57 protein-coding genes and 2 pseudogenes (2 of these 59 running past the window's edge) are annotated in these 55,425 nt (G+C 62.2%); 42 read left to right on the forward strand and 17 right to left on the reverse strand.

All coding sequences use genetic code 11. The features are described 5' to 3' along the window. The 3 genes in view from pgeF to lgt are tightly spaced (each overlapping or abutting the next) and all read right to left on the reverse strand, a layout consistent with a single transcriptional unit that may run on beyond the window. Positions 1-681 carry the 5' portion of a peptidoglycan editing factor PgeF gene (gene pgeF, locus MPC4_RS13245; RefSeq protein WP_174512920.1) on the reverse strand. Its footprint begins 96 nt before the window's first position, so the window shows 681 of its 777 coding nt (coding positions 1-681); the start codon lies at positions 679-681; its stop codon lies beyond the left edge, outside the window. Then, positions 674-1,777 carry a class I SAM-dependent methyltransferase gene (locus tag MPC4_RS13250; RefSeq protein ID WP_174512921.1) on the reverse strand — a complete coding sequence of 368 codons (1,104 nt, stop codon included), beginning with the start codon at positions 1,775-1,777 and terminating at the stop codon, positions 674-676. Before MPC4_RS13250 ends, pgeF begins: the two co-directional genes overlap by 8 nt. Further along, a complete protein-coding gene (lgt, locus tag MPC4_RS13255; protein WP_174512922.1) occupies positions 1,774-2,592 on the reverse strand; it encodes a prolipoprotein diacylglyceryl transferase in 819 nt (272 codons plus the stop codon). Before lgt ends, MPC4_RS13250 begins: the two co-directional genes overlap by 4 nt. 372 nt (positions 2,593-2,964) lie before the next feature. Here lgt and MPC4_RS13260 point away from each other — a divergent pair, with 372 nt between their 5' ends. From MPC4_RS13260 to MPC4_RS13285, 6 genes are all read left to right on the forward strand, one after another. Next, a complete protein-coding gene (locus tag MPC4_RS13260; RefSeq protein WP_134486859.1) occupies positions 2,965-3,231 on the forward strand; it encodes an accessory factor UbiK family protein in 267 nt (88 codons plus the stop codon). A 372-nt stretch (positions 3,232-3,603) separates the two neighbouring features. Continuing rightward, positions 3,604-4,104, forward strand: coding sequence for a type III secretion system chaperone family protein (locus MPC4_RS13265; RefSeq protein ID WP_134486856.1), 501 nt, complete (start codon positions 3,604-3,606; stop codon positions 4,102-4,104). 1 nt (position 4,105) lies between these two features. After that, positions 4,106-4,927, forward strand: a complete 822-nt coding sequence (proC, locus tag MPC4_RS13270) for a pyrroline-5-carboxylate reductase (protein ID WP_244629002.1) — start codon at positions 4,106-4,108, stop codon at positions 4,925-4,927. A gap of 2 nt (positions 4,928-4,929) precedes the next feature. After that, complete coding sequence (locus tag MPC4_RS13275; protein WP_174512923.1) at positions 4,930-5,382, forward strand: hypothetical protein; 453 nt, start codon at positions 4,930-4,932, stop codon at positions 5,380-5,382. A 279-nt stretch (positions 5,383-5,661) separates the two neighbouring features. Next, complete coding sequence (locus tag MPC4_RS13280; RefSeq protein WP_174512924.1) at positions 5,662-6,402, forward strand: helix-turn-helix domain-containing protein; 741 nt, start codon at positions 5,662-5,664, stop codon at positions 6,400-6,402. 315 nt (positions 6,403-6,717) lie between these two features. Continuing rightward, positions 6,718-7,734, forward strand: coding sequence for a C39 family peptidase (locus MPC4_RS13285; RefSeq protein WP_174512925.1), 1,017 nt, complete (start codon positions 6,718-6,720; stop codon positions 7,732-7,734). Between the two features lies 1 nt (position 7,735). On the opposite strand, the gene MPC4_RS13290 is transcribed toward MPC4_RS13285, so the two are convergent. After that, on the reverse strand, positions 7,736-8,257 hold the full coding sequence (locus MPC4_RS13290; protein WP_174512926.1) for an FxsA family protein: 522 nt from the start codon (positions 8,255-8,257) through the stop codon (positions 7,736-7,738). A 142-nt stretch (positions 8,258-8,399) separates the two neighbouring features. On the opposite strand from MPC4_RS13290, the gene MPC4_RS13295 reads away from it, so the two are divergent. From MPC4_RS13295 to MPC4_RS13345, 11 genes are all read left to right on the forward strand, one after another. After that, positions 8,400-9,134, forward strand: a complete 735-nt coding sequence (locus tag MPC4_RS13295) for a Tim44/TimA family putative adaptor protein (protein ID WP_174512927.1) — start codon at positions 8,400-8,402, stop codon at positions 9,132-9,134. Positions 9,135-9,161: 27 nt separating this feature from the next. Next, positions 9,162-10,223 carry a murein transglycosylase A gene (mltA, locus tag MPC4_RS13300; RefSeq protein WP_174512928.1) on the forward strand — a complete coding sequence of 354 codons (1,062 nt, stop codon included), beginning with the start codon at positions 9,162-9,164 and terminating at the stop codon, positions 10,221-10,223. Then, positions 10,220-10,828, forward strand: coding sequence for a Smr/MutS family protein (locus MPC4_RS13305; RefSeq protein ID WP_174512929.1), 609 nt, complete (start codon positions 10,220-10,222; stop codon positions 10,826-10,828). The genes mltA and MPC4_RS13305 overlap by 4 nt, the downstream gene beginning before the upstream one ends. Before the next feature lie 78 nt (positions 10,829-10,906). Next, positions 10,907-11,326 carry a metallopeptidase family protein gene (locus tag MPC4_RS13310; RefSeq protein ID WP_134486834.1) on the forward strand — a complete coding sequence of 140 codons (420 nt, stop codon included), beginning with the start codon at positions 10,907-10,909 and terminating at the stop codon, positions 11,324-11,326. A 159-nt stretch (positions 11,327-11,485) separates the two neighbouring features. Beyond that, a complete protein-coding gene (gene leuD / locus MPC4_RS13315) occupies positions 11,486-12,091 on the forward strand; it encodes a 3-isopropylmalate dehydratase small subunit (protein ID WP_174512930.1) in 606 nt (201 codons plus the stop codon). A gap of 233 nt (positions 12,092-12,324) precedes the next feature. Continuing rightward, positions 12,325-12,402 (forward strand): pyrroloquinoline quinone precursor peptide PqqA, encoded by a 78-nt coding sequence (gene pqqA, locus MPC4_RS21785; protein WP_134492293.1) that lies wholly within the window; start codon positions 12,325-12,327, stop codon positions 12,400-12,402. 43 nt (positions 12,403-12,445) lie between these two features. Then, entirely contained in the window at positions 12,446-13,345 is a 900-nt protein-coding gene (gene pqqB / locus MPC4_RS13325; protein ID WP_174512931.1) for a pyrroloquinoline quinone biosynthesis protein PqqB, read from the forward strand. Beyond that, a complete protein-coding gene (gene pqqC / locus MPC4_RS13330) occupies positions 13,342-14,106 on the forward strand; it encodes a pyrroloquinoline-quinone synthase PqqC (protein WP_174512932.1) in 765 nt (254 codons plus the stop codon). The genes pqqB and pqqC overlap by 4 nt, the downstream gene beginning before the upstream one ends. Then, positions 14,103-14,387 (forward strand): pyrroloquinoline quinone biosynthesis peptide chaperone PqqD, encoded by a 285-nt coding sequence (gene pqqD, locus MPC4_RS13335; RefSeq protein ID WP_425312470.1) that lies wholly within the window; start codon positions 14,103-14,105, stop codon positions 14,385-14,387. The genes pqqC and pqqD overlap by 4 nt, the downstream gene beginning before the upstream one ends. Further along, positions 14,384-15,505 carry a pyrroloquinoline quinone biosynthesis protein PqqE gene (pqqE, locus tag MPC4_RS13340; protein ID WP_174512933.1) on the forward strand — a complete coding sequence of 374 codons (1,122 nt, stop codon included), beginning with the start codon at positions 14,384-14,386 and terminating at the stop codon, positions 15,503-15,505. Before pqqD ends, pqqE begins: the two co-directional genes overlap by 4 nt. A gap of 205 nt (positions 15,506-15,710) precedes the next feature. Then, on the forward strand, positions 15,711-19,229 hold the full coding sequence (locus MPC4_RS13345; RefSeq protein WP_174512934.1) for an indolepyruvate ferredoxin oxidoreductase family protein: 3,519 nt from the start codon (positions 15,711-15,713) through the stop codon (positions 19,227-19,229). A 134-nt stretch (positions 19,230-19,363) separates the two neighbouring features. Here MPC4_RS13345 and MPC4_RS13350 read toward each other — a convergent pair. Then, positions 19,364-19,822 (reverse strand): annotated as a pseudogene (locus MPC4_RS13350) (saccharopine dehydrogenase C-terminal domain-containing protein); the annotation flags it as partial. 27 nt (positions 19,823-19,849) lie between these two features. Here MPC4_RS13350 and MPC4_RS13355 point away from each other — a divergent pair. Next, positions 19,850-21,040 (forward strand): DUF6537 domain-containing protein, encoded by a 1,191-nt coding sequence (locus tag MPC4_RS13355; protein ID WP_244629003.1) that lies wholly within the window; start codon positions 19,850-19,852, stop codon positions 21,038-21,040. A 134-nt stretch (positions 21,041-21,174) separates the two neighbouring features. Here MPC4_RS13355 and MPC4_RS13360 read toward each other — a convergent pair whose 3' ends face one another. The 4 genes from MPC4_RS13360 to MPC4_RS13375 form a co-directional block, all read right to left on the reverse strand. Continuing rightward, positions 21,175-22,605 (reverse strand): homospermidine synthase, encoded by a 1,431-nt coding sequence (locus MPC4_RS13360; RefSeq protein ID WP_174512936.1) that lies wholly within the window; start codon positions 22,603-22,605, stop codon positions 21,175-21,177. A 191-nt stretch (positions 22,606-22,796) separates the two neighbouring features. Further along, complete coding sequence (locus MPC4_RS13365; RefSeq protein WP_174512937.1) at positions 22,797-23,384, reverse strand: GNAT family N-acetyltransferase; 588 nt, start codon at positions 23,382-23,384, stop codon at positions 22,797-22,799. Between the two features lie 152 nt (positions 23,385-23,536). Beyond that, a complete protein-coding gene (locus tag MPC4_RS13370; protein ID WP_174512938.1) occupies positions 23,537-24,667 on the reverse strand; it encodes a type III PLP-dependent enzyme in 1,131 nt (376 codons plus the stop codon). A 605-nt stretch (positions 24,668-25,272) separates the two neighbouring features. Then, positions 25,273-25,422, reverse strand: coding sequence for a hypothetical protein (locus MPC4_RS13375; protein WP_174512939.1), 150 nt, complete (start codon positions 25,420-25,422; stop codon positions 25,273-25,275). Between MPC4_RS13375 and MPC4_RS13380 the strand changes: the two genes are divergently transcribed. Together MPC4_RS13380 and MPC4_RS13385 are read left to right on the forward strand one after the other, a co-directional pair. After that, positions 25,421-26,992, forward strand: a complete 1,572-nt coding sequence (locus tag MPC4_RS13380) for an OpgD/OpgG family glucan biosynthesis protein (RefSeq protein ID WP_174512940.1) — start codon at positions 25,421-25,423, stop codon at positions 26,990-26,992. The genes MPC4_RS13375 and MPC4_RS13380 overlap by 2 nt on opposite strands. Positions 26,993-27,019: 27 nt before the next feature. Next, positions 27,020-27,475 carry a GNAT family N-acetyltransferase gene (locus tag MPC4_RS13385; RefSeq protein WP_174512941.1) on the forward strand — a complete coding sequence of 152 codons (456 nt, stop codon included), beginning with the start codon at positions 27,020-27,022 and terminating at the stop codon, positions 27,473-27,475. Positions 27,476-27,744: 269 nt separating this feature from the next. Here MPC4_RS13385 and MPC4_RS13390 read toward each other — a convergent pair whose 3' ends face one another. Next, a complete protein-coding gene (locus MPC4_RS13390) occupies positions 27,745-28,551 on the reverse strand; it encodes a creatininase family protein (RefSeq protein ID WP_174512942.1) in 807 nt (268 codons plus the stop codon). A 165-nt stretch (positions 28,552-28,716) separates the two neighbouring features. Between MPC4_RS13390 and MPC4_RS13395 the strand changes: the two genes are divergently transcribed. The 5 genes from MPC4_RS13395 to MPC4_RS13415 all read left to right on the forward strand — a co-directional run bounded on the left by MPC4_RS13395 (position 28,717) and on the right by MPC4_RS13415 (position 33,160). After that, positions 28,717-29,682: an ABC transporter substrate-binding protein gene (locus MPC4_RS13395; RefSeq protein WP_174512995.1), complete on the forward strand. Its 966-nt coding sequence runs from the start codon at positions 28,717-28,719 to the stop codon at positions 29,680-29,682. Between the two features lie 31 nt (positions 29,683-29,713). Then, positions 29,714-30,475 (forward strand): ABC transporter ATP-binding protein, encoded by a 762-nt coding sequence (locus tag MPC4_RS13400; RefSeq protein ID WP_425312474.1) that lies wholly within the window; start codon positions 29,714-29,716, stop codon positions 30,473-30,475. Next, complete coding sequence (locus MPC4_RS13405) at positions 30,472-31,254, forward strand: ABC transporter permease (RefSeq protein ID WP_174512944.1); 783 nt, start codon at positions 30,472-30,474, stop codon at positions 31,252-31,254. The genes MPC4_RS13400 and MPC4_RS13405 overlap by 4 nt, the downstream gene beginning before the upstream one ends. Positions 31,255-31,314: 60 nt before the next feature. Next, the gene (locus MPC4_RS13410) at positions 31,315-32,316 is read left to right on the forward strand and encodes an adenosine kinase (RefSeq protein WP_174512945.1); all 1,002 of its coding nucleotides are present in this window, start codon (positions 31,315-31,317) and stop codon (positions 32,314-32,316) included. A 130-nt stretch (positions 32,317-32,446) separates the two neighbouring features. Then, entirely contained in the window at positions 32,447-33,160 is a 714-nt protein-coding gene (locus tag MPC4_RS13415) for a DUF1796 family putative cysteine peptidase (protein ID WP_210253644.1), read from the forward strand. Between the two features lie 7 nt (positions 33,161-33,167). Here the strand turns inward: MPC4_RS13415 and hemA are convergent, their stop codons facing one another. Continuing rightward, on the reverse strand, positions 33,168-34,481 hold the full coding sequence (gene hemA, locus MPC4_RS13420) for a 5-aminolevulinate synthase (RefSeq protein WP_174512947.1): 1,314 nt from the start codon (positions 34,479-34,481) through the stop codon (positions 33,168-33,170). Positions 34,482-34,804: 323 nt separating this feature from the next. Here hemA and MPC4_RS13425 point away from each other — a divergent pair, with 323 nt between their 5' ends. Then, a complete protein-coding gene (locus tag MPC4_RS13425; RefSeq protein WP_174512948.1) occupies positions 34,805-35,815 on the forward strand; it encodes an NAD-dependent epimerase/dehydratase family protein in 1,011 nt (336 codons plus the stop codon). Between the two features lie 58 nt (positions 35,816-35,873). Here MPC4_RS13425 and MPC4_RS13430 read toward each other — a convergent pair whose 3' ends face one another. Beyond that, the gene (locus tag MPC4_RS13430; RefSeq protein WP_174512949.1) at positions 35,874-36,560 is read right to left on the reverse strand and encodes a hypothetical protein; all 687 of its coding nucleotides are present in this window, start codon (positions 36,558-36,560) and stop codon (positions 35,874-35,876) included. A gap of 488 nt (positions 36,561-37,048) precedes the next feature. Here MPC4_RS13430 and MPC4_RS13435 point away from each other — a divergent pair, with 488 nt between their 5' ends. The 11 genes and pseudogenes from MPC4_RS13435 to MPC4_RS13485 all read left to right on the forward strand — a co-directional run bounded on the left by MPC4_RS13435 (position 37,049) and on the right by MPC4_RS13485 (position 45,214). Then, complete coding sequence (locus tag MPC4_RS13435; RefSeq protein WP_174512950.1) at positions 37,049-38,188, forward strand: ABC transporter substrate-binding protein; 1,140 nt, start codon at positions 37,049-37,051, stop codon at positions 38,186-38,188. Positions 38,189-38,214: 26 nt separating this feature from the next. Further along, the gene (locus MPC4_RS13440) at positions 38,215-39,093 is read left to right on the forward strand and encodes a branched-chain amino acid ABC transporter permease (RefSeq protein ID WP_174512951.1); all 879 of its coding nucleotides are present in this window, start codon (positions 38,215-38,217) and stop codon (positions 39,091-39,093) included. Positions 39,094-39,389: 296 nt separating this feature from the next. Then, positions 39,390-39,743, forward strand: a complete 354-nt coding sequence (locus tag MPC4_RS13445; protein WP_174512952.1) for a hypothetical protein — start codon at positions 39,390-39,392, stop codon at positions 39,741-39,743. A gap of 182 nt (positions 39,744-39,925) precedes the next feature. Beyond that, positions 39,926-40,168, forward strand: a pseudogene (locus MPC4_RS21790) (helix-turn-helix domain-containing protein); the annotation flags it as partial. Positions 40,169-40,353: 185 nt separating this feature from the next. Next, positions 40,354-40,632 carry a helix-turn-helix domain-containing protein gene (locus MPC4_RS13455; RefSeq protein WP_174512953.1) on the forward strand — a complete coding sequence of 93 codons (279 nt, stop codon included), beginning with the start codon at positions 40,354-40,356 and terminating at the stop codon, positions 40,630-40,632. A 190-nt stretch (positions 40,633-40,822) separates the two neighbouring features. Beyond that, complete coding sequence (locus tag MPC4_RS13460) at positions 40,823-41,086, forward strand: DUF1488 family protein (RefSeq protein WP_174512954.1); 264 nt, start codon at positions 40,823-40,825, stop codon at positions 41,084-41,086. A gap of 30 nt (positions 41,087-41,116) precedes the next feature. Further along, the gene (locus MPC4_RS13465; RefSeq protein WP_134486765.1) at positions 41,117-41,338 is read left to right on the forward strand and encodes a hypothetical protein; all 222 of its coding nucleotides are present in this window, start codon (positions 41,117-41,119) and stop codon (positions 41,336-41,338) included. 188 nt (positions 41,339-41,526) lie between these two features. After that, on the forward strand, positions 41,527-42,378 hold the full coding sequence (locus MPC4_RS13470) for a branched-chain amino acid ABC transporter permease (RefSeq protein ID WP_174512955.1): 852 nt from the start codon (positions 41,527-41,529) through the stop codon (positions 42,376-42,378). Next, positions 42,375-43,169, forward strand: coding sequence for an ABC transporter ATP-binding protein (locus tag MPC4_RS13475; protein WP_174512956.1), 795 nt, complete (start codon positions 42,375-42,377; stop codon positions 43,167-43,169). The genes MPC4_RS13470 and MPC4_RS13475 overlap by 4 nt, the downstream gene beginning before the upstream one ends. After that, a complete protein-coding gene (locus tag MPC4_RS13480) occupies positions 43,166-43,882 on the forward strand; it encodes an ABC transporter ATP-binding protein (protein WP_174512957.1) in 717 nt (238 codons plus the stop codon). The genes MPC4_RS13475 and MPC4_RS13480 overlap by 4 nt, the downstream gene beginning before the upstream one ends. Before the next feature lie 93 nt (positions 43,883-43,975). After that, positions 43,976-45,214, forward strand: a complete 1,239-nt coding sequence (locus tag MPC4_RS13485) for an MgtC/SapB family protein (protein ID WP_174512958.1) — start codon at positions 43,976-43,978, stop codon at positions 45,212-45,214. A gap of 49 nt (positions 45,215-45,263) precedes the next feature. On the opposite strand, the gene ppk2 is transcribed toward MPC4_RS13485, so the two are convergent. From ppk2 to lepA, 3 genes are all read right to left on the reverse strand, one after another. After that, positions 45,264-46,079, reverse strand: a complete 816-nt coding sequence (ppk2, locus tag MPC4_RS13490; protein ID WP_174512959.1) for a polyphosphate kinase 2 — start codon at positions 46,077-46,079, stop codon at positions 45,264-45,266. 11 nt (positions 46,080-46,090) lie between these two features. Beyond that, positions 46,091-46,567, reverse strand: coding sequence for a hypothetical protein (locus MPC4_RS13495; RefSeq protein ID WP_174512960.1), 477 nt, complete (start codon positions 46,565-46,567; stop codon positions 46,091-46,093). A 97-nt stretch (positions 46,568-46,664) separates the two neighbouring features. Continuing rightward, on the reverse strand, positions 46,665-48,470 hold the full coding sequence (gene lepA, locus MPC4_RS13500) for a translation elongation factor 4 (RefSeq protein ID WP_174512961.1): 1,806 nt from the start codon (positions 48,468-48,470) through the stop codon (positions 46,665-46,667). Positions 48,471-48,667: 197 nt separating this feature from the next. Here lepA and MPC4_RS13505 point away from each other — a divergent pair, with 197 nt between their 5' ends. Next, positions 48,668-49,732: an SDR family oxidoreductase gene (locus MPC4_RS13505; RefSeq protein ID WP_174512962.1), complete on the forward strand. Its 1,065-nt coding sequence runs from the start codon at positions 48,668-48,670 to the stop codon at positions 49,730-49,732. A 41-nt stretch (positions 49,733-49,773) separates the two neighbouring features. Here the strand turns inward: MPC4_RS13505 and MPC4_RS13510 are convergent, their stop codons facing one another. Together MPC4_RS13510 and MPC4_RS13515 are read right to left on the reverse strand one after the other, a co-directional pair. Next, entirely contained in the window at positions 49,774-50,775 is a 1,002-nt protein-coding gene (locus MPC4_RS13510) for a tyrosine recombinase XerC (protein ID WP_174512963.1), read from the reverse strand. Positions 50,776-50,917: 142 nt separating this feature from the next. Next, positions 50,918-51,235, reverse strand: coding sequence for a DUF1476 domain-containing protein (locus MPC4_RS13515; RefSeq protein ID WP_134486745.1), 318 nt, complete (start codon positions 51,233-51,235; stop codon positions 50,918-50,920). A 414-nt stretch (positions 51,236-51,649) separates the two neighbouring features. Here MPC4_RS13515 and purC point away from each other — a divergent pair, with 414 nt between their 5' ends. The 4 genes from purC to purL form a co-directional block, all read left to right on the forward strand. Next, positions 51,650-52,444 carry a phosphoribosylaminoimidazolesuccinocarboxamide synthase gene (gene purC / locus MPC4_RS13520; RefSeq protein ID WP_134486742.1) on the forward strand — a complete coding sequence of 265 codons (795 nt, stop codon included), beginning with the start codon at positions 51,650-51,652 and terminating at the stop codon, positions 52,442-52,444. 315 nt (positions 52,445-52,759) lie between these two features. Next, entirely contained in the window at positions 52,760-52,999 is a 240-nt protein-coding gene (gene purS, locus MPC4_RS13525; protein ID WP_134486739.1) for a phosphoribosylformylglycinamidine synthase subunit PurS, read from the forward strand. A gap of 78 nt (positions 53,000-53,077) precedes the next feature. Then, positions 53,078-53,782, forward strand: coding sequence for a phosphoribosylformylglycinamidine synthase subunit PurQ (purQ, locus tag MPC4_RS13530; protein ID WP_174512964.1), 705 nt, complete (start codon positions 53,078-53,080; stop codon positions 53,780-53,782). Between the two features lie 147 nt (positions 53,783-53,929). Next, positions 53,930-55,425 carry the 5' portion of a phosphoribosylformylglycinamidine synthase subunit PurL gene (gene purL / locus MPC4_RS13535; RefSeq protein ID WP_174512965.1) on the forward strand. Its footprint extends 718 nt past the window's final position, so 1,496 of the gene's 2,214 nt are visible here — the first part of the coding sequence; it begins with the start codon at positions 53,930-53,932; the stop codon falls past the right edge of the window.

A 55,425-nucleotide genomic window follows, 5' to 3' on the forward strand; every position in this document is an offset into this window, starting at 1 on the left:
TGTGTCGCGGCCAAGATCCTCGAAGGCGCCGACTCCGGCCTGCCGCAGGCGCAGGGCGATAAAGGCCGGGAGGTCGAACATGAAGCGGCCCCAGTTCTGCGACGGCCTGAAGAAGTCCGCATAGGCTTGGGCGGTCTCGACAAAGCGATCGTAAAACTCCGGCCCGACCTCATAGCTGTTCTGGCCGATCGCCGGTCCCAGAGCCGCGATGATCGAGGATCGCGATGCGCCAAGGCCTTCCATGGCGAAGAGGGTCGCTTCGAGCACGCCGGTCAGCGCGCCCTTCCAGCCCGCATGGGCGGCGCCGATCACCCGCGCTTTGGCGTCGGCGAAAAGGATCATGCCACAATCGGCCCCCGTCACGCCAAGCGCGACGCCTGGCGTCGAGGTCACAAGGCCGTCGCAATGCGGACGCCCATCAACGGGGCCCGAAATGACAAGGACATCCGGCGAATGGACCTGGTAGGGTACGATGAGCCGCTCCGCATCGACGCGCAGAACCGCCGCCATCCGGCGCCGGTTTTCCGCCACCGTTTCCGGCGCGTCCCTCGATCCCACTCCGCCATTGAGGCTGGCGTAGACCCCACTCGATACGCCGCCCCTGCGCGTGAAAAATCCATGCGAGACGCCGGCGATCTGCAACACAGGGGCGAACAGGGCGTCTGCTTTCAACTCATCCATTGCTTGCCTCTTCGAAGCCCGGCGGCGGATCGAACTCGCGCCGGGTCACGGCGAGGACTTTGAAAAGTCGCGCCATGTCGGTCGCGCGATCGAGGCCCGGCCCCTCCCCCGCAAGGCGTTCCCGCGCCGCGTCGATGGCCGCGCTTTGCGCCTGACTCGCATGATGCTTCAGCATCGCCGCGCGCTCGAAGATGCCAAGGCGGGTCAAAAACCGGCCCTGCTCCACGGGGCCATGCACGGCGGCCCCCGCCCCCCGCGCGGAGCGCATAAGGCTGGAGAAATTGACATGGGTTGTGAGGTCCGCCTCGCCGGGATCAGCCAAAGGATCGACGAATTGATGCGCGCGCATGGCCTGCAGCGTTTCGCCGCGCGCCGGCTCCGTATAGCCATAGTCGATGGCGAGCAGCGCGCCGCCCTGCGTGACGATCCGCACCGCAAGCTGCGTCATCAGGCGGGAGGCGGCGACGCCGACCTCGAGAACATCGTCCGCTTCGCCGCGGGCGGCGATCGCCGTTTCATGCGTCGCGCCAAGGCCAAAGGCGAGACGCCCATTCTCGTCGAGGCCAATGAGCCTTTCGCGCCAGCCGCCGTCTCGATGAACGTAATGCCGCACCGGAAGAGCGTCGAAGAACTCATTGGCGATGAAAATGGCCGGCCCCGGAGGAATCTCGTCGACGCTCGCATGCCAGACGACCTTGACGCCACGCCCTTCCAGCGCCGCGCGCTGGGCTTCGCGCAGCGGCAGGCTGATCTCGACCAGGTGAACTTCGAGCGCGGCGAGAAAATCAGGCGCGACCTTCACGGCGCGCAACGCGTCGGCCATCAATGTGCCGCGGCCAGGACCAAGTTCAACAAGACGGACGGCCTCGGGCGCCCCCATGAGGCGCCAGACTTCGACGCACCAGAGTCCGAGCAGTTCGCCGAACATCTGGCTGATCTCCGGCGAGGTGATGAAGTCGCCCTTGGCGCCGATCGCCTCTTTCGATCTGTAATAGCCATGAACGGGATGGCTCAGCGCCAGCGTCATATAACGTTCGAGGCTGATCGGACCGCCTTCGAGGATCAATTCGCTGAGGATGGTTTCGAGCGCGGTCATGCGAGCGCCGCCTTCTGACGGGCCGTCCGCAGGATCAAGACAACCCCCACAGCGATCAGGGGCAGCGACAGCAGCATTCCCATGGTTGCTCCTCCGAATAGAAAGCCGAGCTGAGGATCGGGCTCACGAAAAAATTCACAAATAATCCGCGCGACGCCGTAACCCACCGCGAAAATGCCGGTGACGAGGCCCGGGCGACGAAGCGCGCCAAGGCGCACGGCGACAAATAAGATAAGGAACAGAACGACGCCCTCAAGCGCCGCTTCATAGAGCTGGCTCGGATGGCGAGGCACGGGACCGGCGCCGGGGAACGCCATCGCCCAGGGAACGTTGCTCGAGCGGCCCCAAAGCTCCGGCTTGATGAAATTGGCGATGCGGCCGAGGAAAAGCCCGATCGGAACGACCGCGCTGACCACATCGCCGAGGCGCAGCACAAGAATGCCGCGACGGCGCGCGAGCACGTAGACCGCGACCACCGTTCCCGCGAAGCCGCCATGAAAAGACATCCCGCCCTGCCAGACTTTGAAAACATCAACTGGATGGTCGAGATAAAAGGCCGGATTGTAAAACAGCACGTAGCCGAGACGCCCGCCGAGGATGACGCCGATGGCGGCGTAGACGAGAAGATCGTCGATGCAGGTGGCGTCGGGACGTGGCGAGGGTCCCCAAAGAGACGGGCGCCGAACGAGATATTGCGCATAGGCCCAACCGATGACCAGCCCCGAGATATAGGCGAGGGCGTACCAGCGGATCGGAAAAGGCCCGATCGAAATCAGCACCGGATCAATGACGGGATAGGCGATAACAAATGGCATCTGCGCTCCGAAGTCGTGGCGTGATGCGACGTCGGCGCCGCCGCGTCAAGCTGCACGCCGGTCCCGCAGCAAAATCGTAACGACCCCATGTCAGGGGCTGCAAGCCGTGCTAGATCGTGATTCTGCCGGAGACGCCGGCGGCGCGGCCTCTGTTGGCGTCGGACGCTGGAGTGTGACGCCGAAAAGCGGAAACCGGCTTTCTGACGACTCATGCTCTAACCTATAGATGAGAGACGGATTGAGACTTTTGACGTAATCGCATTGTGATTCCGGCCAAACTCATCCGGCTCCAGGACAGGCCGCAGGACGTCACGGCTTCGAAGTCGAGGCTGGCCGCCTACACGCCGGAGCGCGGCCGATCGGAGGACAAAAATGGCTCAGAACAAGGTTTTCGAGGATTTGACCCGCCTGATGGCGGACGCGACAGAGATGGCGCAGGGCGTGCGGCGCGAGGCCGAGACCGCCATGAAGAGCCAGCTCGAGCGGCTGCTCGCGACGATGGACGTCGTGACGCGCGAGGAATTCGAGGCGGTTAAGCAAATGGCGGCCAAAGCGCGCGACGAAAACGAAAGGCTGAGCGCACGACTCGCGGCTTTCGAGGCTGAACTCGCTCAAAAAGCCAAAGCAGCGGGCAATTAGAGCGTCGCGGCCCGCATTTTTATCGGCGCCCCCAGAAGCTCGCGCAAGAGTTGTTTTCGGGACAAAATCGGTCTTTTCGCGGCTGAATCGCGATTTTAAGGGCGTCTAAAGCGCCAAAAGACGGATTCTTATCTTTCGCGAAACTGCTGGGACGCTGCCTTGGGGCTTGCTAGGCAGGGGACAACCGCCTCCCGCCCAGTTGCGCAGGGACGCCACCTTGTGATTCCTTCGTGTTCAGTGATCGAACGGGGTTTTTGAGTCGGCGCCGCGGCGCCAAGCCACCGTTCAATGTTTGAATGCGCGTCGCCGCGCCGTGCCGTCGCGTCCGGGGTGTAAATGCTCCCTGGCCGCATTGTCTTCAAAGGCCCTGGAATGTCGCTTTTGCAATTCGAAGCTGTCCGCTCGGAACATCCCGTGGATCTCATCGAGAGGCTGGCCGCGCATAATCAGTGGCCTTTCGACCGCGACGAAGAGGATGAAATCTCCATTACCGTCGCGGGCAGCTGGACCGATTATAATGTCGCCTTCACCTGGCTCGAGGATCTTGAGGCGCTGCATGTCGCCTGCGCGTTCGACCTCAAGGCGCCGTCGGCGCGCAAGGCCGAAGTCGTTGCGCTGATCTCGCTCATCAACGAGCAATTGTGGCTTGGCCATTTCGACATCTGGCCGGACGATGGCGTCGTCATGTTCCGCCACGCGATTGTTCTGTCCGGCGGCGCCGAGCTCAATGGCCACCAGTGCCAGACTGTCCTCACCAGCGCGGTGCGCGCTTGCGAGCGCTATTACCAGGCGTTTCAATTCGTCGTCTGGGCCGGCAAGAACGGCCGCGAAGCGATCGAGACGGTCATGCTCGAGACCAAGGGCGAAGCCTAGAATGACGATGACGCAAAAGCCCCGCTTTCCCGCCTCTCTAGTTCTCGCCGGCGCCGGAAAGATGGGCGGAGCTTTGCTGCGCGCCTGGCTCGATCGGGGCTTTGACCCCGCCGGGCTTTACGTCCTCGATCCGAACGCGAGCGAAGATATCACGGAGCTTTCAACAAAGAGCGGCTTTGCGCTGAACGCGCCGGCGCAGGCGCCGGAGGTGCTCGTCCTTGCGATCAAGCCGCAGGCTCTCGATGAGGCGAGATCGCTCGCAGCGCTCGCGGGGCCGCAAACGCTGGTCATCTCGATTCTCGCCGGCAAGACGATCGCCAATCTCGCGGCCCGGCTGCCTGACGCCGGGGCGATCATCCGCGCCATGCCGAACCTTCCCGCATCCGTCGGTCGCGGCGTCACCGGGCTCGCCGCCAGTGCGGGACTGACCGAAGCGCAGCGCAGCGCCGCCGAAGCCCTTATCGGCGCGACCGGAGCGTTCGAATGGGTCGACAACGAGCGCCTGATCGACGCCATCACCGCCATCTCCGGCTCGGGGCCGGCCTATGTGTTCTATCTCGTCGAATGTCTTGCCGAGGCGGGCGCGGCTCTTGGCCTGCCTGCGGAGGTCGCCGCGCGGCTGGCGCGCGCGACTGTTGCCGGCGCCGGCGAATTATTGTTCCAAAGCGAGAGCTCTGCCGCCCTCCTGCGCGAAAGCGTCACCTCGCGCGGAGGAACGACCGCCGCTGCCCTCGAAGTGCTGATGGCGGACGATGCGCTGGCTCCTTTAATCCTCCGCGCCGTCAAGAAGGCGCGAGACCGGGCCGAGGCGCTCTCCGGCTAGCCATGACGCCAAATCCCGCCTCGGCTCTTCGGTTTGCGATCGTTTTCACGACTGTGCTGACCACGGGGCTGACGCTCTTCGCGTCCTCTGGCGTGAGCGTCGCGGCGGATGCGTTTCTCAGCTTGCGCGCGGCGACGCCAGGCGCCTTCAATTACGCGCGGCTATCCGACATCCAGGTTTTTCTGGACGCCAGTCCGACCCGCTGCAGCGTGCTGCTGACTGATGGTCTGGAGATCAAGGCCTTTCAGAAATGCGCCTCGATCACCGAGCATCTGGAACAGATCGGGTTGGTGACTTTCCCGAACGCTTTTGGCTCGGTTCTGCTCGCGCCCTCATTCGTCTCGAGTCTCATCGCCACCAATAATGGCGGATGCCGGCTGAACCTCAGAAACGGCAGATGGGTTCCTGTCAGCCTCTCCTGCGACGCTGTTCATGACAAGCTGTCGCATCCCTGACTTTCCCTTTCTGATCGAGACATTGAATGGCGCGAACCACGGCTTCGCTCCCGCATCAAAATGATGCGGCAAGCGTCTGAACTGATGGCATGTCTTGAAGTTATGCAAAAAGAGCGCGGCGCCGGCGCAAAGCGCCGCGCGGGCGGGTCGAGCCCTTGGAAGCGGCGTCCACACCCGCTAGACTGATCTTGGGGAGCGCAAGGCTCTCGGGTAAAGCCGCTGACCATCCGACTGCCCGCTTTGCGGGACAGCAGTTCGGCGTTCAGCCGGGAGGCGACGATGATCGATCATAAAGAAGACGTCGGGAAGAGCGGCGCTGGCGACAAGAGCGCCAAAGATATCAAGACGACGCCTAAGGATCCGAAAGACGCCATTCTCGAAGCGCTGGTGGAGCTCGCCGGCGAACGCGAGTGGAACGACATCACGATTTCCGACATCGCCGCCAGGGCCAATGTCTCTCTCTCGACCTTCCGCGATTTTTTTCCCGCGAAGGGCGCGATCCTTCCGCTTTTCTTCCGCAAGATCGACAAGGCGGTTCTCGAAAGCGGCGGCGACGAGCTGGTTGGCGAGCCCGCCAAGGAACGTTTGTTCGACGTGTTGATGCGCCGTCTGGACGTTTTGAGACCCTATAAGCTCGGGGTGGAGGGGATTTTTGACTGGACGCGCGGCGATCCCATCGCCGCCGCGGCCGTCAATCGTCTTACCGTCAATTCGATGCGCTTCATGCTGGAAGCGGCTGGAATTGATACGGAAGGCCCTGTCGGCGCCATCAAGCTGCAAGGGCTGGCGCTCGCCTGGGCGCGCATCCTGCCGATCTGGTTTCGCGATGACGACCCGGGACTCGCCACGACGATGGCGGCGCTCGACCGCGAATTGACCCAAGGCGAACGGCTCGTCGCCCGCGCGGAGGATCTGAACCGGCTCGCCACGCCGCTGCTGACGCTGACGCGTTCTCTCTTCGAGCGGCGTCGCCCAAGTCCGACGCGCGCCCACCCAATGAAGGAGGACGCCGACGGCTAAGGGACGCGGAAACATTTCGCCGAAGGCCCGCCGAACGCAGTCCCTTTAGATCACGATGTGGGCGCACTTTTAGGGTCGCGGCGTCCCGTTTCGCTGGATCGGGCGCCTCGTGCCCAACCGCACGGCGCTTTCGAGCGCGAGCGCCTAGCTTTTGCCGCGTCCGCTTTTCCAGCACGGACTGGAACGGCGCGAACAATGCAAAGTCCGCGAATGCGCTGCTTCTCCTGACGTCAAAGCATCAACGCCGACGCGGATCGTTCTGAAGCGGAAGCGTCCGGCCGGCGGGGCGGCGTATGACGTCACGGAGGAAGTGCGATGGCGAGCTTTGAACTTCCGAACGGGGACGGACAGAATTTCCTCACGAACTCCAACGGAGAGCGCGTTGTCTGGCTGCACGTCGGCTCTCAGATCCTGATGGATTTCGTGACGCCGGCCGGCGCATCATCGCCTGACCGGCGCAACGTCGTCTCGCCCTTGCCGAGCGTTTCTGTTGCAGTTACAGCTAGATCCACAGCAAAACTCAGCTTTTCCATCAAGGCGAGCGCGGCTCAAGCTCTGACGCTCGAGGGTCATGACGCCAATGGAGACATCAAGGCGAAGCTGGCGGTGTTCGCTGGGGATTTCAAGAATCAGCCGGGCATGGAGATAGATCTGCTCGCGAATGCCTGCCGCGGATCGGACCCCGTCAAAATCGCCAAAATTCAGCATCTTCTGATGGGTTTTGACGACAACATCTTCGATCAGAACAATAGTGCAAATAAAAAGAAATTCGGACCCATGATGTGCGGCGCGGTCGCCAAGGGGCGCTCGCAAGAACTGTTCGGCGACACCAGCCTGCTCTTGTACGAAAAGCCCTATCATGAGCCGCTTGACGCCGTCACGGAGCGCTACGACGTCAAGTATAAGTCAGACACGATCGCGAGAGTAAGGCTTGCAATTAAGGCTTTGTTGGCGAAAGGCGTGCCTGTTCGCGTCGGCGTTCTTGATTCCCCGGTCGGCATGCATGTCGAACATCACAAGATCATCGCCTGGTATGCTGGAGGACATACCGTCGTCATCGTCGGCTGCGACAAGTCGGCGTCGGAATTTCTCTATATCGACCCCTGGGGCGGTGGTTCGAAGATGAAATATGAGGGCGGCATCGCCGGCGCCGCTCCCTCCGTCGAATGTCCCTATATGGGCATATTCATCGCACAATCGAACGGAACGCGACGGGTCGAGGCTGTCGATACGGACGAACCTAACGTTCTCGTCCAGAAATGGACGACCTACGGATCGTTCAGCAGCGTTGGCGGCAATTATCTTGAGATCGTCTCCGGACCGCCTATCTGAGCTACGCGCCACGCGGCGAACGCGGCCGCGCTTTCGTCGCTCTCAATTTAGGCTGGGGCGCCGCGGCCCCAGGGTTGTCCAGTCGCGACCATTCCTGCGGATCGAGATCGACGAGCGCCGGACCGGCTTTGCGCCCGCCCCGGCCACGGCTCGTGCCGCCTTTTTGAATTCTGTCGCTCAGCCACCCCCGCACCGAGGGCGCGGCCAAAGCAAGGCCAAAGAAGTCCGACACAAATCCGGGAAGAATCAACAAAATCGAGCCGACGCCGACGAGCGTGCCGTCCACCACGGCCTCACGCGACAGGCCGGCTTCCTCATGCGAGCGCGTCGCCATCGCCCGGCGCAGCCTGAAAGCGGTGGAAAGACCGAGGCGCCGCAGCATCGCGACGCCGACGAGGCTGGTCAGCAGGCAAAGGAACATCGCCCCGCCGAAGCCGGCCGCATGCGCGACGACGGCAAAGGCGACGATCTCGGCGACGAGCCAAAGAGCGATATAAAGCGGAAGCCGGGCGCTGAGGCGCATTCGAAAACCGTTCAAGTGAGTGGAAGGTCCGCCGCCGCCCGATCTGGACTTTAGCGATCCGCCTTCCCAGATACGAATATATGATAAGGATACACTGGCGGCGCAACTGGCCGCGACCGGACCTGGGGCGTCAAGCGCAACGATGCAAAATTCTTTTGATTTGACGACGATCATTTTCGCTTTCCTCGCCGCTTTCATCGTGTGGAAGCTGCGCAGCATTCTCGGCGCGCGCACAGGCGAGGAGAAGCCGCCGAGAAACCCCTTCATAAATGACGCGCGCGGCGCCGCGCCGCGAGCGGCGGGCGATTCCGAGGCAAAAATCATTTCGCTGCCGGGAGCAGCGGCGCCGAACGCCGCGCCGCCCTCGACGGTTACCCCAACCGATACGGCCGAGCGCTGGAGGCCCTATGCCGAGCCGGGCTCAAAAGCATGGGTGGGCCTCGACGCCATAGCAGCGGCCGATCCGTCTTTTGCGATCAAGCCATTCCTCGACGGCGCCAAAGCCGCTTATGAAATGATCGTGACGAGCTTCGCCGATGGCGACCGGCAGGTTCTGCAAAATCTTCTCGCCAAGGATGTCTACGACAGCTTCGCCGCGGCCTTGAGCGAGCGTGAAAAGCGCGGCGAAAAGGTCGAGACCACTTTTGTCGCCATCGACAATGGCGGCATTGGCGACGCCGCCCTGCGTGGCCGCATTGCCGAGATCGCGGTGCGCTTCTCCGCGCAGATGATTACCGCGACTCGCGATTCGACCGGCGCCGTGATCGAGGGCAGCGCGGACAAGGTTGTCGAAATCAATGACACATGGAGCTTCGCGCGCGATGTCGGCTCGCGCGATCCGAATTGGAAGGTCGTCTCGACCGGAGCCGGGCATTGACGGACGCCTGATTATCGCTTCGCGCTCATGCCAACAGCAGCGTCCCTCCATTACGGCTTCTCGCCTCTCGCCTTCGCTGATCTGCGCGGTTTCGCGGAGGACGACCATGCTGACGCTTTCGCCGTTTTTCAACGCTCCTGCGTCCGCGTCATCGAGGGACGGCCGAGCTTGCGCAAAGCCGTCGCGCCCTCGCCGGCGCTCGTCGAGATTTGCCGGCGCGCCCTCGCGCCGCGCTCGATCGGGAGGCGCGAAGCACGAGAGTTTTTCGAGCGGCATTTTCGACCGTTCAGGGTCACACCGCCGCGCAACCCCGCGCCTTCCGGTTTCTTCACCGGCTATTATGAACCGATCGTCAACGGATCTTTGAGTCCTTCGGCCGATTTTGCCGCCCCGATTCTATCGGCTCCGGGGCCTTTGTCTGCACACTTCCCTTTGCCGGATCGCGCAGCGATCGAAGCCGGAGCGATTGCTGATGGGGCGCGCCCGATCGTCTGGCTGCGCGACCGCGTCGAGGTGTTTTTGATTCAGGTGCAGGGCTCCGCCCGCGTGCGCCTTGAAGACGGGCGATCGCTGCGTCTCGTCTATGCTGGCCGCAATGGGTGGCCCTATACGTCGATCGGGCGAATCCTGATCGACACCCGCGAGATCGCCCAGGACTCCATGTCGCTCGCCGCGCTGAAACAATGGATTCGCGCGCATGGGCAACGTCCGGGCGAAGAAGGCGCCGAACTGATGCGCCGCAATCAATCCTATGTTTTTTTCGCTCTCGCGCCGGACCTCGAGGCCGAGGCGGGACCGATCGGCGGCGCGGGGCTGAGCCTTACCCCTTTGCGGTCGCTCGCGATCGACCGGGACATCTATCCTTATGGCGCCCCGATCTGGGTCGACGCCGACATCCCCGGGGCTCTGCCCGAAGGGCGCCTGCGACGCCTGATGATTGCGCAGGACACCGGCTCTGCTATTGTTGGACCGGCGCGCGCGGACATTTTCTTCGGATCTGGAGATGAAGCGGGCGCGCGCGCCGGCGCCGTTCGACATGCCGGCGAATTCATTGTTTTTCTTCCCGTCGAAGAGGGTTCGCTCCGGTGAAGGAAAGCGCTTCGTCTTTCGGCAAGGGCCGGCTGCGCCTGTTGAGCGCCGAAGAAATCTCGCTCTGGCTGGCGGTGACCAAATCGGTCTCGCCACGGCCCTCCAACGTTCTTCCTCAGGCGCCCGCTCCGCCAGCCGCGAACGGCGCCGGCGTCAAAGCACAGGCTCCCCTCCAGCCGGCGAGCAAGCCCCCGCCGAAACAGCCGCTCGCCGAGCGGGCCAAAGCCCCGCCCCTGGCGCCGCTGGAGCGCCGGCTTCGGCAAAAACTCTCGCGCGGACGCGTGGCGCCGGACGCAGTGATCGATCTGCATGGCCTTCGCCGTCAGGAGGCTTTCGTCGCCCTGCATCAGTTCCTGACGCGAGCGCAGCGCGATGGCGCCAAACTCGTTCTCGTCGTGACCGGCAAAGGCGGACGCAGTCTCCCGGCTGACAGCGGCGCTTTTGACGATGACTCGTCTGGCGTCCTGCGCAGGAGCGTGCCGCAATGGTTGCGCGGTCACGAATATCACACGATCGTCGTCGGATTCGAGGAAGCGTCGCGGCCGCATGGCGGCGCAGGAGCGCTTTATGTGCGCATCAAGCGGCGCCGGCCCCTACACGAGTAAGCTGCCTCTTTCCGCGGTGAAATCACTGCATTATACTGTAAATATTAAATATTCCTGTCCCAACGATGAGAGCTGTCGATGACTTCCCGCAATCTCGACTGGACAAATATTGCCGCGCCCTCGATCGAAGACTTCGATCTGATAGCAAGGGACGCGTTCGCCGAACTGCCGGAAGAGTTTCGCCGTCTGTGTGAAGGCGTGATCATCCGGGTCGAGGATTTTCCCGACGAGGAGACCCTGAAAGACATGGATTGCGAGACCGAGTTCGACCTGCTCGGGCTTTTTCGCGGCCGCGGCCTCGCGCAGGGCGCCTCGACGCTCCAGACTGGGCAGTTTCCCAATATGGTCTGGCTCTACCGCCGCCCGATCCTCGATTTCTGGGCTGACCAGGAGGATACGCTAGGGGCAATCATTACCCATGTGCTGGTGCACGAGATCGGGCACCATTTTGGGCTGTCGGACGCGGATATGGAGGCGATCGAGGAGTCGATGCGCTGAAGCGTCAGATTTCGGGCCGCTGGCGTTTGCCTGCCGCAGAACGCTTTGATAAGAGCTTCGGATAAACGCTGGACGCCCGCGCGCCAGGCGGGAAAGCGCAGCAAATCCTTCGGCGCGCCCTCATGGAGGCGCCGCCCGTAGGCGATCAGGACGAACACAATGGAAAAATTCACTTCCCTCAACGGCGTCGCGGCGCCGCTGAAAATCACCAATGTCGACACCGACATGATCATTCCGAAACAATATCTGAAGACCATCAAGCGGACCGGTCTCGGCAGCGGACTGTTCGCGGAATTGCGCTATAATGAAGATGGTTCGGAAAATCCGGATTTCGTGCTGAACAAGTCCGCTTATCGCAACGCGAAGATCCTGGTCGCTGAGGATAACTTCGGGTGCGGCTCATCGCGCGAGCATGCGCCTTGGGCTTTGCTTGATTTCGGCATCCGGTGCGTGATTTCGACAAGCTTCGCAGATATTTTCTACAATAATTGCTTCAAGAACGGCATTCTGCCGATTGTCGTCGCACCGGAAGACCTTGAAAAGTTGATGGATGACGCCGAGCGGGGCGCCAACGCCACTCTGTCCATCGACCTCGAATCGCAGGAGATTCGCGGACCGGACGGCGGCGTGGTCAAATTCGACATCGACCCCTTCCGCAAGCATTGCCTGATGAACGGGCTGGACGACATCGGCCTTACGCTCGAGAAGGCCGCCCACATCGAATCCTATGAAAAAAACTCCGCCGCGGCGCGCGGATGGCTCTGAAAGGCTCGATCGGGCGCGGCTATGGTTTTCATCGAATATAACGTCGCGCCCAGGAAATGAGCCTTAATCCCCTCAATATCAAAGGGTTGGCGCCAAAAAACCGCAGATGTCAAAAAAAAATGCGTGGCGAGATGCCACACGCGATGTTATATGCGTCTGGAACGGGCTGAGACCTGTTCAAGGTAGGAAACTTTAACTCGGCTCAATGCCCGGCAATTCTAAGGAGGCTTAATATGGCTTGGTCAACCCCCGTCATCACAGAAGTTTGCGTCGGCATGGAAGTCACCAGCTACGCTTCTGCTGAAATCTGAAGCTTGAAACTGAAGCTTCTGTAAACGCTGATCGGCTCGCGCCTTGCGCATTCTCGTTCTCGGCTCGGCGGCGGGCGGTGGCTTTCCGCAATGGAACTGCAACTGTCCTGTCTGCCAACTTGCATGGAGCGGCGATAAACGCGTCAAGGCGCGCAGCCAGTCCAGTTTGGCGGTGAGCGCTGACGGCGAGCGTTGGGTTCTTCTCAACGCCTCGCCTGATCTCCGCCAGCAAATCATCAATTCTCCGGCGCTGCATCCGCGCGGCGCCAGCAGACAATCGCCGATTTCGGCGGTCTTTGTCACCAATGGCGACATCGATCATCTCGCTGGTCTTTTGACGCTGCGCGAACAACAGGCTTTTACGCTGTTCGGCAGCCACGCGACCTTGGCGCAAGTGGCGAACTCGAGTGTTTTCGGGGTTTTGAATAAAACCCTCGTCCAAACCCGCGCCGTGGATCTTGAGTCCAGCGTCGATACGGGCATCGGATTAAAAATCACGCCCTTCGCGGTGCCCGGCAAGATCCCGCTTTATCTCGAGGAAGAGGTCGTCGACGTCGGCGCCGAAGGCGAATCGACCGTTGGCCTCGAAATCAGCGACGGAGCGAAGAGCTTCTTTTACGTTCCCGGCTGCTCCGACGTGAATGAGCGCGTCTTAAAGCGGTTGCGGGGCGCCGATGTCCTTTTCTTCGACGGCACGACCTATACGGACGATGAGATGTTGGCCCTCGGCCTTTCGCCGAAGACGGCTCACCGCATGGGCCATGTCGCGCTGAGCGGAGAAAACGGCTCGCTGGCGCGTTTCGCGTCTAGCGGAATCGCCAGAAAAATCTATGTGCATATCAATAATACGAATCCGATTCTTATCGAGGATTCGAAAGAGCGCGAAAGCGTCGAAAAGGCAGGGTGGGAGGTCGCCTATGATGGCATGGAGGTCAAGCAATGACGGATGATTCGGCAAAACTGACCGCCAAAGAATTGGAAGCGCGGCTGCGCCAGGTCGGCGCGGAACGCTACCATAATCTGCATCGCTTCCATCGCCGCCTGCACAGCGGCGGCTGCGCCTATGAAGAGGTGCAGGCCTGGGCGCTGAACCGCTACTATTATCAATCCATGATTCCGATCAAGGATGCGACCGTGCTGACGCGTCTCTCAAATGCGGAAGACCGGCGGCAATGGCGCAAACGGATCGAGGACCATGACGGCCTGCGCGAAGGCGACGGCGGCATCGAGCGCTGGCTGAAGCTCACCGACAGCCTAGGATTTTCACGCGACTATGTGATCTCGACGGAGGGCATTCTGCCCGGAACGCGCTTCGCTGTTGAAGCCTATGTCGAATTTTGCCGGACCCGCAGCGTGACCGAAGCCGTCGCCTCGTCTTTGACGGAATTGTTCTCGCCAAACATCATTGGCGAGCGTGTCGCCGGCATGCTGGCGCATTATAGCTTCGTCAGCTCCGAGACGCTCGCCTATTTCTCGCAACGTCCGCCGCAGGCCAAGCGCGACGCAGAATTCGCACTGAATTTCGCCGTTCAGCACGCTAAAACGCGCGCCGAACAGGAGCTCGTCGTCAAGGCGCTCGAGTTCAAATGCTCGGTGCTGTGGGCCCAGCTCGACTCTTTGTGGAGCGCCTATGTGGAAGGCGCGGTCCCTCCCGGCGCCTGGGAGCCCGGCTCAGTCGCCAAGGCGCGCGGAGAAGCGGCGTGAACGAAACGGCGCAAACGAGCGGCCTGATCCCGCGCATGCCGCGCGGCGTAAGATTGAAGCAGGATGAGACTCGGGGCGAATGGCTGCTGCTCGCCCCCGAGAGGGTCGTCAAGGTTGACGCGATCGCGGTGGCGATCCTGCAGCGCGTCGATGGCGAGACGACGATCGAGACGATCGTCGATGATCTGGCGGCGGCTTACGCAGCCGATCGCGCGCGAATCGATGCCGATGTGCGCGCCCTTTTGAATGGTCTTGCCGCCAAACGCATGGTGGACCTATGAATGCTCCGGTCAAAACGCCAAATCCGGTCGGCCTTCTCGCCGAACTGACGCATCGCTGCCCGCTCGGCTGCCCTTACTGCTCCAACCCGCTGGAACTCGACGCGCGCGCAGACGAGATCGACACGGCGGCGTGGAAGAAGGTGTTTTCGGAAGCCGCGGCTCTCGGCGTCCTGCACGCGCATCTGTCTGGCGGCGAGCCCGCCGCGCGGCGTGATCTTCTGGAGATCGTCGCGCATTGCGCATCCGTTGGCCTCTATACCAATCTCATCACGTCGGGCATCGGCCTGACGCGGGAGCGCGTCAAGGCGCTTGCCGACGCGGGGCTCGATCACGCCCAGCTCTCGATCCAGGATTCGGTCGGGAAATCCGCCGATCGCATCGCCGGCTATGAGGGCGCCTTCGCGCGCAAGCAGGCGGCCGCCGGGTGGATTATCGAGGCTGGCCTGCCGCTCACGGTCAACGCCGTCATTCATCGCGCCAATATTTCCCGCGCCGGCGAGATGGTGAAACTTGCCGTAGCGCTCGGCGCAAGGCGCGTCGAGATCGCTCATACGCAGTATTACGGCTGGGGCATGGTCAACCGGGCGGCGCTGATGCCGACGAAAGCGCAGGCGGACGCTGCGATAGCCGAAGTTGAGGCGCTGCGTGAGACCTACGCCGGCGTCATCGTCATCGACCATGTGATTCCAGACTACCACGCGCAATATCCCAAGGCCTGCATGGGTGGCTGGGCCAAACGGACGCTGAACGTCACGCCCAGCGGCAAGGCTTTGCCTTGTCATGCCGCGGAAACGATTCCAGGACTGGAATTCTGGAATGTGCGCGATCATTCCCTTGAGGACATCTGGTTCCGATCGCCGGCGTTCAACGCGTTTCGCGGCACGGAGTGGATGCAGGAGCCCTGCCGCTCCTGCCCCCGCAAGGAAATTGACTTCGGCGGCTGCCGCTGCCAGGCGCTCGCCCTCACCGGCGATGCGCGCGCCGCTGATCCGGTCTGCCACCTCTCGCCCCATCACGACAAGGTGGCCGCGATTGCCGCACATGCCAGCGAGGAAGAAGCCGCCACCGAGGCTGCATACGTCTATCGCGCCATAAAATCGCCCCTGCCAGCGGAATAAGCTTCCTCGCCGGCCGGTTTCCGCCGGCGCGGCGCGCATCAGCGGTGGAAAACTCGGCAAAGCCGCTTCGATCAGCGCCTTATGGGGACCCGAGGCTTTGCGCCCTTACGTGACAATGCTCTAGAATCTTGGCAAGCGCACTGTCCCGGCCTATAGGTTGGACGATGCAGTTTGGCTGGCGGGCCCCGGCAGGAGAAAAAGAGCGATGGCGGAGGTGGTGAAAGGCCCGCTCGATCGCATCGGGGAGCCGAAGCTCATTTCTGCCGCCGACGTCTCCCTCGCCGATAAATATGACCTCACGAGACAAAGAGTGTTTGTCTCGGGTCCGCAGGCGATCGTCCGGCTTTTGCTCATGCAAAGGGAACTCGACCGCCGCGCCGGATTGAAGACGGCGGGGTTCATCTCAGGCTATCCGGGTTCCCCCCTCGGCGGCCTCGACCATAATTTCCTGCGCGCGAAAAGCGTGCTGGAGCCCAACGGCATTCGGTTTCAGCCGGGCCTCAACGAGGATCTCGCCGCCACAGCCATCTGGGGCTCGCAGCAAGCCGAGATGCGCGGTGAAGGCGCTTTCGACGGCGTTTTCGGGGTCTGGTACGGCAAAGGCCCCGGAGTCGACCGCAGCGGCGATGTGTTTCGGCACGTCAATCTCGCTGGCGCGTCCAAATATGGCGGAGTTCTCGCCCTGATGGGCGACGATCATACGGCCGAGTCCTCAACGACCGCGCATCAGTCGGAGTTCAACTTCATCAACGCCATGATGCCCATTCTCTCGCCGGCGGGCGTGCAGGAGATCATTGATTACGGGCTTTTTGGCTATGCGATGAGCCGCTACGCCGGCGTATGGGTCGGCGTGAAGCTCGTTAAGGAGACCGTCGAATCGACCGCCTCGATCGAGGCTTCGATCGACCGCGCAAGGTCCGTCACGCCGGCTGATTTTGTCATGCCGCCCGGCGGCCTCAACATTCGCGCGCGCGATCCGGTCCTCGAACAGGAACGAAGACTGCACAATTTCAAGCGCGACGCAGTGCTCGCCTGGGTTCGCGCAAACCGCCTGAACAGGATCATCACTTCGGGCGGGACCAATGCAAAAATTGGCGTGATCGCCGCGGGCAAGTCCTATCTCGACGTGCGCCAGGCGATGGACGAACTCGGCCTCGACGAAGTCGGCGCCAATGCGCTTGGCCTGCGCATCCTCAAGATCGGCTGCGTCTGGCCGCTCGAGCCCATCGCCTTGAGGCAATTCGCACAAGGACTCGATCTCATCATCGTCGTCGAGGAGAAGCGTTCGCTGATCGAGGCGCAGCTGCGCGAAGAACTCTACGGATCGCCAAACCAGCCGACGCTGATCGGTAAAAAGGATGAAAACGGCCGCTGGCTATTTCCAGCCGCTGGCGCTCTTGACGCGAATGACATCGCCATCGCCATCGGGCGTCGCCTGCTGCGCGCCAATCGGAGCGAGAGGCTCGAGCAGCGCCTCGAGGCGCTTGAGCGCGCGCAGGCGATGCTCGGCTCCGGCGAGACGCTTCCGGCGCGCTCACCCTATTTCTGCTCTGGCTGTCCCCATAATAGTTCGACGCAGGTGCCGGACGGCATGCGCGCTTATGCCGGCATCGGCTGCCACTATATGGTCCAGTCGATGGACCGCGCCACCGAGGGGGTTACCCAGATGGGCGGCGAAGGCGCCAATTGGGTCGGCGAAGCGCCTTTCTCGAAACGCCCGCATGTTTTCCAGAATCTTGGCGACGGCACCTATAATCACTCCGGCATTCTCGCCTTGCGCTTCGCCGTCACGGCGCGCGCCAACATCACCTATAAAATCCTCTTCAACAGCACGATCGCGATGACGGGCGGCCAGCGGCTCGAAGGCGACCTTTCGGTGGACCGCATCGCAAGGCAGGTCGCCGCCGAAAACGTCGCCCGCATCATTGTCGTGACGGATGATCCAGAGAAATATCCGGCCAACCTCAAATGGCCCCCCGGCCTTTCCGTCCGCCATCGCCGCGAACTTGACGAGGCGCAGCGCGAACTCGCCGCCGTTTCGGGCGTCACCGTGCTGATTTATGATCAGACATGCGCCACCGAGAAGCGCCGGCGCCGCAAGCGCGGCGAATATGCCGATCCCGAAAAGCGCGTCATCATCAACGAACTCGTCTGCGAGGGCTGCGGCGATTGCGGCGTGAAATCGAATTGCGTGTCCATTCAGCCTCTCGAAACTGAATTCGGGCGCAAGCGTGTCATTGATCAATCAAGCTGCAACAAGGATTTTTCCTGCGCTGAAGGCTTTTGTCCTTCCTTCGTGACCGTTCACGGCGCCACGTTAAAAAAGGCGTCGGGGCGGCAGGATTTCGGCGCCCCGGCTCCGCCACGTCCGCGGTTGCCCGTGATCGGGCCGCGTCCTTATGGCATTCTCGTCACCGGAGTCGGCGGCACGGGAGTTGTGACCATTGGCGCCATTCTCGGCATGGCCGCCCATATCGAAGGCAAGGGCTGCGGCGTCATCGACATGGCAGGGCTCGCGCAAAAGGGCGGCGCCGTGCTGAGCCATGTCAAGATCGCCCAAAATCCCGCCGACATTCACGCCATTCGCGTCGCCGCCGGCGAGGCCGATCTCATTCTCGGCTGCGATCTTGTCGTGTCGGGATCGGCTCAGGCGCGCGCCGCCATCCGCAGAGGCGAGGCTGGCGTCGTCGTCAACACCGCCGAAATCTACCCCGGCGAGTTTACGCGCGACGCCGATTTCACTTTGCCCAGCGCGGCGATCAAACGCGCCATCGAGCAGGCCGCCGGCGATGGCGCGCGCTTCATCAACGCCACCGGAATGGCGACAGCGCTGCTCGGCAATTCGATCGCGGCCAATATGTTCATGCTCGGCTACGCATGGCAGCACGGTTTTGTGCCCCTTGACGACGCATCGCTGCTTCGCGCCATCGAACTGAATGGCGAAGCGGTCGAGATGAACAGCCAAGCGTTTTTGTGGGGGCGCCGCGCCGCCGCGGATATGGAGGCTGTCGCAGCCTTCATCGGCGGGCTGGGTCGGAGCCCGCTGGCTCCAAAGGCGACGCAAACGCTCGAAGAACTCATTGCGTCGCGCGCCGCTTTTCTTTCGGCTTACGAGAACGCTGCTTACGCCAGGCGTTATCTGTCCACGGTGTCCTTCATCAAAGAGGCTGAGCGCGAACGGACCCCTGGAAGCCTGGAATTGACGCAAGCGGTCGCGCGCGCTCTTTTCAAACTGATGGCTGTCAAGGACGAATATGAGGTCGCGCGGCTCTATACCGACGGGAGCTTTGCAAAGCAGGTCGCCCAAACCTTCGAGGGCGATCTCAGATTCGAATTCCATCTCGCGCCGCCCATTCTCGGCCGAAAGAACGCCAGAGGCGAAGCGGTCAAGACGAGCTTTGGCCCCTGGATGATGACCGCGTTCAAAGCGCTCGCACGGCTGAAGTTCTTGCGCGCAACGCCGTTTGATATCTTCGGCTATACGGCGGAGCGTCGGCTGGAGCGCAAACTCATCGCCGATTATGAAATATTGCTCAATGAGATCGTCGAAAGGCTATCGCCCGACAATCACGCGCTCGCCGTCGCGCTGGCGGAGGTTCCCCAGAAGATCCGCGGCTTCGGGCATGTGAAGCTGCGCAGTCTCGAAGCCGCGAAGAACGAAAGCCATGCCCTGCTCGACCAGTTTCGACAGGAAACGAGACCGATGAAAATCGCGGCGGAATAGACCGGACCCGTCCGGCGCCTCAAGCCCTCATAGCGAAGAGGCCCCAAAGGGGCCTCTCTGCCCACGAGGGCGGGCTTGCTCCGTTGGCTCACACTTTCGAGACGCGCCCTGGGGCGCTTCCCGGGATGTGCTTTTTACCGCACGATGACGTTCTTGAATTGCCACGGGCTATCCGTGTCGAGGTCTTCGGCGAACAAAACGCCCCTGTCCTTCAGCGGCGTCCAATCGGTATATTCGCCGACGACAGGCCCGAGATAGGGGCGCTGAACTTCAAGGCAACGCTGAAAATCGAGTTCGTCCGCCTCGACAATGCCCGCGCGCGGATTCTCCAGCGCCCAGACCATGCCGGCGAGGACAGCCGAGCTTACCTGCATCCCGGTGGCGTTCTGATAGGGCGCAACGCGGCGCGTTTCCTCGATCGAGAGCTGCGAGCCATACCAATAGGCGTTTTTCGCATGACCATAGAGAAGCACGCCGAGTTCATCGATGCCGTCGACGATCTCGTCCTCCTCCAGAATGTGCGATTCCTCCTGTGCGCGCCATTGCGCGCCCGCCATCTCATCGAGCGATAAAACGGCGGCGTCATCGACATGGCAGGGCTCGCGCAAAAGGGCGGCGCCGTGCTGAGCCATGTCAAGATCGCCCAAAATCCCGCCGACATTCACGCCATTCGCGTCGCCGCCGGCGAGGCCGATCTCATTCTCGGCTGCGATCTTGTCGTGTCGGGATCGGCTCAGGCGCGCGCCGCCATCCGCAGAGGCGAGGCTGGCGTCGTCGTCAACACCGCCGAAATCTACCCCGGCGAGTTTACGCGCGACGCCGATTTCACTTTGCCCAGCGCGGCGATCAAACGCGCCATCGAGCAGGCCGCCGGCGATGGCGCGCGCTTCATCAACGCCACCGGAATGGCGACAGCGCTGCTCGGCAATTCGATCGCGGCCAATATGTTCATGCTCGGCTACGCATGGCAGCACGGTTTTGTGCCCCTTGACGACGCATCGCTGCTTCGCGCCATCGAACTGAATGGCGAAGCGGTCGAGATGAACAGCCAAGCGTTTTTGTGGGGGCGCCGCGCCGCCGCGGATATGGAGGCTGTCGCAGCCTTCATCGGCGGGCTGGGTCGGAGCCCGCTGGCTCCAAAGGCGACGCAAACGCTCGAAGAACTCATTGCGTCGCGCGCCGCTTTTCTTTCGGCTTACGAGAACGCTGCTTACGCCAGGCGTTATCTGTCCACGGTGTCCTTCATCAAAGAGGCTGAGCGCGAACGGACCCCTGGAAGCCTGGAATTGACGCAAGCGGTCGCGCGCGCTCTTTTCAAACTGATGGCTGTCAAGGACGAATATGAGGTCGCGCGGCTCTATACCGACGGGAGCTTTGCAAAGCAGGTCGCCCAAACCTTCGAGGGCGATCTCAGATTCGAATTCCATCTCGCGCCGCCCATTCTCGGCCGAAAGAACGCCAGAGGCGAAGCGGTCAAGACGAGCTTTGGCCCCTGGATGATGACCGCGTTCAAAGCGCTCGCACGGCTGAAGTTCTTGCGCGCAACGCCGTTTGATATCTTCGGCTATACGGCGGAGCGTCGGCTGGAGCGCAAACTCATCGCCGATTATGAAATATTGCTCAATGAGATCGTCGAAAGGCTATCGCCCGACAATCACGCGCTCGCCGTCGCGCTGGCGGAGGTTCCCCAGAAGATCCGCGGCTTCGGGCATGTGAAGCTGCGCAGTCTCGAAGCCGCGAAGAACGAAAGCCATGCCCTGCTCGACCAGTTTCGACAGGAAACGAGACCGATGAAAATCGCGGCGGAATAGACCGGACCCGTCCGGCGCCTCAAGCCCTCATAGCGAAGAGGCCCCAAAGGGGCCTCTCTGCCCACGAGGGCGGGCTTGCTCCGTTGGCTCACACTTTCGAGACGCGCCCTGGGGCGCTTCCCGGGATGTGCTTTTTACCGCACGATGACGTTCTTGAATTGCCACGGGCTATCCGTGTCGAGGTCTTCGGCGAACAAAACGCCCCTGTCCTTCAGCGGCGTCCAATCGGTATATTCGCCGACGACAGGCCCGAGATAGGGGCGCTGAACTTCAAGGCAACGCTGAAAATCGAGTTCGTCCGCCTCGACAATGCCCGCGCGCGGATTCTCCAGCGCCCAGACCATGCCGGCGAGGACAGCCGAGCTTACCTGCATCCCGGTGGCGTTCTGATAGGGCGCAACGCGGCGCGTTTCCTCGATCGAGAGCTGCGAGCCATACCAATAGGCGTTTTTCGCATGACCATAGAGAAGCACGCCGAGTTCATCGATGCCGTCGACGATCTCGTCCTCCTCCAGAATGTGCGATTCCTCCTGTGCGCGCCATTGCGCGCCCGCCATCTCATCGAGCGATAAAACGGCGTCGTCAGCCGGGCGATAGGCATAGTGGCAGGTCGGCCGGTAAACCACCTCGCCGGCTTCGCGCACGGTAAAATAGTCGGCGATCGAAATCGATTCATTATGCGTAATCAGCCAGCCATGCTGCGCTTTCGCCGTCGGCGTCCAGGAGCGCACCCGCGTGCCGGCGCCGGGACGCATCAGATAGATCGCGCAATCGGGGCCGAAAGCGTGCCGCTTGCCCTCTGGGGGCAAATGCTTCTCATGCGTGCCCCAGCCGAGTTCGGCTGGCTGCAGGCCTTCCGAGATGAAGCCTTCGACCGACCAGGTGTTGACGAAAACCCCCATCGGCTTGGGCGAACGCGCGCGCTGCGTGTCGCGCTCGGCGATGTGGATGCCTTCGACTCCAACCTGGCGGGCGAGCTCCGCCCAGTGCTGACGTGTCGTCGGAGCCTCGGCCTCTATTCCGCAATCAGCGGCGACATTCAAAAGCGCCTGCTTGACGAACCAGGACACCATGCCGGGATTGGCGCCGCAGCAGGAAATCGCCGTGGGTCCGGGACCGATCGCCCTGCGTAAATCAAGCACCGCCTCGCGCAGCGCATAGTTCGAGCGTTCGGACTGCGTCAGCCGCGTGTCGGTATAAAATCCAACCCAGGGTTCGGCGACCGTGTCGATGTAGAGCGCGCCGACCTCATGGCAAAGACGCATGATCGCGACCGAGGAGACGTCGATGGAGAGATTGACGAGAAAAGCCTGGCCCTCGCCCTCGGTGAGCAAGGGCTTCAGGAGATCGACGAAGTTTTCCCGCGTGACGGCTTCCTTCACGAAAGCGATGCCGCGCTCATCGAGCAGATGACGGTCCTTGTCTTCGGGGTCGATGACGGTGAAGCGCGCCTTGTCGAAGGTGAAATGCCGCTCGATCAGGGGCAATATTCCGCGCCCGATCGAGCCGAAGCCGATCAGGACGATCGGACCTGTAATCGCGCCATGCACGGGCCATTGCGACATTCATTTATCTCCAGATAGAGTTGAGGATGCAAACGCGCCTCTCCTCGCGACTATGCAACGCGGACAGCCAAGTCAAGGATGAGGACTCACGGCGCCGAGACCGGGGACCAAGTTGCAGCCGCTCATCTCAGCCGGAAGCCGGCTGAAGAACAAAGCACAGTCCCGTGTCGCCCTCATGACCAAGAATCCGATCAGGCGGCCTCGCGCAGATCCACCCCGGCGGCAGGCCCCGTCGGCGTGACGAGACCTTTCGCGCGCCGCAACGCGCCCGCGACGAGTTCGAGGCCGAGGAACCGAGCCTCATCGACCGGCCCCGGCAGGATGAGGTTTTGCGTGTGGCGGCGCGAAAATCCGAACGCTTCGTAATAAGGCGCGTCTCCAACCAGCAGCACCGCGCTATGTCCCGAAACAAAAGCGCGAAACAGCGCTTCAGCCATCAGCCTGCGGCCAAATCCGCGCGAGCGATGCGATGTCGCGATCGCGAGCGGCCCCAGCAGCAGGGCGTCGACGCCGCCGGCGTCGACATGCCACAGACGCAGCGTCCCGATCAGCGCGTCGGCGTCCTTCATGACCAGCGCCAGCCCGTCGGCGGGCGCCCGACCTTCACGCAGCCGCTCGGCAGTTTTTTCGAACCGCGCCGGGCCGAAAGCCGCGTCAAGCAAAGCCTCGCGCGCAAAAAAATCGGCGCCGGTCTCGTCGGCGATATAAATCTGAGGTTCGCTGACGCGTCCGATAACGACAGGCGCCTCAGCGACGAAATGGTTCAGGATCAAGGTCATCAGTGCCTCCGCCGGCGCCGCCGGGATGCGTGACGACCCTCGCACCGTGCAGGCGCTTCAAGCGCCTGCCGGCCGTACGGGACAAAGAGAGTGGATGCGGCGGGCGAGAACGCGTTCCTCGCGCCGTTTCAGGCCAGCAGCTTGAAACTCGTTCAAATCACATAGGATTTGAGCGGCGGAAAGCCGTTGAAGCCGACGGTGGAATAGGTCGTCGTATAGGCGCCCGTTCCCTCGATCAGAACTTTCGCTCCGATCTCAAGGCTGACGGGAAGGTCGTAAGGATCCTTCTCGTAGAGAACGTCAACCGAATCGCAGCTCGGCCCGGCCAGAACGCAAGGCTCCGTCGCATCGCCGTCGAAAGGCGTGCGGATCGGATAACGGATCATCTCGTCCATCGTCTCGGCGAGCCCATTGAACTTGCCGATGTCGAGATAGACCCACTTCACCGTGTCGGCGTCGGACTTCTTCGAGATCAGCACGACCTCCGCCTCGATCACGCCGGCGTTGCCGACCATGCCGCGGCCCGGCTCGATGATCGTCTCTGGAATGTGATTGCCAAAATGGGTGCGCAGAGACTGCATGATCGATTGCGCATAGGCGTTCACCGCTGGGACGTTCTTCAGATATTTGGTCGGAAACCCGCCGCCGAGATTGACCATCTGCAACGCGACGCCGCGATCGGCGAGATCGCGGAAGATCATGGAGGCGGCCTTCAGCGCGCCATCCCACTGGCCAGGATTGCGCTGCTGCGATCCGACATGGAACGACAGGCCATAGGCCTGAAGGCCGAGGCGATGCGCGTGCTCCAGCACCCGCGGCGCCAGTTCGACGTCGCAGCCAAATTTACGCGACAGCGGCCATTCGGCGCCGGCGCCGTCGCAGAGCAGCCGGCAGAACACTTTGGAACCGGGCGCAACGCGGGCGATCTTCTCGACTTCGGCTTCGCAATCGACGGCGAAGAGACGAACGCCAAGTTCAAAAGCGCGCGCAATATCGCGTTCTTTCTTGATCGTGTTGCCGTAGCTGATGCGGTCCGGCGTCGCGCCGCTTGCGAGCGCCTGCTCGATCTCGGCGACGGAGGCCGCGTCGAAGCACGAGCCGAGATTCGCAAGCAGCTCGAGCACGCGCGGATCAGGGTTCGCCTTCACCGCGTAAAAGACGCGCGTATCCGGCAGGGCGCGCGCGAAAGACATATAGTTCTCGCGCACGACATCAAGGTCGAGCACAAGGCACGGCCCGTCTTCGCGGCGGTTGCGGAGAAATTCGAGGATACGATCGGTCATCGCGGCATCCCTTCGAAGGGTGCGGGCATTCCGCACCGAAACGAACAAACTTCGGGGTGAAAGGCGATGCTGAAGATCCGTCCGCGCTTTGGAGACGCGAAAGGTTCAGTTGACCCGCCATTCGCGACCGACTCCGTTTCCACGAGGCAAGACCTCGCGGAGCGTCGCCGATCCGATGCTGCGCCGTTGGACAATCACACCACGGGCCGAGCGCAAAAACGCCGTCCAGAGTGTTCATGGCCTTCGCTTGGAGTGGGAAATCCCCTCCGCACGCCCGGCAAGATAGACTAGCCTCTTCGGTAAGCCAGCTTTGGAGGCTGGCAGAGACGAAAAAGCCCGGTCCGTCGTTGCTTTAAGTCGCGTCCCCCGTTTGGCGGGGTTCGCCGGTTCGCCTCCGGCTGTCGGTCCTTTTCAGGCGGTTAACCGGCCTCTTGTCCGGATCCCCGCCAACCGACACACGACCACAGGCACGTGCGAAAATGGGCAAAGGCAGAAATAGGGAGATTCGCGCGGAACACAAGCATTTTTTTCTAAATTGATTGAAAGGAATGCGCATTTCCGCCGCGAAATTGCAATCCATAGGGGTGTGCCGCGGGAAACCGCTATTAGCCGTTTTCAAATTCGAAATCCGCTGTGCCGGATGCCTTATATGCCTTGCTGCGGGGCCAAAAGCCCATTACCCCCATGAAAACTAAAATCCCCTCAATCAATCGTCCGCCGCGCGATCCGCGACCTTTCAAAGCCTGATTGCTCATGACCGATCTCACCCGCCGCACGCTCGTCAAAGGCCTCGTCGCGTCGAGCGCATTGACCACGCATATGAAATCCGCCACCGCGCAACCGGGCCAGCCGGCCGCGCCGCCGCCACCGAAATTCGATTTCGAGGACGTCCTGCGCCGCGCGCGCGATCTCGCGACCGCCCCCTTCGACGCCGCCGTCGCGCCGCTGCCGGAAGCACTAAGCAAGCTCGATTTCGACGCTTGGCGCGACATCCGCTTCCGGCCGGACAAGGCTTTTCTCGCCGGCAACGGCAGCCAGTTCCGGCTGCAGCTTTTCCATCTTGGCCATCTGTTCAAACGGCCGGTGACGATCAATACGATCAGGGACGGGATCCCGACTCCGATCCCTTTCACCACCAGCCTTTTCGACTATGGCCGCACCAAGCCCGAGAAGCCACTGCCGGTCAATCTGGGCTTCGCCGGGTTTCGCCTGCATTATCCGCTGAATTCGCCCAAGGTTTTCGACGAGACGATCGCCTTCCTCGGCGCCAGCTATTTCCGTTTTCTCGGCCGGGGCCAACGCTATGGCATGTCGGCGCGGGCGCTCGCAATCGGAGCCGGAACCGACGAAGAGGAGTTCCCCTTCTTCCGCGAATTCTGGATCGAGACGCCAGAACCCAACGCCGACCGGGCGACGATCTACGGCCTGCTCGACAGCCCTTCGACCACGGGGGCCTTCCGGTTCGACGTCTACCCGGGCGCCGATACGGCCATCGAGGTCTCATCCACCCTGTTTCCCCGCAAGGCCAACGTCAAATTCGGCCTAGCTCCGCTGACCTCGATGTTTTTCCTTGGCGAAAATGACCACCGCTTCAACGATGATTTTCGTCCTGAACTGCATGACTCGGACGGGCTGCTGATTCACTCCGGCACCGGCGAATGGATCTGGCGTCCGCTGCGCAATCCGGCAAAGCCCGAGAGCTCATCCTTTTTCGATCACGACATCAAAGGTTTCGGCCTGCTCCAGCGCGACCGCGATTTCGAGCATTATCAGGATCTCGATCTCGCCTATGAACTGCGGCCAAGCTATTTCGTCGAGCCGCGCGACAGCTGGGGCGAAGGCCATGTCGATCTCGTCGAGCTGCCGACCGAACACGAGACCAACGACAATATCGTCGCCTCCTTTACGCCGAAAGACTCTCCGGAACCAAACAAGCCCTTCAGCTACGGCTACCGTCTGACCGCGAGCCTCAATCTTTCGCGGCTTTCCCCGAACGCGCGAGCGCTCAACACCTATCAGACGACTGCGGCGGCGCTCGGATCGGCAGAGCCTGTGACGCCTGGCTCGCGCCGCTTCATCATCGATTTCGTCGGCGGCGATCTGCCCTATTATTCAGCGGACCCGTCCCTCGTCGAAGTCGTTCCTTCAACGAGCCAGGGCAAAATCGTGCGCTCTTTCATCGTGCCGAATCCCCACACCAAAGGTTTCCGGGCGGCGCTCGACGTGCAGTTAGAGGCTGGCCAGTCGACGGATCTTCGCGCCTTTCTGCGCACGGGCTCGCGGGCGCTGACCGAGACATGGACTTACCCGTGGCGAGCCGAATAGGCTGCGGCAAGATTTGGAGACGACGGGATGATGGTGCGGCCGGCGACGCCCGCGGACCTGCCCACGATCGAGGCGATCGAGAACGCGGTTTTCGATGGCGATCGGCTGTCGCGCCGGAGCCTGCGCTATTTTCTGACCGTCAAGACGTCGCTGATGCTGGTGCTGGCTTCGAGCGATCATATCCGCGGCTATAGCCTTATCGGCTTCCGCAAGGGATCGCTGAAGGCCCGGCTCTATTCCATCGCACTCGATCCGGCCGAGCATGGCCGCGGCCTCGGCCGCTTCCTGCTGCACGCCAGCGAGCGCGCCGCCAAGGCGCATGGCGCTGATTTTATGCGGCTCGAAGTGCGCACCGACAACGCCGCCGCGATCGCTCTTTACGAAAAGAACGGCTATCGCGTCTTCGACCGCATTGAGGACTATTATGAGGATGGCGGCGAGGCGCTGCGATTCCAGAAGCCGCTGCCGCCGGATGGCAATTAGAAAGCATGCCTGGCCTTGACGATTGGCGTTGAGCAATCATTGCCCAAATGTTACGACAAATTTCATTGATTGGAGGGGCGGAGCATTAACTGAAGTCGCTGAATTATCGGATCGAAGTCTGCTCGATGACCATCTGCCGTTCGGCCGTTGCGACATTCATCGCCTCGCGCCAGCTGATTTAATCGCCCGGCTGCGTCGCTTCCTACCGTAAGGTTCAGATTCTATCCAACTGGAATAAATTCCGCAGGAGCTGGCTGAAGCGGGTCCAATTACCCGCTCGGTCCCGGCTTCAGCCGCGACAGGTCGAAACCCTCGATATCCTGCAAAAGCTCGACGAAAGCCGTCGCGCCATAATCGGCGTAGGCTTCGCCTTTGCACGCCGTCGCGGCGCTGGCGTCGCCCATCGCGCCCGATTCGGAAAGGTCCTGGCTCATCCAGCCAAAGCCGGTCGGCCGGCCCGCGCGCAGCCAGTTGAAATCGCTTTCGATCGCGATGCTCCCGGAGGTGAAATCACCTGCTTCTTCAAAGCGCACGAGGTCGGGACGAAAGCTCAACATGAGGGAGGTTTCGATGTCGCCGCCGTGAATGCCATGCAGCTTTTCTTCGTCCGAAAAGAGCCCGTCCGGCGCGCCGAAACGATGCCAGGTGGCCATCACGACAAACATGCCGAGCCTTGCGCGAAGGTCATGCGCGATAATGTCGAGAATCGAGACATTGCCGCCGTGGGAATTCAGCAGCACCAGCTTGCGGCAGCCGGCGCGATAAACGCATTCGGCGAGTTCCGTCCAGGCCTTGATGACGGTCGTCGCCGAGAGCGTGAGGGCGCCTGGAAAATCGCTGTGCTCGATGGAGCAGCCTGAGGTCTGAACGGGCAGAAAAAGAACCGGCAGTTCGGCGGGCAGACGCGCGAGAACTTGCGCGATATAGCCTTCCATGATGAAGGAATCGACGCCGACCGGCAGATGCGGGCCATGCTGCTCGATCGCGGCGAGGGGAAGCACCGCGATGACGTCGTCCATATCGGCCTCGTCAAAGTCGGTCCAGCTCATCTCCGACCAGAACCGCGTGTGCAGCATCGCGTTGGTGATCCTTTTGGCGCGGCGGCGGGCTCAGGGCCCAGAGCTTGCATATTTTCGAGGCGCAAGCAAAAAAGCAAGCGCGCCGCGCTGCCCGCGACGCCAAGCGCTCAAGAAAGCCCTCCGTTGAGACAGATTCTTTCTCTCTTTCTTGGCTTTGCTTCGATGCTGACGGCCGCGATCCCGGCCGTCGCGCTCGATAAGATCACTTTCGCCACCAACTGGCTCGCCGAAGCCGAACATGGCGGCTTCTATCAGGCGCTCGCCGACGGCACCTATGCGAAATACGGCCTCGACGTCACGATCCTGCAAGGCGGCCCGCAGACCAACAACAGGCTGCTGCTGGCGGCCGGAAAGATCGAGTTCAATCTCGGCGCCAATCTGATCCAGACTTTTGACGCGGCCTCCGAAAATATCCCCATCGTCGCGGTCGCCTCGATGTTTCAAAAAGATCCCTTCATTTTGATGTCGCATCCGGGCGTCGGCCTCGACCGCATGGAGGATCTTCCGAAAGCGACCGCCTTCATCGGCAAGGACGCCTTCGTCTCCGTCTATCAGTGGCTGAAGACGGCCTATGGCTTCAGGGAAGACAAGGTCCAGCCCTATGCGTTCAACGCCGCGCCCTTCATCCGTGACAAGAACTCGATTCAGCAAGGCTATGCGACGTCAGAACCTTTTGAGATCGAGCGCGAAGGCGGATTCAAGCCGAATGTCTTTCTTATCGCCGACTATGGCTATGATTCCTATTCGACCCTGATCGAAACCCGGCGCGATCTGATCGAGAAAAACCCAGACCTCGTGCAGCGATTCGTCGACGCCTCGATCATCGGGTGGATGCATTACATCTATGGCGATAACGCCAAGGCCAATGCGCTGATCCGTCGCGACAACCCGGACATCAGCGCGGACCTTCTCGCCTATTCGGTCGCCAGGATGAGGGATCTCGGCATCGTCGATTCGGGCGCCGCTCTAAAACTCGGCGTCGGCGCGATGAGGGGACAGCGCATCGACAGTTTCTTCGCAAAAATGGTCGCGGCCGGGCTTTTCAAACAAAATCTCGCCTACGACCGGGCCTATACATTGCAATTCGTCAACAAGGGCGTGGGCCTCGATCTCAGGCCGCATCCATGAGTCCTCCACTGTTGCGTTCGCCATGCTGAAGATGAGCGGATCTCGCGCGCTCGTCTCCCTGCGCGGCGTCGGCAAACGCTTCGCCAATGGCGTGACGGCTCTCGAAGGCGTCGATCTCGAAATCCGCGGCGGCGAACTCCTGACCTTGCTCGGGCCATCCGGCTGCGGCAAGTCGACGATCTTGCGGCTGATCGCGGGGCTTGACGCGATAAGCTCCGGTCAATTGATCCGGCGCTTTGAAGATGTCGCGGCCGCTGTGGGCTTCGTCTTCCAGGACCCGACCCTGATGCCCTGGGGCAGCGTCTTCGACAACGTCTATTTGCCGCTGCGCCTTCGCGGCCAGAGCCGCCGGTCCGCCGCACTGGCGGTCAGCGAGGCTTTGGAGCTCGTCGGTCTCGCCGATGTCAAGACGGCCTATCCGCGCGAATTGTCGGGCGGCATGCGCATGCGCGTCTCCATCGCGCGCGCGCTCGTGCTGCGGCCTCTGCTTTTGTTGATGGACGAGCCCTTCGCCGCGCTCGACGAAATTTCGCGTTTCCAGCTGAACGACGAGCTGCTGCGTCTCAAGGAGGAGAGCGGCGCGACGATCGTCTTCGTCACGCATTCGATCTATGAAAGCGCCTATCTTTCGACCCGCATCGCAGTCATGGGGCGAAAACCCGGCCGCATCACGGCCGAAATCGCCAACGACGCGCCGCGCGACGACTTTCGCTCGAGTCCGGCCTTTGCCCTGCTCTGCCAGCGGACCTCACAAGCATTGCAGCGGGCGATGCACGATGGAGCGGCGTCATGAGAGCGCCGGACTGGCTCCGCCGCCTCGGGCCGCCCGCTGTGGTTCTCGCGGCGGCGCTGATCGTCTGGGAGGCGCTGGTGCGCCTTTACAATGTGCCGCCCTATATTCTGCCGGCGCCGACGCTGGTGCTGACGACGCTCGCGACGGATCGCGCGATTCTTTTTCCCGCGCTGCTTGTCACTCTTTCGACGACGCTCGAAGCGCTGGCGTTGGCGGTCGTCGGCGGCGTCCTTCTGGCCGCCCTTTTTGCGCAATCGAAATGGGTCGAGCGGGCCTTTTTGCCGGTCGCGATCATTTTGCAGGTGACGCCGATCATCGCCATCGCGCCTTTGCTTCTCATCTATCTCGACGCCGCGAGCGCCGTGCGCGTCTGCGCTTTCCTCGTCGCCTTTTTTCCCATCCTTTCAAATACCGCTTTGGGCCTTGCGTCGGTCGATCGCAATCTTGTCGATCTTTTCACGCTCTATCGCGCCTCGCGCTGGCGCACGCTGTATTTGCTGCGAATGCCCGCCGCCCTGCCCTATTTCCTCGGCGGCCTGCGCATCGGCGGCGGCCTTGCGCTCGTCGGCGCGATCGCCGCGGAGCTGGCGGCCGGCGCCGCCGGCAAGGGCGCCGGCCTCGCCTTTCGCATCATTGAGGCCGGCTACCGACTAAACGTTCCCCGCATGTTCGCGGCCCTCTTTCTGATCTCGCTGACCGGCGTCGCCATCTTCGCCATGCTGTCGGCGCTCTCGGGCGCCATGCTCGCCCGCTGGCATGAAAGCGCGCTTGATCGGTAGACTCCCGCGCCGCATCGGCTAAATTTCAAAGCCGCAACCCGAACCTAAAGAAAGCCGCTCATGACCTCCTGCCGTTATCACGTTCTTGGCCTCGGCAACGCCATCGTGGATGTCATCAGCCGCGCCGACGATGATTTTCTCATCGCGCAGGGCTTGCGCAAGGGCGGCATGACGCTGATCGACGAGGCGCGCGCCGAACAGCTTTTCGAGGCGATGGGCCCGGCGACGATCGTCTCGGGCGGCTCAGCCGCCAATACGATCATCGGCCTTGCGAGCCTTGGCTGCGAGGCGGCCTTCATCGGCAAGGTCAAGGCCGACGACCTCGGCGGCCTGTTCGCCCATGACATCCGCGCCGCCAAGGTCGGATTTTCGACGCCGCCGGCTGATGCGGGAACGGCGAGCGCGCGCTGCCTCATCGTCGTGACGCCTGATGGCCAGCGCACCATGAGCACCTTTCTCGGCGCCTGTCAGGATCTGGCGGAAGAAGACGTCGACGAGGATCTCGTCAGGCAGTCGGCCGTGACCTATCTCGAAGGCTATCTTTGGGATCCGCCAGCCGCCAAGGCAGCCTTCGTCAAGGCCTCGAAAATCGCCCGCGCCGCCGGACGGGAAGTCGCCCTGTCGCTGTCCGATTCGTTTTGCGTCGATCGCTATCGCGACGAATTTCTGGGGCTGATGCGCTCGGGCGCCGTGCAGATTATTTTCGCCAATGAAAGCGAATTGCATTCTCTCTATGAGACCGCCGATTTCGGCGCCGCCGTCGCCCAGCTCCAGAAGGATAACGTGCTCGGCGTCGTCACGCGGTCGGAGCAAGGCTGCGTCATCGTCAAAGGCGCGGAGATTCTGACCGCGCCCGCCTTTCCGGTCGAAACAGTCGTCGACACCACAGGCGCCGGCGATCTTTTCGCGGCGGGATTTCTGGCGGGATACACAAAGGAGCGCGATCTTGTCAGCTGCGCAAAACTCGGCGCTCTCGCGGCCGCCGAGATCATCCAGCACCTCGGCGCAAGGCCGCAGACGGACCTGGCGCAGCTCGCCGCCCAGAATGGGCTCGCGCCCTAGAACAGGCTTTTGTTTTATCGCATGATGTTTGTACGAAAAACCTGCAACACTTTGGCGTCATGTGTCAGGATTTGACGCAAACGGATTCCGTTGAGGCCAAGAAAGTGGTTCCTGCCGGTGCGAAGGGATGATGCGTCCTTTATGGCGACCCCTCCTTCCATCCGCGCCGCGCCTGGTCGTCGATCGCATTATCAGCCTTGGCGCGCTGTGCGAAGTCGCGTTTCAGGGGCGCCGGCTCGGCCGCTCCGGCCGGGCTTATCCATTCGACTGGTGGATCACGCCGCTGCCAAGCGTCTCGATTGTGCTCGATCAAGGCGCGGCGGCCTGCTTCGCGCCCGAACAAATCATGAAGGTTCCCAATTACGGCGGAGAGCCAGCGCTCTATTCCTATCTCTCCCGCACGGTCCATCTGCATGAATATGGCAAGAATGTAGATTTTCTCGCGCTCGACGTCGAAACGATCGCGGAGAGGTTACAGGAAAAATATACGGCGCTTCACGCGCGCCTGCTGGCCGACTGCGCGACCGGAACAACCCTGTTCGTGCGCCAGCGGCTGCATGAGCATGACCCAACCGGACAGGATCTGGAGGATTCGCTTGAACGCCTTTGCGCGCAACTGGCCGCGATCGCAATCGACTGGCGCTTGCTGCTGCTCGATTACGAGCCCGTACGGCCGAGAGAGAGGCTAATCCAGGCTCATGCGCCGAGGCTGAAGGACGCGAACGACCTTGGCTCGGAAAAGGGCTGGAGCGCCCTCTTCCGCGCCTGCCGCATCGTCTGCCGGCGATCAGCGAGGCAATTTTCGTGGAACGATTTGCAGGAATCGTTCCGGGACCGGAGTTGACGATCGCCTATTCGGCCGCGCGCTTGAATTCCGGGAAGGTGCATTGCGGGTCGACAGCGACCTTCTCGCGCCGGAATTCGACGACGTTCGGCTCTTCGACGAAGGGCAATTTCAGAGTCTGCCAGACGTCGACCAGAGCCTCGACAAGATCGGCGATGTGGGCGTCCGTGTGCAGCGGGCTCGGCGTGATTCGCAGCCTCTCGGTTCCCTTCGCCACCGTCGGATAATTGATCGGCTGGATATAGATCGAATGGCGATCAAGCAGCATGTCGGTGGCGGCCTTGCAAAGCTCTGCGTCGCCGACGAGGACTGGCACGATATGCGATGAATTCGGCATCACCGGCAGGCCCGCGGCGCTCAGCGCGTGCTTGGTCAGCATTGATTGGCGCTGATGCCGCGCGCGAAGTTCGGCGCCCTCCGCCCGCTTCAGCAGGCTGACGGCGGTCTTGGCGGCGACCGCGATGGACGGCGGCAGTGAGGTCGTGAAAATAAAGGACGGCGCATAGGAGCGCACAGCGTCGATGATCGCCGAATCGCCGGTGATATAGCCGCCGAGCGTGCCAAATCCCTTGGCGAGGGTGCCCTCGATGACGTCAATCCGCGCCATTGCGCCGTCACGCTCGCTGATGCCGCCGCCGCGCGCGCCATAAAGCCCGACCGCATGGACTTCGTCCATATAGGTCATGGCGTTGTAACGCTTTGCGAGATCGGCGATTTCATTGATCGGCGCAATATCGCCATTCATCGAATAGAGGCTCTCGAAGACGATGAGCTTGGCGCGCTCGCGCCCGGCCTCCGCCAGGAGCTCCTCGAGATGGGCGAGATCGTTGTGGCGGAAAATCCTGCGCTCCGCCTTCGAGCGGCGCACGCCTTCGATCATCGAATTATGGTTGAGCTGATCGGAAAGAATGAGACAGTCCGGCAGAATGTCGCCGATCGTTGAAATGGCGGCGAGATTTGAAATCCAGCCGGAGGTAAAGACGAGACCGGCCTCTTTGCCGTGCAGGTCGGCGAGCTCGGCCTCGAGTTCGACGATCGGATGATTGTTGCCGGAGATATTGCGGGTTCCACCGGAGCCGACCCCATGCGCCGCAGCCGCGGCGCTCATGGCCTCGATCACTTTCGGATGGCGGCCCATGCACAGATAATCGTTGGAGCACCAGACCACGACATCGACGATGGAATTCTCGGGTCCTTCTCCGCGTCGCCACAATGCGCGGGGAAAAGCTTCGGCGTCTCTCGCCAGATCGGCAAAAACGCGATAGCGCCTTTCACCCTTCAGCTTCGAAATCGCGTCATCGAAGAAGCGCCGATACTCCATTAGATCATTCCCTTGTGATCCGGCGCTAATGTCCGGATGGGCGGAAAAACCTCCGCTCAAGGCTCTATTGCGACAAAGTTCCTAGCGCGGGGCTTTGTAATTCCTTCGTAGTCTTCCGGGAAAGCATTTTTCAAGCGACAGATGGTCTCAGCGATGCTGCGGGCGTCCGAAATTCGCGATTTCGCCGTCAATTCGAAGTGAATGCGGGCCTGGATTGGCAATTGCGTACGAAACATGCGAGGGGATCACTCGTCATTCGGTCTTTTGCTTTAGTCAGCTTCTAGCAGGCCGTCAAATCCGTTTCGCCTCCAGCTTGTTGCACCATGCGCATTCTCGTAACCGGCAGCGCCGGATTCATCGGTTTCCATACCGCCGCCCGCCTTCTCGCCGACGGCCACGACGTCGTCGGCGTCGATGGCTTCACACCCTATTACGACCCGAAGCTCAAGCTGAAGCGGCATGAGATTTTGCAGCGGAGCCCCCGTTTTCGCGGCCATGCGATCCTGCTTGAAGACTTCGCGGCGCTTAAAGACGTTTATGGCGCCGGCTTCGACGCCGTCTATCATTTCGCCGCGCAGGCGGGGGTGAGGTACAGCCTCGACAATCCCCGCGCCTATGTCGACGCCAATCTCGTAGGAGCGTTCAACCTCCTGGAACTGATGCGCCAGTCGCCGCCGCGTCACGCGCTGATGGCTTCGACCTCATCGGTCTACGGGGCCAACGCCTCGATACCCTTCCGGGAAACCGATCGCACGGATCATCCCCTGACGCTTTACGCAGCATCAAAAAAGGCAAATGAGGAGATGGCGCACGCCTATGCGCATCTGTTCAAGATTCCGGTCACAATGCTGCGGTTCTTCACCGTGTATGGGCCTTGGGGACGTCCGGACATGGCGCTCTTCAAGTTTGCCGCGGCCCTCTTCGAAGGGCGTCCGATCGACGTTTATAATCACGGCAAAATGAAGCGGGATTTCACCTATATCGATGATCTCGTGGAAGCCATGGTTCGGCTGCTCGCGCATAGTCCTCCCGCCGTCGATGCGAGGCTTTCCCCGACGCCTGGGATAGACAGCCTGTCGCCCGTCGCGCCCTGGCGGGTCGTCAATATCGGCGCGCAAAGCCCTGTCGGACTGATGGATTTCATCGCCGCCATCGAGGCGGCGACGGGCCTGCGCGCGACCTGCAATTTTCTGGAGATGCAGCAGGGCGACGTGCCCTTGACCTTCGCCGATACCGAGCTGCTGTTTCAACTGACTGGCTACAGGCCGACGACGCCTCTGGCTGACGGCGTCGAAGCCTTCATCGCCTGGTACCGCGCCTATTTTGGGCTCTGAGCCAAAAAAACGGCCGGGATAAACCGGCCGCTGCGCATTTCTTTCAGGCCTTTGACGGTCAGGGCGTGACCGATCCCCTCGCCCGCCCGCCCGGCACCTTGCACGAGCATCCGTTGCCGACAAAGGAGGTGTGATAGAGTTGGCAGGTCTTCACCGGCGTTGTGCAGAAGTCGCCGGCATTGCCGGTCGCGACGCTGCGCCCCGTCACGAGAGGAGCGGTCGTCGCCACCTGTCCGGGAGTTGTGTAATACCCCGGCGCATAAGAATAGTTGCCATAGGCGTAACCCGGGTAGCCATAGGCGTAGCCGGGATAATAGCCGTAAGTATCGTAAGGGTAGCCATAGTCCCAAGTGCTGGCCAAGCCGTAGCCGAGGCCAAGGCCGAGCAGGCCCGCGCCCAATCCATAGCCCCAGCCGTTATAACCCCAACCGCCATTCCAGCCGCCGTTCCAGCCGCGGTTCCAACCGCCGTTCCAGCCGCCGCCACGCCAGCCACCGCCACGCCAGCCGCCGCCATGCCAGCCGCCGCCCCCAAACCCGCCGCCACGAAAACCAGCGCCATGGAAGCCGCCGCCAAACCCGCCGCCGCGAAAGCCGCCGCCATGGAAACCACCGCCAAACCCGCCGCCGTGGAAACCACCACCACCGAATCCGCCGTGGCCGCCGCCGAAGGCCGAGGCCGGACCGCTGATGACAAGCGCGCCGCAAACAGCAGCGGCGCTCGTCAATGCACCTAAGCGTTTCATTATGTTCTCCTTTGGAAATTGGCCCTCTCGGAACTAACTCCTGACAGAACACCATAGTTCCGCCGTCTTTCAGTCACGGTTAAGCGATCGCCTGGGGATTTTCGCCGATTTTCTGCAAGGCGCCGCGCGGTCTCGCGGACGCCAAATGACCAGGGCATGCTCCAATCGGATTGTTTTATGCTGATCGAGGGGGATGTGCTCACGCTTTTGAATTTGCAGGAACATCCAGTCGACCGAATGGTCTCATCCATCCGAGGCGCCCAAGGCATGGCGCCCCAAGGCGTGGCGCCCAAAAGTGGAAACCGGTTTTCGGGCGACATCATGCTCGAACCTATTGATGAGGGACGGATTTGGGAGGTTGGATCGAATCATGGCGCGGCGGGTGCATCGAAAGCCATCCGATCCGGCCCTAGGAATCGGCCCGGCTTCGGTTTAGACCGTTGCGACGACTCCGCCGTTCGCCCCACTCACGCCCGCGATCACGCCCGATGCATCGACTCATCAGATCCTTGTTCCGCTTTTGCGCCCTCGCCGGCTGTCTTGCTCTCCCACAGCTCTCGCTGGCTGAGGGCTCGGACCCGGTGACTGTCGGCGCGATCGAGATTTTGAGCGGCCCCAACGCCAAATATGGCGTCTCGATCAAGCAGGGATTCGATCTCGGGGTCGAGGAAGCCAATCGCGCAGGCGGCGTACATGGGCGCCCGCTTGCGATCGCGTACCAGGATTCGGCCGGGAGCAAGGAGCAGGCGATCAACGCCGCGCGCCAGTTGCTCGGCCGCGCGAGGGTTCCGCTGCTGTTGGGGCCGACCCTGTCGACCGAGATGTTCGCCGTCGCGCCGCTCGCCATCGAGCGCAAGACCCCGATCATCGGCACCTCGACGACAGCGAACGGCATCACCGCCATCGGGCCTTATGTGTTTCGCACCTCGCTGCCGGAGGCAGACGTCATCCCCGTGACGTTGCGCACCGCGCGTGAAAAATTCGGCGTCAAAAAGGTCGCGGTGCTTTATGGCCGCGACGACGCCTTCACCAAATCGGCCTATGACGTCATGAAGACGGCGCTGGCGGATCTGAACATCGAGGTTCTGACGACCGAAACCTTCGGCGCCAAGGATACGGATTTCTCCGCTCAACTGACCAAGATCAAGAGCCTCAACCCCGACGCGATCGTCGTCTCGGCGCTGGCGGACGCAGGCGCTGGCATATTGCTCGCCAAGCAGGCGCTGGGTTTTCCGGCCTCCGTGCGGGTTATCGGCGGCAATGGCATGAATTCGCCCAAGGTGCTCGAAATCGCCGGCGCCGCCGCCGACGGGCTGCTCGTCGGCAGTCCATGGTTCGTCGGCAAAAGCGATCCGTTGAATGAAAAATTCATCACCGACTATCGCGCCAAATACGGCGCCGATCCCGATCAGTTCGCGGCGCAGGCGTTCGACACTTTGAAGATCGTGGCGAGCGCGCTGAATGCAGCAAAGGATTTGACCGGCGATTCCATTCGCGAGGCTCTTCTGAAAACCAGAATTGATGGCGTTATGGGCGCCTTCGCCTTTACGCCGGAGCGCGATCCGGCAGTGACGTCCGGCGTCCTCGTTCTCGAAGTCGCGCAAGGCAAATTCACGATCTTGAAATAGCGGCGCAAAGAGCCACGCGGACCAGCATGCTCCTCCAGCAGATCATCAATGGCTTCGTCGCGGGATCAGCCTTTGCGCTGTTCGCCCTCGGCTTCACCCTGATGTTCGGCGTGCTCGGGGTCGTCAATCTGACCTATGGATTCTACTTCTCCGCCGCCGCCTATATCGCCCTCTTTGCGACGATCAAAGGCGCGCCCCTCGCGATCGCCCTGCCGGCGGCGGCAATCGCGACCGGGCTCATCGCCGTCGTCGTCGATTTTCTGCTGCTCTCGCGCTTGCGCAAAGTCCGCGCGCCCGAGCTTGCCTCGCTGATGGTCACCCTCGGCGCAACGCTTTTCCTCTATTCGGGAATGACGGCGCTGTTTGGCTCCGAGATTCGCCGCTTTCCCATCGGCCTCGTCGATAGCGCGCCATGGACTTTCCAGGGCGCAAGCGTCTCTCTGGCGCAAATCCTTATCGTCGGCACGGTCGCCGCCCTCGCTCTCGGCCTCGTCCTGCTGCTGCGGATGACGCGGACCGGCCTCGCCATGCGCGCCCTCGCCGAAAACCCCGACGCAGCGGAACTCATGGGAATCGACACCCGAGCGATCATGAGCCAGGTCTCCTTCGTCTCGGGTGCGCTCGCCGGCGCCGCGGGCGTTCTGATCGCGCTCGAATATAACGCCATCACGCCCTATATGGGCGAAGCCATGACGCTCAAGGGCTTCGCCGTCATCATTCTCGGCGGTCTCGGCGACATCGGCGGCGCGCTGATCGCCGGACTGCTCATCGGCGTGCTTGAGGCGCTGACGGCCGGCTATGTCTCCTCCGTCTACAAGGAGGCGGTCGGCTTTTTGCTCCTTGTGCTGACCTTGTGGATACGCCCGCTTGGCCTCTTCGGCCGGCCCAGCGCGAGACGCGCCTGACGCATCCGGAACGCCGCTCAAATTCTCTTCCACGACTGAGCGGAACGGCGGAATTCCTTTGCTTCCCTTTCGGATCATCGGCCGGTGAAATCTAATCGGCGCATGGCTTTGATCTCTGGCCTCCGCAATCAAATGTGATATTTCTTCATCTGTCGCAGCCGGGCCGTGTTTTTCGCACTGACCTGCGGCTGCCAAAGAGTTAGCCCCCATGCGCGCAATCAACATTCTGGTCACGGCCGTTATGCTCTGCGTGACCTCGGTTCCAGCGAGCCCGGCCTTCGCGCGCGGTCACGGGCATGGCGGCCACGGCCATCATGGAGGACACCATCATGGCGGACACCACCATGGCGGTCATCGCCACGGCGGCTGGCGTCATCATGGCGGAGGATGGCATCATGGAGGCGGGCGTCACGGCGGCCATTGGGGGCACGGCGGATGGAGGCACGGCGGATGGGGGCACGGCGGATGGGGGCACGGCGGATGGGGCTATGCACAAGGCCGAGGGTACGGCTATGGCGGATGCGCCCGGCGATGGGTGCTCGGCCCCTATGGCTGGCATTGGGCGCGGCGCTGCTGGTGAAACAACGGCGAGCGGCTCGCTAAGCCAGCGCTCGCCAGCCCGCCCGCAGACGATCCGCGCGAGCAACTGACACTCGAACGCCGAAGGCGATGCAAGGCAAGAACCTCGTTCGGGGGCGCGCGAAACCCGAACTTGAGGCGCAAGAACTGCGGCTGCGATCAGGTCAAGCCGAAACGCAGTCTTTCCGCCCCTTGATTTACCCCCCGTAGCGTATTATTTACACTTCACAGGTAATCTCACCCTTCATTGCCAATGAGGCGCAGCTTGACAGCAGAACAGCTTCGCGCCGCTCGCGCCATGCTCCGCATGGAACAGTCGGCCCTCGCGGCCGCCTCCGGCGTGTCAGTTGAAACCGTCAAGCGCCTTGAACGCATGCAAGGGCATTTGTCGGAAACCCGAGTCGCGACGATCAAAGCTTTGCGCGATGCTCTTGAAGCGGCGGGCGTCGAGTTTCTGGGCGAAGACGGCGGAGGCGTCGGCGTCAGGCTCAAAATTCGTTCGGAGGCGGTCGCCGACCTCACGCGGCGGATCGAGGCTCTGCAAGCCGATATGACGCCGGAGCCGGGCAACGAGAAGCCCAGCCCCAGGAAGGCGATGAAGCAGTTGCGGCGCGCGCACGACCAGAATGAATTAACGGACCTAAAGAACCGGCGCGCGACATCGCGCAGAGAGGCAAGGAAATGACCCCCGATCAATGTAGGATGGCTCGAGCCGGGCTTTCGCTTGGCGCCCGCGAACTGGCCGAAGCCGCCCGCGTCTCCGTAAACACGATAACGCGATTTGAAGCCGGCCAAGGCGTTCAGGCCATGACGCTGGGGCTGATCCAGAAAGCGCTCGAAATGAAGGGCGTCGAGTTTACCTCCGACAGTTCGGGCGTCGGCGCGTGGCTCCGCAAGCAACCGGCCGCCACGACGACGCCCTTGGCCGCTGCCTCGGCGTCTCTCGACGTCCCGGCGTGATCGAGCGCCGCGCCCATGGAAACCGGCGCGGCGTCCAATCGGTGCTTTCACGCCTCCGCGTTTCATGTTTGAGTGAATCGCGGGCGCAAGCTGATCATCTGAAACAACCAAGGCCGTTCGCCGCGCTGACTGGGGATCAGCGGCGCAGTCTGCGACTCTCATGGCGCCTGCGCATTTCTGGAGGAAGCCGATGACGCTCCATTTCCCCAACGCCAGCCGCAGTTACGATCCCGTCAAGCGATGCGTCAGCTTTTGGGGTCATGAATCCACATTCGAAATCGCCTTTCATCTGGATGAGGAGGCGCTCGAGCGGATCAGCCCCCAGGTGCGACGGAACGAAGCTTCCTTGCTGGAGGCGTTCGACGTCAATCGTGTGCAGATCGAGCGGGCCGCCCTCAGCGCCTATGCACGGCGCCGCCAGAGCTTCTGTCATCTTACGGCATCTGATTTCTAACGACCGCCGCAGCTTTTCACCGGGGGGACCATGAACAAAGGCCTCGAAATCGAATTGCTGCCGCTCGATGAAAACCATGTCCGCGCCAAGCTCACATGGCGTGAACAGGACGTTGGCGGGAGCGTGCTGGCGGTCGAGGTCACTGTCCGGAACGAGCGGATCAAGCCGAAAGCTGACGAAAGGCTCAAGACCGACGCGCGCGCCCTCGCGGTGCGGTTGGCCCGAGCGTTCGCAGACACGATCGAAAGCTGAAATTCTGGTCGCCCGAAACGCCCGGCCGGGCGCGCTTGGCGCGGCGCGAGGAATAGCGGCAAATTTTTTCCCCGTCGCCCGGATACGATCCTCGCATCCACGAGAGTGAGTCTTGACGTCTTCGCGAGAGCTTGATCTTGTCCGCGCCAGGGAGCACCGGATGAAGATTGATCTCGACATGCCGCAATATGACTGGCTTTGACCTTAGCGATTTTCTCTGGACGTATCAGAGCCTCATCGCTTCTCTCGGCGTCAATGGGCTGCTGGCGCTCAGCATGTATGTTGTGCTGGCGATCGGGCAATTGTCGCTCGGCCAGGCCGCTTTCATGGGGATCGGGGCCTATGCCTCGGCCCTTCTCACTTTGCATTCCGGCCTGCCCTTCCCTCTCGTGCTCGCCGCCGCCATGCTGATTCCCGCGGCGATCGCGCTCGCGATCGGCGTGCCGACCTTGCGGCTATCCGGCGTCTATCTCGCGCTAGCGACGATCGGTCTTGGCGAAATTCTGCGCATTTTCCTCATTCAATCCGATGTGACGGGCGGCGCGCTCGGCCTTTCCGGCATTCCCGTCAAGGCGGATTTCCCGCTCATCTACGGGTGCCTTGGAGCGGCGCTGCTGGCGCTGGTTTTGATCACGCGCTCCCGCATCGGCCGCGCTATGGAAGCCATCCGCGAGGATGAGATCGCGGCCTCCGTCAGCGGCATCCCTCTTGCCCGCTACAAGATGGCGGCTCTCGTCGTCTCGGCCATGCTCGCGGGGCTCGCCGGCGCGCTCAACGCCCATGCGTCCTCTTTCATCAGTCCGAACGACTATGGCTTTGACGCGGCGGTAACGATCTTGAGCTATGCGCTTCTCGGCGGCGTCGGTTCGCCCTTTGGTCCGCTCGCCGGCGCGATGGTGCTTACGCTACTGCCTGAAGTCTTGCGTCCGCTGCAGGACTTTCGGCTCGTCATCAACGGCCTCATCATCGTCATCGCCGTTCTTTATATGCCGCACGGCATTCTTCCCTGGCGCGCGAGACGCATTGGAGCGCGCGCTTGACCGCCGCCCTTCTGCAGATCGAGGCGTTGACGCTGCGCTATGGCGGCCTCACGGCGATCGACAGCCTCGACCTTACCCTCGAGGCCGGCAGCCTCGACGCGCTGATCGGTCCGAACGGCGCCGGCAAGACGAGCTTCTTCAACCTCGTCACCGGGCTTAACAAACAACAGGCCGGGACGATCCGGCTCGACGGCGCGCGAATCGATTCGCTCTCCCCGGATCGCCGCGCGCGGCGCGGGCTGGCCCGCACCTTTCAGAATCTTCGCCTGTTCACGCAAATGACGGCGCTGGAAAATGTGCTGACCGGCATGCATCTGCATGTCGCCGAATCGCTGTTCGAGATTTTGACGCGGCTCGGGCAGTTTCGATCGCAGGAGCGCGCCGCTCTGCGCGAAGCAAAAGAGCTGCTCTCTTTCGTCGGGCTCGCCGCCGCGGCGCATAGGCCCGCGGGCGCCTTGTCTTATGGCGATCAGCGTCGGCTCGAGATTGCGCGCGCCCTTGCCTCCACGCCGAAGCTGCTGCTTCTTGATGAGCCAGCCGCCGGCATGAATCCGGCTGAGACCGCCGCGCTCAAAGACCTGCTCTTGCAGATCAAGGGGCGCGGCGTTTCCATGCTGCTCGTCGAGCATGATATGAGCCTCGTCATGCAATTGTGCGACAAGATCACGGTCTTGAATTTCGGCCGCAAGATCGCTGAGGGCGCGCCCGCGGCGGTGCGCGCGGATTCGGCCGTCATCGAAGCTTATCTTGGCGTCAAAGGCGCCGGCGAATTGCGTGGGGCTGGCACATGAGCGCCGTCTTGCTCGATGCGCGCGGCCTTGAGATCGGCTACGGCGCCAGCGTCGTCGTCAAGGGCGTTGATCTTGCTGTCGGCGCGGGCCAGATCGTCTGCCTCATCGGCGCCAACGGCGCCGGAAAGACCACCATCCTGCGTGGCGTCTCCGGACTTCTGAAAATCCGCGCCGGCTCCGTCACATTCGACGGCGAGACTTTGACCAATCGTCCGGCTCATGTCATCGCGCGAAAGAAAATCGCGCATGTCCCTGAAGGCCGGCAGATTTTCGCGCAGATGAGCGTCGCGGAAAATCTTCTCGCGGGTGCCTATCTCGAACGCGACGCAGCCGAAATCGAAAGGCGGCGCGAAAAAGCGCTCGCCCGCTTTCCCCGGCTGAAAGAGCGCCTCTCTCAGAGCGCGGGGCTTTTGTCCGGCGGCGAACAGCAGATGCTGGCGATCGCCCGCGCTTTGATGGCCGGCCCGAAGCTGCTGCTCCTCGACGAGCCATCGATGGGGCTCGCGCCGCTCTTCGTCGAAGAGATTTTTTCCATCATCAAATCGTTGAAAGACGAAGGCCGCACCATTCTCCTCGTCGAGCAGAACGCCCACGCCGCGCTGGAGATCGCGGACCATGCCTATGTGCTGGAGAACGGGCGGATCAAATTGCAGGGCTCCGGCCGCGAAATGCTGGAGCATGACGACATCTCCGCCGCCTATCTCGGAGGGTGAAGAAGAGACAGGCGATCGATCGCGACCAGTAATCACCGCGTGCGCTTTACGCCTCTGCGCTCTACAAGAAACTGTGAGGTATGAGAAAGTCGCATGCTCTGGCTTCCACCGCCCCTGTCCGGTTTTGCCGTCGCCGTTGCTCTCGGGCTGCTGATCGGCATCGAACGCGAGCGCAGTAAAGGCGCCGGTCCGTCGAGGGGACCCGCCGGCGTGCGGACCTTCACTGTCACGGCTTTGCTCGGCGCCGTCGCTTTTCATATCGGCGGCTTGCTTCTGCTGGCGATCGTAACGGGGTGCGTCGCCTCTCTCGTCGCGGTGTCCTATCTGCGGACGCCGGTCGGCGACCCCGGCCTCACGACCGAGGTCGCGCTCGCCTTCATGCCCGTGCTCGGCGCGCTCGCGGTGACGGACGAGGCCCTCGCCGCCACCGTCGGCGTCGTCATCGCCATTCTTCTCGCCGCCAAGGCCCCTATCCACAGTTTTGCGACGGCAATTCTCAGCAGGACCGAAGTCAACGACATGCTTGTCTTCGCTGCGGCGACGCTGGTGGTCTTTCCGCAGCTCCCGAACCGCTATATGGGGCCTTTCGAGTCGCTCAATCCGCGATCGATCTGGCTGCTTGTCATCCTTGTCCTGGCGGTCGGCGCCCTCGGCCATATCGCGCAGCGGGCCCTTGGCGCGCGCTTCGGTCTGCCCCTCGCCGGGCTGGCTTCGGGCTTCGCGTCAAGCGCGGCCGCGATCGGCGCGATGGCTGGCGTCGCCGCAAAAGATCCCGCATTGATGAGGCCCGCCGCCGCGGGCGCCGTTCTCTCTACGGTTGCGACTTTCACCGTGATGGGAGCGGTCGTCGCGGCGGTGAGCCTGCCGACCCTTCGCGCGCTCGCCCCGGCGCTCATCGCGGGAGGGTGCGCCGCCGTGATTTACGGCGCGATCTTCACGATGCGAGCCCTCCACGACGGCGAAGCGCAAAATCACCAACCCGCAGCCGCGTTCAGCATCAAGGCCGCCGTCCTGCTCGCCGCCACGATGTCGGTCATGCTTGTCGCCGCGGCGGGGCTGAAAAATTGGCTCGGGGAAACAGGGATTCTCATCGGAGTGGTGGCCGCGGGCCTTGTCGACAGCCAAAGCGCTGCCATTTCGGTCGCCTCGCTCGCGGCGGCCGGCAAGCTTGCGCCCGCCGATGCGGCGCTGCCGATCGTCCTCGCCATGACAAGCAACACGGCAACCAAAATCGTGCTCGCCTTGACCCTTGGGACGCGTCCCTTCGCCGAACGCGTCGTGCCCGGTCTCGTCTTCGCAATCGCTGCGACATGGGCGGGACTTCTGGCGTGACGGCTCGCAGGAAAACGCGATCGCCTCGGAGCCGCAGCCGGCGCCAGTGTCAGAATGCCTCCTCAACCCATCTGAAGGGATAGTCCGGCTCCTTGTAGCCTTCCGGCTTCTGACGTTCCGGAAGCTCGACCTTCTTGCGTTCCACGTCCTCATAAGGGATATGGGCGAGAAGATGCTTGATGACATTGAGGCGCATGCGCTTCTTGTTATCGGAGTTGGCGGCGTACCACGGCGCCCAGGGCGTATCGGTCGCAGCGAACATGGCGTCCCGCGCACGCGAATATTCGTACCAGCGGCTGTAGGATTTGAGATCCATCTCCGACAGCTTCCAGATCTTCCGCCCGTCCGTGATGCGCTGTTCGAGGCGGCGCGTCTGCTCCTCCGGGCTCACCTCAAGCCAATATTTGAGCAGATAGATTCCAGACTGCACCATCAGCTTTTCGAAGGCGGGCGTCAGGTTCAGAAACTGCTCCGTCTGCTCCTTCGTGCAAAAACCCATGACGCGCTCGACGCCCGCGCGATTGTACCAGCTGCGGTCGAAGATCATGACTTCTCCAGCGGCCGGCAGATGGGTTACAAAGCGCTGGATATGCATTTGCGATTTTTCGCGCTCAGTCGGCGCAGGGAGAGCGATGATCTTGAAGACCCGCGGGCTGACGCGTTCGGTCAAGGCCCGGATGACGCCGCCCTTGCCGGCGCCGTCGCGTCCTTCGAAAACGATACAGACCTTCTTACCTTCGCGCTTCACCCATTCCTGCAGCTTGACAATCTCGACGGAAAGCTTTGCAAGCTCCGCTTCATATTGCCTGCGCTTCAGCTTGCCCGCGCTGTCCTGCGTCTCGGCGTCCTGCTCGGCCTCGGTCATGGCTTGCACTCTTACTTCCAGGTCAGAAACATTCCGACGTCGCCGGGAAAGCCCTCCGGCCATTCAATGATCATCGCCTTTAGCCCATAGCCGAGGGGTTGAAGCTTGTCCTTCCATATCTGGTGCACTTGGAGCGGCAAACCGATCAGCGTTTCGGGCCAGCCCTCCTCGGTATTGTTGATCGCCCGGCCGTGGTCCGTGCAAAGTTCGGAAGGGAATCGTCCGATCAGCATTTCGCGCTCGCCACGCTCTGCCGCGAGCTTCACGCGATGCATGAAGGCGCTGATTTTTTCAGGCGTCAGTTCGATCGGCCTGGAAAGCCTTTCGATCAAATCCTTCTTCGCCTGATCGGCCGCCTGCATCGCGACATAGGATTGCGACGCCTTCGCTGATTCGACCTCCGCGACATAAGCCTTGAGGTCGGCGACGGACATGAAGGCTTCGTCATCAATGAGTGGCCGCGCGGCTGTCGTTTCTTTCTCGCTCATGGTCGCCCTCCCTTTTTATGCAAAGGTTAGCGCGATACTCTACGCTTCCAATTGATCGGCATCAAAAGGTTTCGCCGCGAGCAGCGAGGCCAACCCTTCAGCTATCCATCTTCAGCGCGGCGATGAAGGCCTCCTGCGGGATCTCGACCTTGCCGAACTGGCGCATTTTCTTCTTGCCGGCCTTTTGCTTGTCGAGCAGCTTGCGTTTACGCGTGGCGTCGCCGCCATAGCACTTGGCCGTCACATCCTTGCGCAGCGCCTTCACTGTCTCGCGCGCGATGATCTTGCCGCCGATCGCCGCCTGGATCGGGATCTGGAACATATGCTGAGGGATCAGCTCCTTCAGCTTTTCGACCATCGCCCGTCCGCGCATTTCGGCGCGCTCGCGATGCACCAGCATGGAGAGCGCGTCGACCGGCTCGGCATTGACGAGAATCGACATTTTGACGAGATCACCGGGACGATAGTCGGTGATCGCGTAGTCGAAGCTGGCGTAACCTTTCGAGATCGACTTCAGCCGGTCGTAGAAGTCGAACACCACTTCATTAAGCGGCAGGTCGTAGACCGCCATCGCGCGCTTGCCGACATAATTGAGGTCAACCTGCAGGCCGCGCCGCTCCTGGCAGAGTTTCAATACCGCGCCGAGGTAATCGTCGGGCGTTAGAATCGTCGCGCGGATCCATGGCTCTTCGATCGTTTCGATCTTGGTTGGATCGGGCATGTCGGCCGGGTTATGCAATTCGACGATTTCGCCGTCGCGCTGCACGATCCTGTAGATGACGGAGGGCGCGGTCGCGATGAGATCGAGGTTGAACTCGCGCTCGAGGCGCTCCTGAATGATTTCGAGATGCAGCAGGCCGAGGAAACCACAGCGAAAGCCAAAGCCGAGCGCGGCCGAGCTTTCCATCTCGTAGGAAAAGCTGGCGTCGTTCAGCCGAAGCCGTCCCATTGCGGCGCGCAGATCCTCGAAATCGGCGGCGTCGACGGGGAATAAACCACAGAAGACAACAGGCTGCGCCGGTTTGAAGCCGGGCAGCGCCTCGACGCAGGGCCCGCGCTCGTCGGTAATTGTGTCGCCAACGCGTGTGTCCGCCACCTGCTTGATCTGCGCGGTGATGAAGCCGACCTCGCCCGGGCCGAGCTCCGCCCTATCCTGCATCTTCGGACGGAACACGCCGATCCGATCGACCTCATAATGAGCGTCGGCGCCCATCATCTTGATTTTCTGATGTTTCCTCAGCGTGCCGTCGATGACGCGCACGAGCACCACGACCCCGAGATAGGCGTCATACCAGCTATCGACCAGCAAAGCCTTCAAAGGCGCCGTCTCATCGCCCTTCGGCGGCGGCAGGCGGGTGACGATGGCCTCCAGCACGAGGTCGATGCCGATGCCGGTCTTGGCCGAGATCAGTACGGCGTTCGAAGCGTCGAGCCCGATCACATCCTCGATCTGCTGCTTGATCCGCTCAGGCTCGGCGGCGGGCAGGTCGATTTTGTTCAGGACCGGCACGATCTCGTGGCCCGCGTCGAGCGCGTGATAGACGTTGGCGAGCGTTTGCGCCTCGACGCCCTGGCTGGCGTCGACGACAAGGAGCGAACCTTCGCAGGCGGCGAGCGAGCGCGAGACCTCATAGGCGAAGTCGACGTGGCCCGGCGTATCCATGAGGTTCAATATATAGGTCTTGCCGTCCTTCGCCTTATACTCGAGCCGGACCGTCTGCGCCTTGATGGTGATGCCACGCTCGCGCTCAATATCCATGGAATCGAGCACCTGCTCGACCATGTCTCGCTCGGCGACGGTTCCGGTCGCCTGTATGAGGCGGTCGGCCAGCGTCGATTTGCCATGGTCGATATGGGCGACGATGGAGAAATTGCGGATGTTTTCGATGGCGTGCGTTGTCATCCTTGCGAGATAGCAGGCGGAGGCCGTGAAGAAAAGGCGACATGTGGCTTTGCCCGCCGCGACGTGATCCTCGCAGCTGCGGGAATGGGCCGCAGCGAACTGCCGCGTTCCCGGTTTGGAGCGAAAGCTGCCGATGCTTACATACTCCGCCGGGCGCTCGCCTTGAGCCGGCGCGGGACACCGGAGATGCTTTGGACATGACGAGACAGGCGCTTGTGGTCGGGGCCAGCGGCATCGTGGGAAATACGCTTGCCCGGCATTTAGCCGGAAAGGGCTGGAAGACCTATGGGCTGGCGCGGCGTCCGCCTTCCGGCCTGCAAGGGGTCGTTCCTCTCGCCGCCGATCTTCAGGATAAGGCGTCGCTGCGGGCCGCTCTGGAATCGTTGCGTCCCACTCATGTCTTTCTCGCGACCTGGCTGCGGCAGCCGACGGAGGCGGAGAACATCAAGGTCAACAGCGCCATGACGCGCAATCTGCTCGACGCGCTCTCGCCGACGGGGTCGGTGCGCCATGTCGCGCTGGTGACCGGGCTGAAGCACTACCTCGGTCCTTTCGAGGCTTACGGGAAGGGAGCGTTGCCTGCGACGCCGTTCCGGGAGGAGCAGCCGCGCCTCAATGTCGAAAATTTCTATTACGCCCAGGAGGACGAGCTTTTCGCCGCGGCGCAACGCGACGGCTTCGGCTGGAGCGTGCATCGGCCGCATACGGTGATCGGCTACGCGCTCGGCAACGCCATGAACATGGGAACAACCCTCGCGGCCTACGCCACGATCTGCCGCGAAACGGGGAGGCCCTTCCGCTTCCCTGGCTCGGCCGCGCAATGGAACGGGCTGAGCGACATGACGGACGCGCGCCAGCTCGCCAGACATCTCGAATGGGCCGCAACGACCGAAGCGGCGCGCGATCAGGCGTTCAACATCGTCAATGGCGACATCTTCCGCTGGAACTGGATGTGGCCTCGGCTCGCCGGCTGGTTCGGCCTCGATCCGGCGCCCTTCGACGGCGAGCGCATCCCGTTAGAGGTCCAGCTTGCCGACGCGGCGCCGATTTGGGCGGAGATCGCCCGCAAGCATGGCCTCGTCGAATCCGACCTCTCGGTCGTCGCTTCAGCTTGGCATACCGACGCCGATCTCGGCCGCCCGATCGAGGTCGTCACCGATATGACGAAGAGCCGCAAGCTCGGCTTTCTCGACTACCAGGCTACCGATGATTCCTTCTTCGACCTCTTTGCTCGTCTGCGCGCGGATCGTGTCATTCCATGAAAACGGATAAGGACACATCGGTTTCGCCGCCGCAGCGCCGTTCAGCCTCCGCGCGGATGCGCCGAGCGATAGGCCTCGACGAGCCGGGCGCTGTCGACCGCCGTGTAAATCTGCGTCGTGGAGAGCGAGGCGTGGCCGAGCAATTCCTGGATGGCGCGAAGATCGCCGCCACGCCCGAGGAGATGGGTGGCGAAGGAATGGCGCAGCGCATGCGGCGTCGCGGTATCCGGCAGGCCGAGCGCGCCGCGCAACCGCTCGACCGCGAGCTGGATGATGCGCGGGGACAGCGGCGCTCCCTTCGCGCCCACGAACAAATGCCGGTCCGGCGGAAGGTTATAAGGACATAGATCGAGATAGGTTTCGATCCCGCGCCGCACAGGCGCGATGATCGGCGTGTCGCGCGTCTTCTTGCCTTTGCCGACGACTCTCAGCACATCCAGCGCGCCGACTGGCGCATCCGATCGCTTGATCGACAGGGCCTCGGAAATGCGCAGCCCCGCGCCATAGAGTAGCCCGAGAACGGCGGCGTCGCGCGCCAGTATCCAGGCGGGACGATTTTCTCCTGCCCGCACATCGACGCCGGTCAGCGCGCGCGCGGCGCTCGCCGTCAAGGGCTTTGGCAGCCGGCGCGAGGTTTTGGGCGCGCGCACCGCCGCGAAGGCCCCGCTCTGCCCGTGTCCGTTACGCTCGAGATAGCGCGTGAAATTGCGAAGGCCCGCGAGCTGCCGCAAAAGGGAGCGGCTGCCGACGCCCGCCTCCCGGCGCGAGGCCATGAAGGCGCGCAGATCGCCCGGCGCAAGATCGCGAATCATCGTAAGCGACGGAGTTGCGCCGAAGTGAATGGTGGCGAAGGCCAGAAATTGGCGAAGGTCGCGGGTGTACGCTTCGAGCGTCAGATCAGCGACCCGGCGTTCGCCCGCCAAATACGCGAGCCACGCGCGGGCAAGCACCAAAAGCTCGGCATCCGCGTGAGCGAAGAGCGCCAGGTGATCGGGCAACGCCGTCGGAACAAGGCCGATATCGGGGGTTTTTGCGCGGGACATGGCGGACAGTCTCGTCCCGCAAGAGCTAACAATTGCTTAGGAAGCGGCGCGAACCTCGCGCGGACGCTGAGCAATCAATCGTAAGCTTTTGTTTTGCAGGATGATATCGGTCCGAAAGGCCCGTAACTTTCGGCGTCAGACTCTAGGCGCCTTTGACCTCGGCGATCGCGGCGACGAGCAATTCTTCGAGTTTGCGGCGGATCTGGTGGTCGGATAGCTGGACTCCGGCTTTGTCGAAGTCGGCTCGAACCTTCCTGAAAAACTCCTCGGCGCCTTGGGCGATGTCGGTCTGAACCACCGCGTTGGCGTAAGCTTCGGCCTCCGCGCCGGTCTTGCCGAGCATTCCCGCCGCCCAGAGCCCGAACCACTTGTTGCGGCGGGCGATTGCCTTGAACTTCAGCGCCTCGTCATGCACAAGCTGAGCTTCGAAAGCCTGTTCGCGCTTGTCGAATGTCGTCATGAAATCCCATCCAATTCCGGCGAATGCCGACTTTCGCTCTTTTACCCTGGTTAATTTTAGCATGATTTCTTGAAAAGGCCATTGTCGCATAGGCAATATGACGGCGCTTGAAGCGGGAGCGGGGTTGATTTCTTCTCTGTATCCGACGGCGGATGTCTGCTAGAACGGCCGGCGTCGGCCTCATGTGGGGGAATCATTTTTCAGCGTGATCTCAGTGCGTTGACTCAAAGCTGCGCGCGCGGGCCGCTTTTCGACGGGTTTGCCGCTTGGCTTGTCTCCGGGACAGAAAAGCGTGTAAGACCCTGCGGACCTGCGGCTTAGCCTCGACCCAACTTCACTCCTCCGCGGCTGAACAGCGCTCGATCAGCTGTTTGGACGCGGGCCCCAGGACGTTCACAGGAGCCACGGCCGCCAATGGATCCTCTCAAGCCACGGTTAATCCCAATGAATCGCCGCCGGCGCATCTATGAAGGCAAGGCCAAGGTCCTCTATGAAGGACCCGAACCCGGCACGCTCATCCAGCATTTCAAGGATGACGCAACCGCATTCAACGCCAAGAAGCATGAGGTCATTGACGGCAAAGGCGTCCTCAATAACAGAATCTCCGAGTTCATTTTTCAAAATCTGAACGACATCGGCGTGCCGACCCATTTCATCCGCCGCCTCAACATGCGCGAGCAGCTGATTCGCGAAGTCGAGATCATTCCGCTCGAAGTCGTCGTCCGCAACGTCGCCGCGGGCTCCCTTGCGACGCGCCTCGGCATCGAGGAAGGCACCCAGCTGCCGCGGTCGATCATCGAATTCTATTACAAGAACGACGAACTCAACGATCCGATGGTGACGGAAGAGCACATTACCGCTTTCGGCTGGGCGAGCCCGCAGGAGATCGACGACATCATGGCGCTCGCCATAAGGGTCAATGATTTCCTGACCGGCCTGTTCCTCGGCGTCGGCATCCGCCTCGTCGACTTCAAGATGGAATGCGGCCGACTGTGGGAAGGCGATATGATGCGCATCGCCGTCGCGGACGAGATTTCGCCCGATTCCTGCCGGCTGTGGGACATTAAATCGAACGATAAGCTCGATAAAGACCGCTTCCGCCGCGATCTCGGCGGTCTCGTCGAAGCCTATACGGAAGTTGCGCGCAGGCTCGGCATCCTGCAGGAGAATGAACAACCTCGCGCGGCCGGACCGAAGCTCGTTCGCTAGCCGCATCGAGAAAGCTGTAAGCGTTGCCGGACGAAATGAAACGTCCGGAACGCGCGCTTTTCAATCCCGCCTTCGGCTCCAAAGCCACCGGCAAAGCCCTTGCGGAGAGTCCCTAACCTCTCTCGCAGCGGCGCTCGCGGAAGCCTTTGCGAATGAATTGTCGCGCAAAAGCCAATCCCGAGAACAAAGATTTGCGGCGCGCTGCAAATCGAACTATCCGGAGGCTTCGGCCTCCGTTTTTGTTTCGCGGGAATTGCCCGCGCCGCGCTGGAGCAAGCGGATCGGCAGGACTTAAGCTTAAAGGGATAGGCAGCAATGAAAGCCCGGGTCGTCGTCACTCTCAGAAACGGGATCCTCGATCCGCAAGGCAAGGCCATTGAAGGCGCGCTGAAGGCGCTCCATGTCAATGGGATCAAAAGCGTGCGGCAAGGCAAGATCTTCGACGTGGAGCTCGACGCCGCCGATCATGGCGCGGCCGAAGCTGTGCTGCGGGAGGCCTGCGAAAAGCTTCTCGCCAATCAGGTGGTCGAAGATTATCAGGTCGAAATCCCCTAGGGCGTTGCCCCGCGCCGCGAGAGGCAAGCCCTCCGCGCGGCGGCCAGTCCGCAATTTGACGAGGAGTTCATCGGCTCCATGAACGCCGCCATTATTCTATTTCCCGGCTCGAATCGCGAAGGCGACGCCCTGCGCGCGCTCGCCCCGCATGGCGCGGCCAAAGTCGTCTGGCACGGCGACCGCGAACTGCCACAGGGGACCGACCTTGTCGTGCTGCCGGGCGGCTTTTCCTATGGCGACTATCTGCGTTGCGGCGCCATCGCGGCGCATTCGCCGGTTATGGGGGCCGTGCGCGCTCATGCCGAGCGCGGCGGCCTTGTGCTTGGCATCTGCAACGGCTTCCAGATTCTCGTCGAGTTCGGGCTCCTTCCCGGAGTTTTGATGCGCAATGCGCAGCTGCGCTTCATTTGCCGCATGCAGCATGTGCGCGTGGAGCGCAGCGACACGGCCTTTGCGTCGAGATACAAGCAGGGTCAGGCGATCAAGATCGCCATCGCCCACGGCGAAGGCAATTACGAGGCGGACGCAGAGACGATTCGCCGCCTCGAGGGAGATGGCCGCGTCGCCTTCCGCTATTGCGACGCCCAGGGCAAGCTCAGCAAGAGCGCCAACCCAAACGGTTCGACCAACGCCATCGCCGGCGTCTATTCCGAGCGCTTCAATGTTCTCGGCCTCATGCCTCACCCTGAGAATCTGATTGACCCACTGGTTGGCGGCACGGATGGCAAAGGGCTGTTCGAGAGCCTGGCGGCGTTCAAGGCCGCCGCGCCCGCCGCTGTCTAGCGAGCGGATTTGCGCGTTAACTTGTTCAATGGAGCGCCGCTGCTTAAGGAGGGCGGCTTCCTATCACTCGTGGGGCGGATCCTTCGCCTCGACCGCCGTTTCCGGCGGCCCTCCCTCCCAAGGGATCTCAATGACATAAGGCGGCCCATGTCGAGCCACAGCGAAAAACCACCCATCACCCCGGAACTGGTCGCCTCGCACGGCCTGAAGCCGGACGAATATGAGAAGATCCTCGCCTTGATTGGCCGGATTCCGACCTTCACCGAGCTCGGCATTTTCTCGGCGATGTGGAACGAGCATTGTTCCTATAAGTCGTCGCGGCTGCATCTGCGCGGCCTGCCGACCAGGGCGCCATGGGTCATCCAGGGCCCCGGCGAGAACGCCGGCGTCATCGACATCGGCGACGGCGAGGCCTGCGTCTTCAAGATGGAGAGTCACAACCATCCCTCCTATATCGAGCCGTTTCAGGGCGCGGCGACGGGAGTCGGCGGCATTTTGCGCGACGTCTTCACCATGGGCGCGCGGCCGGTCGCCTGCCTGAACCTGTTGCGGTTCGGCGCACCGGAGCATCCGAAGACGCGCCATCTCGTCGCCGGAGTCGTGGCCGGCATCGGCTCCTACGGCAATAGTTTCGGCGTGCCGACGGTCGGCGGCGCGACCGCTTTTCATAAGGGCTATGACGGTAACATCCTCGTCAATGCAATGGCCGTCGGCATCGCCCGCTCGGACGAAATTTTTTACGCAAAGGCGACGGGCGTCGGCAATCCGATTGTCTATCTCGGCTCCAAAACCGGACGCGACGGCATTCATGGCGCGACCATGGCCTCGGCCTCCTTTGAGGAAGACGCCGAGGCGAAGCGCCCGACCGTGCAGGTCGGCGATCCCTTCACCGAGAAGCTGCTGCTAGAGGCCTGCCTCGAGCTGATGCGCACCGGCGCCGTCATCGCCATTCAGGACATGGGCGCGGCCGGGCTCACCTCCTCGGCGGTCGAAATGGGGGCGAAGGGCGATCTTGGCGTCGAACTCGACCTTGACGCCCTGCCCTGCCGCGAAACCGGCATGAGCGCCTATGAAATGCTGCTCTCGGAAAGCCAGGAGCGGATGTTGATGGTGCTCGATCCGGCCAAGGAGGAAGAAGCGAAAGCCGCGTTCGTTAAATGGGGCCTCGACTTCGCCATCGTCGGCAAAACGACCGACACGCTTCGCTTCGTCGTCAAGCATGGCGGCGAAGTCAAAGCCGACCTGCCGATCAAGCAGCTTGGCGACGCCGCCCCGCTCTATGACCGCCCGCATGTTTCCAGCGCCGCGCGCGAGCGCATAGACCCCGCCCGGATCGAGCCGCCGATCTCCAACGCGGAAGCTCTGCTGCGCCTCATCGCGACGCCGGACCTTTGCTCGAAGCGTTGGGTCTACGAGCAATATGACCATCTCATTCTCGGCAATAGCGTGCAGACTCCGGGCGGCGACGCGGCGGTGATCCGGCTTGGCGACGGCCCCAAGGGCCTGGCGCTGACGACGGATGTGACGCCGCGCTATTGCGAGGCCGATCCCTTCGAAGGGGGCAAACAGGCGGTGGCGGAGGCCTGGCGCAACCTCACGGCCGTCGGCGCGCTGCCGCGCGCGGTGACCGATAATCTCAATTT

Source organism: Methylocella tundrae (genome assembly GCF_901905185.1).
Taxonomy (GTDB): Bacteria; Pseudomonadota; Alphaproteobacteria; order Rhizobiales; family Beijerinckiaceae; genus Methylocapsa; species Methylocapsa tundrae.

Coding starts and splice junctions, on each gene's coding strand:
- MPC4_RS13250 (WP_174512921.1), bottom strand. CDS start 1,777: ATGACCGCGCTCGAAACCATCCTCAGCGAATTGATCCTCGAAGGCGGT.
- lgt (WP_174512922.1), bottom strand. CDS start 2,592: ATGCCATTTGTTATCGCCTATCCCGTCATTGATCCGGTGCTGATTTCG.
- MPC4_RS13260 (WP_134486859.1), top strand. CDS start 2,965: ATGGCTCAGAACAAGGTTTTCGAGGATTTGACCCGCCTGATGGCGGAC.
- MPC4_RS13265 (WP_134486856.1), top strand. CDS start 3,604: ATGTCGCTTTTGCAATTCGAAGCTGTCCGCTCGGAACATCCCGTGGAT.
- proC (WP_244629002.1), top strand. CDS start 4,106: ATGACGATGACGCAAAAGCCCCGCTTTCCCGCCTCTCTAGTTCTCGCC.
- MPC4_RS13275 (WP_174512923.1), top strand. CDS start 4,930: ATGACGCCAAATCCCGCCTCGGCTCTTCGGTTTGCGATCGTTTTCACG.
- MPC4_RS13280 (WP_174512924.1), top strand. CDS start 5,662: ATGATCGATCATAAAGAAGACGTCGGGAAGAGCGGCGCTGGCGACAAG.
- MPC4_RS13285 (WP_174512925.1), top strand. CDS start 6,718: ATGGCGAGCTTTGAACTTCCGAACGGGGACGGACAGAATTTCCTCACG.
- MPC4_RS13290 (WP_174512926.1), bottom strand. CDS start 8,257: ATGCGCCTCAGCGCCCGGCTTCCGCTTTATATCGCTCTTTGGCTCGTC.
- MPC4_RS13295 (WP_174512927.1), top strand. CDS start 8,400: ATGCAAAATTCTTTTGATTTGACGACGATCATTTTCGCTTTCCTCGCC.
- mltA (WP_174512928.1), top strand. CDS start 9,162: ATGCCAACAGCAGCGTCCCTCCATTACGGCTTCTCGCCTCTCGCCTTC.
- MPC4_RS13310 (WP_134486834.1), top strand. CDS start 10,907: ATGACTTCCCGCAATCTCGACTGGACAAATATTGCCGCGCCCTCGATC.
- leuD (WP_174512930.1), top strand. CDS start 11,486: ATGGAAAAATTCACTTCCCTCAACGGCGTCGCGGCGCCGCTGAAAATC.
- pqqA (WP_134492293.1), top strand. CDS start 12,325: ATGGCTTGGTCAACCCCCGTCATCACAGAAGTTTGCGTCGGCATGGAA.
- pqqC (WP_174512932.1), top strand. CDS start 13,342: ATGACGGATGATTCGGCAAAACTGACCGCCAAAGAATTGGAAGCGCGG.
- pqqE (WP_174512933.1), top strand. CDS start 14,384: ATGAATGCTCCGGTCAAAACGCCAAATCCGGTCGGCCTTCTCGCCGAA.
- MPC4_RS13345 (WP_174512934.1), top strand. CDS start 15,711: ATGGCGGAGGTGGTGAAAGGCCCGCTCGATCGCATCGGGGAGCCGAAG.
- MPC4_RS13360 (WP_174512936.1), bottom strand. CDS start 22,605: ATGTCGCAATGGCCCGTGCATGGCGCGATTACAGGTCCGATCGTCCTG.
- MPC4_RS13365 (WP_174512937.1), bottom strand. CDS start 23,384: ATGACCTTGATCCTGAACCATTTCGTCGCTGAGGCGCCTGTCGTTATC.
- MPC4_RS13370 (WP_174512938.1), bottom strand. CDS start 24,667: ATGACCGATCGTATCCTCGAATTTCTCCGCAACCGCCGCGAAGACGGG.
- MPC4_RS13380 (WP_174512940.1), top strand. CDS start 25,421: ATGACCGATCTCACCCGCCGCACGCTCGTCAAAGGCCTCGTCGCGTCG.
- MPC4_RS13375 (WP_174512939.1), bottom strand. CDS start 25,422: ATGAGCAATCAGGCTTTGAAAGGTCGCGGATCGCGCGGCGGACGATTG.
- MPC4_RS13385 (WP_174512941.1), top strand. CDS start 27,020: ATGATGGTGCGGCCGGCGACGCCCGCGGACCTGCCCACGATCGAGGCG.
- MPC4_RS13390 (WP_174512942.1), bottom strand. CDS start 28,551: ATGCTGCACACGCGGTTCTGGTCGGAGATGAGCTGGACCGACTTTGAC.
- MPC4_RS13395 (WP_174512995.1), top strand. CDS start 28,717: ATGCTGACGGCCGCGATCCCGGCCGTCGCGCTCGATAAGATCACTTTC.
- MPC4_RS13400 (WP_425312474.1), top strand. CDS start 29,714: ATGAGCGGATCTCGCGCGCTCGTCTCCCTGCGCGGCGTCGGCAAACGC.
- MPC4_RS13405 (WP_174512944.1), top strand. CDS start 30,472: ATGAGAGCGCCGGACTGGCTCCGCCGCCTCGGGCCGCCCGCTGTGGTT.
- MPC4_RS13410 (WP_174512945.1), top strand. CDS start 31,315: ATGACCTCCTGCCGTTATCACGTTCTTGGCCTCGGCAACGCCATCGTG.
- MPC4_RS13415 (WP_210253644.1), top strand. CDS start 32,447: ATGCGTCCTTTATGGCGACCCCTCCTTCCATCCGCGCCGCGCCTGGTC.
- hemA (WP_174512947.1), bottom strand. CDS start 34,481: ATGGAGTATCGGCGCTTCTTCGATGACGCGATTTCGAAGCTGAAGGGT.
- MPC4_RS13425 (WP_174512948.1), top strand. CDS start 34,805: ATGCGCATTCTCGTAACCGGCAGCGCCGGATTCATCGGTTTCCATACC.
- MPC4_RS13430 (WP_174512949.1), bottom strand. CDS start 36,560: ATGAAACGCTTAGGTGCATTGACGAGCGCCGCTGCTGTTTGCGGCGCG.
- MPC4_RS13435 (WP_174512950.1), top strand. CDS start 37,049: ATGCATCGACTCATCAGATCCTTGTTCCGCTTTTGCGCCCTCGCCGGC.
- MPC4_RS13440 (WP_174512951.1), top strand. CDS start 38,215: ATGCTCCTCCAGCAGATCATCAATGGCTTCGTCGCGGGATCAGCCTTT.
- MPC4_RS13445 (WP_174512952.1), top strand. CDS start 39,390: ATGGCGGCCACGGCCATCATGGAGGACACCATCATGGCGGACACCACC.
- MPC4_RS13455 (WP_174512953.1), top strand. CDS start 40,354: ATGACCCCCGATCAATGTAGGATGGCTCGAGCCGGGCTTTCGCTTGGC.
- MPC4_RS13460 (WP_174512954.1), top strand. CDS start 40,823: ATGACGCTCCATTTCCCCAACGCCAGCCGCAGTTACGATCCCGTCAAG.
- MPC4_RS13465 (WP_134486765.1), top strand. CDS start 41,117: ATGAACAAAGGCCTCGAAATCGAATTGCTGCCGCTCGATGAAAACCAT.
- MPC4_RS13470 (WP_174512955.1), top strand. CDS start 41,527: ATGACTGGCTTTGACCTTAGCGATTTTCTCTGGACGTATCAGAGCCTC.
- MPC4_RS13480 (WP_174512957.1), top strand. CDS start 43,166: ATGAGCGCCGTCTTGCTCGATGCGCGCGGCCTTGAGATCGGCTACGGC.
- MPC4_RS13485 (WP_174512958.1), top strand. CDS start 43,976: ATGCTCTGGCTTCCACCGCCCCTGTCCGGTTTTGCCGTCGCCGTTGCT.
- ppk2 (WP_174512959.1), bottom strand. CDS start 46,079: ATGACCGAGGCCGAGCAGGACGCCGAGACGCAGGACAGCGCGGGCAAG.
- MPC4_RS13495 (WP_174512960.1), bottom strand. CDS start 46,567: ATGAGCGAGAAAGAAACGACAGCCGCGCGGCCACTCATTGATGACGAA.
- lepA (WP_174512961.1), bottom strand. CDS start 48,470: ATGACAACGCACGCCATCGAAAACATCCGCAATTTCTCCATCGTCGCC.
- MPC4_RS13505 (WP_174512962.1), top strand. CDS start 48,668: ATGACGAGACAGGCGCTTGTGGTCGGGGCCAGCGGCATCGTGGGAAAT.
- MPC4_RS13510 (WP_174512963.1), bottom strand. CDS start 50,775: ATGTCCCGCGCAAAAACCCCCGATATCGGCCTTGTTCCGACGGCGTTG.
- MPC4_RS13515 (WP_134486745.1), bottom strand. CDS start 51,235: ATGACGACATTCGACAAGCGCGAACAGGCTTTCGAAGCTCAGCTTGTG.
- purC (WP_134486742.1), top strand. CDS start 51,650: ATGGATCCTCTCAAGCCACGGTTAATCCCAATGAATCGCCGCCGGCGC.
- purS (WP_134486739.1), top strand. CDS start 52,760: ATGAAAGCCCGGGTCGTCGTCACTCTCAGAAACGGGATCCTCGATCCG.
- purQ (WP_174512964.1), top strand. CDS start 53,078: ATGAACGCCGCCATTATTCTATTTCCCGGCTCGAATCGCGAAGGCGAC.